The sequence below is a fragment of the Periweissella beninensis genome (assembly GCF_016908275.1).
Classification (GTDB): domain Bacteria; phylum Bacillota; class Bacilli; order Lactobacillales; family Lactobacillaceae; genus Periweissella; species Periweissella beninensis.
In genome coordinates, this window is the sequence record NZ_JAFBDN010000012.1 from 1 (window position 1) to 44,517 (window position 44,517).

A 44,517-nucleotide genomic window follows, 5' to 3' on the forward strand; every position below is an offset into this window, starting at 1 on the left:
TGATACTCAAGAATTGCATTAAGTTTTGTTTGTTGAGAAAAATACATAAGAAAACCCCTCGATTGGATTTACTCCAATTCGAGGGGTTCAGTTCAGTTAAGTAAAAATTAGCATGGTTTTTTTATTTAGTATTCATTGATTTTTGAACAAAGGTATATATCTTAAGTGTAGTGGATTAATATTAGCGGATGCTTTTTACGCTTTAATTTGCGAACTGTATTTATAATAATTGTCTTGTTCGGCAAGTGGAACCATCGCACCGCCCGTTGACCAAACAACATGAGTGGCATTTTGCGCAAGTAATGTAAATTCTGGATTATTCATGATATTGAGATAGCCCTTAAAACCAACCGTTGAGGAAGGCTCAATAGCAATATTTTCAGTATCCTTTAGTAATTTTAGAAATTTAAACATATTGTCATCATCGCAAGTTGCAATCCCTGATAAAAGACCACGCATAATATTACCAACAATGACAGAAGGGCGACCAACCGCTAGACCATCGGCCCTAGTTTTACCATCAATACCAATATCATAGACTGATATATCATGATTTAACTTAGTAGCCATCCCTAGTAAAACTGAAGGAATGTGGGTTGGTTCAACAAAAACTGGATAAACATGTTCACCAAAGCAAGTTTTTAAGCCAAAAGCAATACCAGCTGGTGAGCCGCCAACACCGGCTGGTAAGTAAACAAAGAGGGGATGCTGACTATCAATAGTAATATTTTGTTCTTTTAATTGTGCTAAGAGGCGTGGTCCAGCAACTGAGTATCCTAAAAATAAATCAGCAGATGCTTCATCATCAACAAAATAGCTAAAAGGATTATGCATAGAACTATGACGAGCAGCTGTAATTGCATTAGAAAAATTATCATTATAAATAATTACTTCTGCACCATTTGCTCTTAACTTTTCAACTTTCCATTTAACTGCATCTTGCGACATATGAATAATAGCTTTAAAACCCAAAGTGCTAGCCATTAAACCCACACTTAAGCCCAAATTACCAGTAGATGCAACTTCAATGGTATACTGGCTGAAGAATTTTTTAAATTTAGGTGAATTAAAAGCTAAATAATCGGCTGTACGATTGAAGTCAAGATGTTCAATGGCTAATTGCTCAGCAAATTTAAGTACCTCATAAATACCACCGCGTGATTTAACTGATCCAGAAATTGGCATTTTATTGTCTTCTTTGAGAAATAGTTGACTATTGGTTGTTTTATTAAGTAAGGCATTTTGCATCTTGGGAATTGGTGTTAGAGGAGATTCAATAATGCCATTATCTGTATCTTTGAAGACGTTGGCTAAATAAGGTGCAAAGCGCTTAAATCGATTTACAGCTGCTTGTACATCACAATAGTCAAAGGATAGTTTATAGGGTTTACCGTAATCTGGATTTTGCCAAAATAGTTCATTGTAACTTTGAAGTTGTTTGATAATAGCTTGATTTTCGATAGTATTTACAAAATCAGCTAGTGAACTTTTTGTCATAATCATAAATAATTAACCTCTTTTTTTAAATTTAGGATTATTATTTAACTTTTAAGAAAAAACAGCAAGATGATATGTCGTGAAAACTAACATCACTAATTAAATCCTAATTCTTGAGTAAATAACTTGCTATCTATTTTAAAGCAAAGTATACTTGTAAAGTTATATATGTTGTTAGTTGAAATTAGTTCAGTTTTTTTGCGTAATATGCGAAACGGATTTTTCGTAGCAGATTTACAATACTATTTTCAAACAAATGGAGGAAAAATTTTGAAATTTTCAGAACTCGGTCTTTCACAAGACTTGTTAACAGCCATTGAAAAACATGGCTATGTAGAAGCTACCCCTATTCAGGAAGAGACAATTCCACTTACTTTAAAGGGAATTGACGTTATCGGACAAGCCCAAACTGGTACTGGTAAGACAGCCGCTTTTGGTTTGCCTATTCTTGAAAACATTGATCCAACTGCAGGGTTACAAGCGTTAATCATTTCACCAACGCGTGAATTGGCTATTCAAACGCAAGAAGAACTATATCAACTGGGTCGCGACAAGCGTGTTAAGGTTCAAGTAGTATATGGTGGTGCCGATATTCGCAAGCAAATTAATGGCTTGAAAAATCGTCCACATATTCTAGTTGGAACACCAGGTCGTCTTTTAGATCATTTAAATCGGCAAACATTGAAACTAGATTCAATTAAAAATTTGGTACTTGATGAAGCTGATGAAATGTTAGACATGGGATTCTTAGATGATATTGAAGCAATCTTAAAGAAAATCCCTGATCATCGCCAAACAATGCTATTTTCTGCTACAATGCCACCAGCTATTAAGCGGATTGGTGTGCAGTTTATGCATGAACCTAAGCATGTTAAAATTGAAGCAAAGGAATTGACAACTGACTTAGTTGATCAATACTACGTGAAAGCAAAAGAATTTGAAAAATTTGATGTTATGACACGTTTCTTTGATGTTCAAAATCCTAAATTGACAATTATTTTTGGTCGGACAAAACGCCGAGTAGATGAATTAGCACGTGGTTTGGAATTACGTGGTTATCGAGCTGCTGGTATTCATGGTGACTTGTCTCAACAAATGCGAATGAAAGTGCTTCGCCAATTTAAAAATGGTGAACTTGATATTTTAGTGGCAACAGATGTGGCTGCACGTGGTTTAGACATTAAAGATGTAAGTCATGTTTACAACTATGATATTCCACAAGACCCAGAAAGCTATGTTCACCGAATTGGCCGAACTGGCCGCGCTGGTGCTCATGGAACATCACTTACGTTTGTAGCACCAATTGAGATTGACTACTTACGTGATATTGAAAAGTTAACTAAAAAACGGATGTTACCACTTAAGCCACCAACTAAGGAAGAAGCTTTAGCCGGTCGGATTGCTGTGGCAACAGATGCTGTGGAAGCAATTATTGCTAAAGCGGATACAACTTCGATTGAAGAACAGGTTAATAACTTGGTAAATCAATATGATGCGGAAACATTAGCTGCAGCATTGTTACGTTCAGCTGCACGCCCTGGTGCAGAGGATGTCCCAGTTAAGATAACTCCAGAACGACCATTACCACGTAAGAAGGGTGGTAATGGTGGTAGCCGAAGTGGTGGCTTTAACCGTAATCGTCGCAATGGTAATGGTGGCGGTCGTGGCCGTGGCGGTGATCGTCGTAACGGTAGTCGCGAAAGTCGCGATGGCGAACGGCGGTATGGCGAAAAGCGGCATGCTAATGGTTCACGATCAAATGATCGGCGTAGTTCACAAAGTCGCAATGGACGCCATGCATTTACAATTCATGAAAATAATGATTAATAGACTAGGTTTGTACTAGGATATTGGTCTATAATAAAGAGACTAGATCAAGTGTTATTTTGACCTAGTCTCTTTATCTATTTAATTGCTTATTTTAAGGAATAAAAATTAAATATGAATTTAACTGATTTGGCTAGATGATACTAGTCTTTTTTATAGATTAGTTAATAATTTAAGTGGTTTTTAAGTAAAAAAGCGAGTAAAGTAGGAGCAAGATGATTTTTGGAATTGGAATTGATATTACAGAAATACAAAGAATCAGTGATTTGTATCGGCGACATCCACAGTTTTTGTTGGATATTTTGACGGCCACGGAACAAGGACAATTCAACCGATTAAAGAATAACCATGCAATTGAATACTTAGCAGGCCGTTTTTCGGCTAAGGAGGCTTATAGTAAAGCATTTGGGACAGGTATTGGTAGTAAAATAACGTGGTTGGACATTGAAATTATTAACAATGAGCAGGGCAGGCCAATCATAACCAAACAACCATTTAGTGGTGATGGTCATATTTCGATTAGTCATACTAAAGACTTAGTAATGACAGAAGTTATATTGGAAAATCGTTCTTAAAATAGAATGTATTTAACGGAGCCAAATTCGAATAACTTAAAGATGAAGGTTTGATATTAGGTGAGAGGTTTTAAAAAATGGCAATTGGAAATCATCGTCCAACTACAATTACTTTAGATGGACAGGCATTAGTACATAATATAGAAGTAGCCCGCAAACAATTTGCAAAAGATACCTATTTATTTGCAGTTGTAAAAGCAAATGCATATGGGCATGGTGTTAAGGAAGTTGCGGCCTTAGCCAAAAAGGCAAAGGTTGATGGCTATGCAGTAGCAATTTTAGATGAGGGACTTGAATTAAGGGATTTAGGATATAAAACTGACACAATTTTAGTTTTGGGTATCACACCACCAACACAAGTTTTATTAGCAGCAAAATATGGTATTTCATTGACTGTTGGTGATATTAGCTGGTTAGAAACGGCAACAACGTTTTTATGCGAACAGAATTTGGCACCACTTAAAGTACATATTGCAGTTGATACCGGTATGGGACGTATTGGAGCGCGAAATACTGATGAATTATTAAATATGATTGAGTTTATTGAAAAACAACCCAATTTATTTGAATTTGAAGGGTTGTTTACGCATTTTGCAACAGCTGATGATGATAATCCAGAGTATTTTAAAAAACAATTAGCAAATTGGCAAACGGCATTAGCAGCTGTGAAAAACTTGCCAAAATTTGTGCATGCAGCGAATTCAGCAGCAACGCTTTGGCACAATCAAGACGTGTATACGAATGTAATCCGGTTAGGTGCTGGCATGTATGGGTTTAATCCATCAGGGAAAACGTTAGGGGCACCAAACCTACAGCCAGTTTTATCCTTACAAAGTGAAATTGTCTTCGTAAAAAAGGTACCGGCAAATACTAAAATTAGTTATGGGGCAACATATGTAACTAAGAAAACAGAGTGGATTGCAACCTTACCAATTGGTTATGCCGACGGCTATTTAAGGCGGATGCAAGGTTATAAAGTATTGATAGATGGGGAAACTGCTGAAATTGTAGGGCGTGTAACAATGGATCAAATGATGATCAGACTAGCCCGTTACTATCCAATTGGAACAAGTGTGACTTTAATTGGGGGAAGTCAAGGAGCTTACTTAGGGGCTGTTGATTTAGCAGAATATGCTAAGACAATTCCGTATGAAATTGTAACAAATTTATCATCGAGAATAAAACGCGAGGTTAAAATGGATGACAGTAAATGATATCAAACGGGGTGATATTTTTTATGCCGATTTATCGCCGGTAACTGGTTCTGAGCAAGGGGGTACTCGACCAGTTGTAATAATTCAAAATAACATGGGGAATCATTATTCGCCTACAGTAATTGTGGCCGCAATAACGGCACGAGCATCGAAAACTAAATTACCAACCCATGTATTATTGGCAACAGCAGAAGGAATTGCTAAAGACTCAGTGATTTTGCTAGAACAATTACGAACAATTGATAAAAAAAGATTAAAAGATCGGGTTGCACATCTTGATGATGAGGTAATGACTAAAGTTGATTTAGCATTAGTAGTTAGTTTAGGTTTATTAGCTGAACGTCCTAGCTATAGTGATGTTAATACAACAACAGAACACATTGTAGTTGTTGACCAAAATAATTACGACAATAAGAGTACAAAAGAAGGAGAATGATAATGAAAACAGGGACCACGATTATTACATTAGATAATGGCTATCATTTGTGGACGAATACACAAGGTACCGGTAAGATTCATCTATTAGCGTTACACGGCGGGCCAGGTGGCAATCATGAATATTGGGAAGATACCGCACAACAATTAATTGGTCGTGGGTTGGATATTCAGGTTCATATGTATGATCAACTTGGCTCATGGTATTCAGATCAACCTGATTACAGTAATCCAGCTAATGCAGCGTTATTAACTTATGATTACTATATTGATGAGGTTGAAGAAGTACGTCAAAAATTAGGATTAGATAATTTTTATTTAATTGGTCAAAGTTGGGGAGGCGCCTTGGTACAGTTGTATGCCCTTAAATATGGGCAACATTTACGAGGAGCAATTATTTCTTCGATGACTGATAATATTGAAGAATATGTAACTTCAATTAATGAACGGCGTGAAACCACATTAGCACCGACGGCAGTTGAATATATGAAACAAATTGAGAAGGCGGGAAACTGGCAAGATCAACAATATCAAAAGTATGTTGATATTTTAAATGCTGAATTTGTTGACCGGCGACAACCAGTGGTTACACAACATTTGATTTCAACGATGGCTACTGATGTTTATGGGCCGTTTCAAGGTGATAATGAATTTGTTGTCACTGGAAAATTACAAGAATTTGATTTACGTAATGAAATTCAAAATATTAAAGTACCAACATTAGTAACTTTTGGTGGGCATGAAACAATGCCAGTAGCAACCGCAAAAAGGATGGCCCAGCAAATACCAAACGCTCGGTTAAAAATCACACCAGATGCAGGCCATCATGCGATGATGGATAACCCAAAAGTTTACTATGATAATTTAGCTGAGTTTATAAATGATGTTGAAAATAATAATATTTAGTTAGAATAGCTTATTAAGTAAGACTTTAGTTGACTAAAAAACTAGGGGACAGGGCTGTTATATTAGCATGTATGTTGTTTCAAAGTAAGTGGGTGTTAAATTACGGAAAAAGGACTTAATTGAAGAGAACTCTCGATATCGAACCAAAATCCATTAGCGGGGGTGCACTTTAAATTTATAAAAATTAAGTCTTTTTTTGTTGTGTAAAATTTTATGTTACTGAAAAAAAGTTGCATAAAGATTATTTTTTGTTTATATTTTAAGTCAACCAATAGAAAAATAAAGGTGACAAAAATGCGAGCAAGAATTATTAAATACTTAATGAAGCATAGTAATGAATATATTTCGGGGGAACAGATAGCACATGATTTAAAAATAAGTCGCAACGCAGTTTGGAAAAACATTGGTTTGTTAAAAACATTGGGGTACCAAATTGAGAGTCAGCATCGGCTTGGCTATCGTTATATTGGCATGCCCAATTTAGCAGCAGTAGTAATAGAAAATAGCCTTTCACATAGTGTAGATGTTTTAACGTTTGACGTGTTAGCGTCGACAAATAAATATGCGAAGCAAATGGCCTTGGAACACTTGCACCAACCAACGGCAATTATTGCTAACCAACAGACCAGTGGATATGGCCGATATGGGCGACATTTCTACAGTCCAGCAGACACAGGTTTATATCTAAGCTTAGTTGTACCAATAAAAGCACTTAAGTTTAATGCTGGCTTATTAACGACTGGCATTGCAACAGTTGTAGCGCAAGTGCTTGAGGTAAATTATGGAATTACGGTGGGCATAAAATGGGTTAATGATTTAATCTATCACAGTAAAAAAATAGCCGGTATCATGACTGAAGGGCTAACTGATTTAGAGACTGGTAACTTAGACACTGTAATTATTGGGCTAGGATTGAATCTAGGACAAATAAATTTTCCGAATGATTTAGATGATAAGGCTGGATCATTAAATTTAGGTGATATTGACCGTAATTTATTAGCAGCGCAAATCATTGATGAAATACTAACATTAATGAATAATTACTTAAAGGCTGAATTCATGGTCAAATACCGAGAATTATCAATTATTATTGGCAAGCACGTTGAGCTAAATCGACAAGGAGAGTTATTAGCGGGAATTGTTGAAGATATAGATAATAATGGAGCCTTAATCTTGAAAACGCATAATGAATTAATCAAGGTAAATAGTGGTGAAATAAAGAAAACGACAATAGTTGATGGAGAATATAATGGTTGAGCAAAAACAAACAAAACTAAGAGGCTTGATTTTAGCAGCCCAATTTGCAATTATTTTAGCAATTTTTGCGCAAATTACGATTCCATTTGGAATTGTTTCGTTAACGGGACAAACCTTAGCGTTAGGGCTTTTTGCAACAATTGCTAGTCCATGGATTAGTACGAGTGCGGTAGGTGTCTATCTGCTATTAGGAATGATTGGGCTACCGGTTTATGCAGGTGGGACTAGTGGTATTACGGTTTTATTTGGCCCAAACTGGGGATATCTATTTGGCTTTTTAGCTTATACATTAATTGTTGGCATGCTGATGAAAATATCAACTAGTTGGTGGAATATTGCTTTAAGTAATGTTGTTGGAGCATTGACACAATTATTTATGGGCGCAATTGGCATTGCTACTTGGAATCAACTAGCTTTAGGCAGTGTTATCAAACCAGCAATGCTTGTATTTATACCAGCTGCAATTGTAAAAATAATCATTATCGTGTTTGTTACAAGAATAATCATAAAAAAATTTGGAATTTTTAATTAATATACTGGCAGGTTAAAATATAGGTGTGGAAAATAGTTATTAGATAGTAGTAATTTATGACCATAAAGTGAACCCCCACTATTGGATTTGGGACCAATAATGGGGGTTCACTTTAGTTCGGTCTTGTTAAGCTGTGATTATATAGCCAATTAGTTTTGATATCTATGCACTTGTGAAAATACTAGATAAGTAGGCCTCACTATCTTAACAACGGGATACTAATAATAATTTGAGTAATAATATTTAAAAACTAAATTTTTAATTCAAGATATGAGTCAGATTCAGCTAAAGTATATGTGATATCTTGATTACCACGGATTGTCATTCCAAAGTCAGTTGCATAAATAATCAGACCAAGTTGGTGACCAACTGGTATTTTAAAATAAGTTGGTTGTAAATAAAAATCTAGATCAACAAATTGATTAGCAGCTAATGAGTCAACATGCCATGCATTGCTACGATTTTGTAGATTAATATGTCCTTTAGTAATTAATTTAAAAGGTGTTAGGTGCGAATTTAATGTAAATTCATTAAGTGCATCTGAACGCCAATGCACACCACTTTCAATAGGCACTCCTAAAAAAGTAGGTTTTTCATTTAATCGATAGGCCATACCATAATCAACTAATTGAACACTGATTAGTCCTACATTATGAGAACTAGCTATCTTTAAATGTAGTTTTGTTCGACCATTAATTGTTATAGGATGGGTAAGGTTTTCTGTTAAAAAGTGTAATCGATTAGTTATTAATGGTGACGTTTTAAGTTTTAAATCATTCTCCCATTTTGAAATGTTTTTAGTGTATTGCGCAAAGATAGTTGGTTCAAGGTGATCATTAAAGCTAACTAGGTTTTTAGTTGCGGCCGATACTTTAGTAAGCTTATGTTGATTTAAAAATAATTTGGTGGTCTTAGTTTGGATATCCCAGTCGTTAAGAGAGTGCCATGTTTCCGGAGTAACATTATCTTGGATGATAACGTTAGGTAAAATTTTATCAGCATCATTAGCTAAATTATAGAGTTTGTAGGAAAACCATAAATTTAACATATCAGTAAAATCAATAGAACGCATTGCATTAATATAAATATGCTGACCTTGATGCAAAATTAGTTTGTTGTTGATATTATTTTTATTAAGCGCATGATATAAATTATTAACTTGTTCCGGTTTAACATTCCAGTCATTTAGTCCATGAACCATGAGGATATCAGCTTTGATGTTCTTAACGTTTTTAAGATAATTACGGGCATCCCAAAATTGATTATAATTGCCAGTATTACGATCTTGGTCATAGTTCATAGTTGTCAAATATGTTTCATAAAGCGATTTAATACGGTTAAAATCAGCAAGATTTTTTCTGCGTGAAAAAGTTTCTTCAGCTAAAACATCAGCATCTTCACCAGGGAAACCACCTGGCGCAACAACTAAGCCATTTGAACGATAATAATCATACCAGGATGATATCGCTGCTTCAGAAACAATCGTTTCAAGACCAGCGACACCAGTTGTAGCAACAGCAGTTGCCAATGTTCCTAAATATGAACGACCGGTCATTGCAATTTTACCATTTGACCAAAATGCCTCAATTCTAATATTAGTAGTGTGATCAACAAAAGCGGGACGATCACCATGTAACCATTCAACAACTGCCGTTGCCGCGGCAACCTCATATTCATCACCAGTTGTTTGAAGTCCTTCAGATTCACTTGAGCCAATACCGGCACTATATACAACTGCGAACCCACGAGCCAAAAAATAATCGTTTAGTGTATAGTTACGTTCACGCGTAAAGCTTTCAGTTGCATTAAATGTAGTTCCCACGGGGACACGTTTTTGAGCAACTTTTAAATTTGAGACATGATGAATATCACGATAATTATCAGTCGTGGCTGCTTTATGTGTTAATTCGACATCTACATTATGAGTTAATCTTTCACCTTCAAAGTCATTAGTACCCTGATTATAGGGTGAAGAAGTGTATAAAATAGGAACTTGTTGATCGTTACTTTCTAATGGACGAATAATTTCAGCCTTGATTAAGTCAGCTAAGCCATCTTTGTCGGTATCATAATCTGTCTCAATATAAACCACCTCACGAAGTAGGGTAGTGGTATTGAATACCGCTTGACTTTTACCATTAAAAAATAAAGGTTTTGGTAAATTAGCAATTTTTTGATAATAGCCTTGACTAGCTAAATCATCAATGAATGTTTGACCATGCTTATTATGGGTATTAAGTAAGCGGTACCAAGCATCAAGGAGGATGTTTTTATCGAAGGTCGAGCTAGTAATTGTCGTAAGATTTAATTTTTTAACACTCATAAGTGGATTGATAACATCAAAATCAACATTAGGTAAAAAGTGTAATAGTTGTAAAGCGATACGATAAAAAATCTCATTAGTGAGTGGTTCATCTTTTTGTAACCATTCGAGTACCGATAATTGAGTGTCAGCTAATATGTTATTTAGTTTATAATCAAGACTACTTTGAGTAGAAGTTGTCGGCCAACACTTATTTAGTAAATGTTGAAGCAATTGATTTACCGAATAAGTTTTTAGATCAGTATTTTCGATAAAGTTAATGCGGATGAGTTCATTGAGAACAGTAGTATGATTAGTTGGTTTAAAGGCAAATTGATTGATTTTCATGAATTTCCTCTTGTTTGTTAATTATTATAATAATCTCATTATACATAAAAAGATAAGCAAGCTATAGTTGTTTTTGAGAAGATAAACCAGTCAGCATTAAAAAAATAATTGTTTAACCTTAATTTAATTAAAAATAATAATTTTTTCTTGTTTTATTCTTAAAAAAAAGTTAAAATTAATTCATTAAAAAAGGACGTGACTTTCTATGAGCAAGCAAATACTTACAATTAAAAAAGAATTTCGTTTTTGGTTTTTCGTGAAATAATCCGGAAATCAAAAATTATTTGAGGTATTATCCGGATTTGCATTTGTAAGTAAACCGGATGTTCAAATTACGTTAAATCTTAATTATGACAAAACGCATTCCTTCGGTTACTTACAAAAAAGAGAAGGAAGCGTTTTTTATTTAAGAAAGAGATGGTGAAAAATAAAATGGAAATTTGGCAGCGCATATTTAAAAAAGAGCAACTGACGAATTATCTGAATTCAGATAAGCAGTTAGTACGAACGTTAAGTGCTAAAGATTTAATTGCCCTGGGAATTGGGGCAGTAATTGGCACAGGTATCTTTATTTTACCAGGGACAGTGGCAGCTACGAAAGCTGGTCCAGCAATTATTATTAGTTTTGCCCTGGCAGCTTTGGTATGTGGGTTAGCAGCAATGGCATATGCTGAATTATCATCAGCAATGCCAATTGCAGGATCAGCATATTCGTATGGAAATGTACTTTATGGTGAAGTTATAGGTTGGATTTTAGGTTGGGCCTTAATTTTAGAATATCTATTGGCAGTAGCAGCAGTATCCACTGGCTGGTCAGCGTATTTTGCAGATTTAGTAAGCCCACTATTTAAAACCCCAACAGTACTTAGCGGTGCGTATAATCCAACGCAAGGAACGTATGTTAATATAGTAGCGGTCTTGATTGTTTTAGTTATTTCTTGGTTATTATCATTTGGGTTAAGTACTTCTAAAAGAGTGCAAAATGTAATGGTTTTAGTTAAAATTGCAATTATTATTTTATTCATTGTTGTTGGTTTATTTTATATTAAATCAAATAATTTACACCCTTTTATACCCAAAAGAGTAAACGGAGCATTTGGTGTTAAAGGAATATTAGAAGGAACTTCGTTAGTATTTTTTGCCTTTTTAGGCTTTGATGCGGTTTCCGCTTCAGCAGCTGAAGTGAAAAATCCGAAAAAAGCGATGCCACGTGGAATTATTGGAACGTTATTAATTGCGACGATATTATACATGTTGGTCGGATTTGTATTAACTGGTATGGTTCATTACACTGATTTAAATGTGCCAGATCCAGTTGCCTTTGCATTAAGTCGAGTAGGACAGAATTGGGCTTCATTGATTGTAACAATTGGTGCATTAGCCGGGATGTTTACAATGATGGTCACCATGATTTATTCAGGATCAAGACTAGTTTATTCAATTGGACGAGATGGCCTATTGCCTAAATGGCTAGGTACAGTTGATAAGACAACTAAACAACCACGTAATGCCTTAATTGTTGTGACAATTGTAATTGCTACTTTGGGGGGGATGGTACCGTTAGATAAACTAACTGAATTAGTTAATATGGGAACGCTATTGGCGTTTACATTTGTATCCTTTGGGATTTTAATTGTTCGTAAACGAGATGATATTGAAAACACGGGATACCGAATGCCAGGATTCCCTATTTTACCAGTATTATCAGGAGCCTTTTCAATTTTTATGATTACGCAACTACAAAAAGCAACCTTGATTACAGCCTTAATTTGGTTTATTATAGGTTTAGTCGTCTATATGACTTATGGATTAAAACATTCACGATTAAATCAAGCTGATAAATAAGTTAAAGTAGAGAGTGTGGCCAATAAAATGGCGCATTCTCTTTTTGATTGTCTTTAATAAAAATTATGATTAAATAAAGGTGAGATAGATGCAACAAAAGCTAATTATTTTAACTGGGCCAACTGGAAGTGGTAAGACAACCATTGCCCAATATTTAAAAGATAAATACAATATTCCGCAAGTTGTGACCCATACCACACGTAAACCACGAGACCATGAAAAGAACAATATTGATTATTATTTTGAAACTAATGAATCATTTGATCATAATCATTATTTAGAAAAAGTTAAGTATGCGGGTAATCAATATGGCTCCTCTTTTGAAGGATTAAAAAGGGCATTTATAAAAAACAACATTGTTAGTATTGTTTTGGAAACGAAAGGAGCACAAGTATATTATGACAAATTACCTGACATAGTAGTGATTGTTTATCTGACAATTTCGAATGTCCAGGATTTAAATCTTCGTTTAATCAAGCGCGGCGATAATCAAGAAAGAATTAAGCGACGCCTTGAGAGTGCAGAATTTAAACGTGATTTGCAGCTACCACCTGCTTTAACCAATCATGTAATTAAAATTACGAATGACGACTTAAGTCAAACAAAGCAAGAAATTGACCAATTAATTATTAAATTAATGAAAAGTTTATCTTAATAAAGAATTAAGATGTTATGATTAGGTCGTAAATATTGCTATACTTAATAGGAAGAAATTTAAAATTGATTATACGATATATTAAAGAATGAATAGGAGTTAATCATATATGAGTTATCGTACGCCACCATTTATGACACCGGTTGCTGTGGTGTCAATTATTCTTGCATTGAGTGCAACTAATGTGGCTGTTAATGTGGCAAGTAATACTAATCAAGGCCATCCAGTTGTTAGTAAAAGTTCCACAGTTACATCAGTAACTAACACCAAATCAAATGTAAGTAGTCAAGATTCTAGTTCAAAAGAAAATAGTAAAGATGATAGTTCAAGTAGTAGCGCTGAAGATCGCAGTAGTTCATCAAATACTGGATCAGGTACTAGTGATGATGGATCATCAAGTACTACAAATGATACTGATGAAACTCAAAGTGGATCATCAAGTACTAGCACCGAACCTAGTAGCAGTTCAAGTAGTAGTGATGACGACAAGACTAATGCAAATGATAATACCCAAGATACCACTAGTGATAATACATCAACGACAACTGGAACCGCTAAAAAGGCAACTTCAACAAGCAGTAGTGCTAACACAGAAGATACCACAGATGCCAGTTCAACTAGTAGTTCAAGTACTAAGTAAGGAGCAACAGCATGTTAATTACGATTTTAGAAATGGTTAATCATTATTTTGGTTTTTTTAATGTTAATACTAAATTTAAAGGACGGTTATATACTATTCTTGGCTTTATTGGTAGTTGGTATATTTTATATATTGCAATTAGTTTTTTGACAGCAGCGCGATATTTGCGAGGGATTGCTTTATTACTAGCTTTTTTAGGGTTAATGTATGTTATTTATTTGAATTTTATGTATTACTTTACAAGAAAAAAACCAATTTTAGATATTTCACCAAGAATTGAGAAAATGATTGGTGGTGGGCAAACAAACACAACACAGTTGACTACGCAACCGACCTTCATCATACCAAATCAAGGTTTTTACGACCAAAAACAAGTGTTACCAACAGCAGTTAAAAGTAATAATGATGAGCAAAAAAATATTGAAGAACTAGTAACTCAACTAGAAGGACTAGGCGTTTATAATGAAAAGAACGCCTATCAAGGCTTCAATGATGAGCAAATAAAAAATAAACTCTTGGTTAATGACAATCATCCAGTATATGCCAATGTAACAGGGTTTAATGTACCATATGTAAAACTGCATCATGAAGGCACCCATGTCATAATCTATGGTGGTTTAAATGAAATGCAAGCAATCCGTTTAGGTGAAATAATTCGGATTGGTTTGGCTGATACAACTAGTGCTTTGGAAAAATTTGACATCTTTTTAGCCAATGTTAACATTGTCGGTGGGCAAGGCAAGACCTTAGCAAGAAGTGGCTTTGTTGAAAAAGAATATCCATATACGCTTAAAGCTGAAATTGCTTATACAGTAAAAAAATAAAATAAATTTTAAATCGGTATAAACGCTTACATAGTAGTCGTTTATACCGATTTTTTTAATCTATTTTATTCGTTTATATATAAATAAAAGTATACAAAGATAAAAAATTTAAATATAATATAGCAAAAATACCACTTATAAACATTTATAGCGAATATTAAGTGCTATTATTAAAATAATTATATGGTTTTTAATATAATTAAAAATTGGAGGTAATGATGTATGGCTATGATTGAATTTAAAAACGTTGAAAAGTATTATGGTGATTTTCATGCATTGACGAATATTAATTTAAAAATAGAAAGTGGTGAAACGGTTGTTTTAATTGGACCATCAGGTTCAGGTAAATCAACTTTAATTAGAACTGTTAATGGGTTAGAAACGGTTGAGGGTGGTGAGTTAATTGTTAATGACCAAGATCTAGCTAATAAAAAGACTGATATGAATCGAATTAGGAAAAACGTTGGTATGGTCTTTCAACATTTTAACTTGTATGAAAATAAAACAGTTTTAGAAAACATCATGCTAGCACCACGACTTGTTTTAAAACGTAACAAAAGTGAAAATGAAAAAATTGCACAAGCATTACTAGCGAAGGTCGGTTTAGCTGATAAGGGTAATAGCTATCCCAAACAATTATCAGGTGGTCAAAAACAACGGGTGGCGATTGCCCGGTCATTGGCAATGAAACCCAAAGCATTACTATTTGACGAACCAACGAGTGCGTTAGATCCAGAAATGATTGGGGATGTGCTAAATGTTATGAAAGATATTGCTAAAGACTCCGATATGACAATGTTGGTGGTAACACATGAAATGGGATTTGCAAAACAAGTCGCTGATCGAGTTATTTTTATGGACAGTGGTAAAATTTTAGAAGATGCACCGTCAGCACAATTTTTTGATAATCCTAAAGAACCACGGGCAAAGCAATTTTTAAGTCAGGTGTTAAACCACTAAGTTTTACCATGGTATTGAAATTTAGAAGGGATGATAACACATGAAAATAAATAAAATAAAGATACTCATGTTACCAATTTTAATGATTGTTAGTACGTTGGTATTGACCGCATGTGGGCAAACAAAATCGAGTAGTTCACAAAATCAACTAACCACCATTAAGAATACTCATCAAATGGTATGGGGTGTTAAAGCAGATACGAAATTATTTGGTTTGATGAATATTAAAACAAGTAAGATTGAAGGGTTTGATGTTGATATGGCTAAGGAAATCACTAAGCGCATTGATCCTAAAGCTAAACCAGTATTTGTGCAAGTTACTTCACAAACACGGATTCCATTATTGAAAAATGGCAATATTCAAGCAATTATCGCAACAATGACTATTACTAAAGAACGTGAAAAAATCGTTGATTTTTCTAAATCATATTTTAATGCCGGTCAATCACTATTAGTTATGAAGGGTAGTAAGATAAAAAACACTAAAGATTTAAATAAAAAAGGGACGGTTGTTTTAGGGACTGTTGGATCAAACTCAGTTTTAAATATTAAAAAGGTTGCCCCAAAGGCTAAGGTTTTGCAATTACAAGATTATGCCCAAGCATTGACTGCATTGAAGTCTGGCCAAGGTGATGCGCTAACAACTGATAATGGGATTTTATATGGAATGTCAGAACAAAATCCCCAAACTCGTGTCGTGGGTGGAACGTTTACTAAAGAACCTTATGGGGTTGCGATTGATAAGGGGCAAACTGATTTAAAAAATTCGATAAATAAAGCAATTGATGAAATTCAACAAGATGGTACATATCGCAAATTAATTAAAAAATGGTTTAGCAATGTGCCAGGCTTTGATTGGAGGGAATTATTAAATGATTAATATTTTACAAAATCACCTATCTGAATTTATCTCAGGTTTTGGTATAACATTACTTTCAAGTGTCATCGCCTTGGTATTGTCTTTAGTTTTAGGCACAATCTTTGCAATTATGGAAGTTGTACCAAATAAAGGGGCCCGAGTAATTGCGCGTATCTATATTGAAATTTTTAGAAATATCCCATTATTAGTAATTACAATGTTTTTTTATGTTGTGGTAACAAAAATTTTTGCAATGAGTGGCTTAACCGCGGGAACAATTGGGTTGGCACTTTACACGTCGGCTTTTATTGCGGAAACTGTTCGGGCAGGTATTTTAGCTGTAGATTCAGGTCAAATGGAAGGTGCCCGGGCTAATGGGTTAACGTTTTGGCAAGCAATGCAATATATTGTATTGCCACAAGCCTTTAAAATTGTGATTCCACCATTAGGAAATCAATTTATTAATTTAGTTAAAAATTCATCAACTTTAGCGTTTGTAGCTGGATTTGATTTAATGTATCAGGGGAATGAGATTGCATCCACAACTTTTGATACCATTAACACGTACATTGTTGTTGGGATTTTTTATTTGATTATAACGCTACCACTTAGTTACTACATGCGTTATCTCGAAAAGAAATTAGCGTAGGGGGGTAGGCACAATGAAAAATTTTGTAGATGCATATTCGTGGATAAATATTACCTATCTCTTCAAGGGATTACTAATTACGCTTGAAGTTTCAATAATTTCATTGCTTTTAAGTTTTATTATTGGTTCTTTTTTGGGTGTGATTAGATATTCTAGAATAAAATGGGTATCAGGCACGGTAGGATTTATAATCGATATTATTAGAAATTTACCATTATTATTAATTATCTTTTTTACTTATTTTGCTTTACCAAAATTACAAATTCATTTAAGTATTATGCAAGCAGCGATTAGTGCATTAACGGTTTTTGAATCGGCGATGATTGCGGAAATTGTTCGATCGGGAATTAACTCAGTGCCAATTGGTCAAACAGAAGGTGCCCGGGCTAATGGGTTAACAAGTATTCAAACTATGTGGCATATTATCTTACCGCAAGCGTATAAAAAAATGATTCCACCATTGGTTAGTCAATTCATTTCATTGATTAAAGATACTTCGTTGGCAACTATTATTGTGTTACCAGATTTAATGTATCATGCTCAAATTATTTACGGGCAAAATAATAATTATATTATTCCGATGTTTCTAGCCATTTCGATTATGTACTTTGTTGTGAATTACGCGTTATCCTTAATTGCGCGTTGGTTAGATCGGAGACTAGTTTAACTAGATATTACAGAAAATGGATTGCGATCAATAATCGTGATTATTTCTTATAATACTTTTTATTAGAAAATATTTAATTATAAAGAAGCTAGAGCAAATGATTTAAGCAAATTATTTTGTGCTAGCTTCTTTAAGTTAAATTTTTTTATTTATGTATATCGATACTAAAATGCTTTTAAATCAAAGATTTTAATAAAATAATGAGATTTAAAATACAAAAATTTAACTAAAAGCTTTTAAAATGAGAAAAATTTTAGTAAACTAGTGTTATTATATTTTAATACAATTTTAATTGAGAGCGAAGTGTAGAAATTTATGAGTGAAAAAATTTTATTATCAATAAAAGATGTTTCAACTGCTTTCAAGATTAATGGTGAGTATTATACAGCTATTGATAAAGTAAGCCTTGATTTACATCAAGATGAAGTCTTAGCAATTGTTGGTGAATCTGGTTCTGGAAAATCAACGTTAGCAACTTCAATTATTGGATTGCATAATATGAATGCTACCAAAATAAATGGTGAAATTGATTTTAATGGACGTGATATTTTGAAATTAAATGAGAGTGAATTTAATCAGTTGCGTGGAAATGATATGGGCATGATTTTTCAAGATCCATTAGCAGCATTGAATCCGTTAATGCGAATTGGTGATCAGATTAAAGAAACCCTTGATGTACATAGTGATATGACTGAAAATCAAAAAAATGCACGGGTTCATGAATTGATTGATCAAGTAGGAATCCCTAATCCCGAACGAGTTGCTCGGCAATTTCCACATGAATTATCAGGAGGAATGCGACAAAGAATTATTATTGCTATTGCAATCGCCAATAAACCAGAATTAATTATTGCTGATGAACCAACAACGGCTTTAGATGTAACAATTCAAGCGCAAATCTTAGACTTATTAAAAGATATTCAACAAGAAAATCATGCTGGTATTATTTTAATTACCCATGATTTGGGTGTTGTTGCAGAAGTTGCTGATACAGTGGCCGTAATGTATGCAGGTGAAATTGTAGAACAAGGGCCAGTTGATATCATTTTTAATGAACCTAAGCATCCTTACACACGGTCATTATTACGTGCAATGCCAACTTTAGATACTGAAAATGATGATCTTTATGTGATCGAAGGATCAGTACCATCAATCAAAAAAATGGATCGAAATAGTGATTTATTTGCGCCACGAATTCCATGGGTCCCAGTAACTCCTGGCCATCCAGAAATTAAAGAAGTTGCACCAGGTCATTTAGTGCGTGGTGAAAATTGGAAATATTTTAAATTTAAAGATGAAGTTTAGATAGTGATAAGGAGATATTTGTAATGAGTGTTTTAATAGAAATAAAAGATTTAAAAGTACACTATCCTATCCGTTCTGGCTTTTGGAATCGAGTTACTGATCATGTATATGCAGCTGATGGGGTATCTTTTGAAATAGAAGCGGGAAAAACATATGGCTTAGTTGGTGAATCAGGTTCAGGCAAGTCAACTATTGGTAAGGCAATTGTTGGTTTGGAAAAAGTGACAAGTGGCCAGATTTTATATAAGGGACAGGATGTATCAAAAGCGAGTGTCCGGCGTCATATGAAATATAACAAAGATGTTCAAATGATTTTCCAAGACTCATTATCATCGTTGAATCCGAAGAAAACAATTTATGAAATAATAGCAGAACCGATTCGAAATTTTGAAAATTTGGATAAATCAGCGGAGAAACAACGTATTATTGAATTACTAGAAATTGTAGGGCTATCGTCAAATGCGATGTATCAATATCCACACCAATTTTCAGGTGGACAAAGACAGCGGATTGGGATTGCGCGCGCAATTTCAACTAATCCGAAATTGATTATTGCTGATGAACCAGTATCAGCTTTGGATTTATCAATTCAAGCTCAAGTTTTAAATTTTATGAAAAAAATTCAAAGAGAATTAGGTATATCATTTTTATTCATTTCGCATGATTTAGGAGTTGTGCGACATATGACTGAAAATATTGCTATTATGCATTTAGGCCGTTTTGTAGAATTAGGCACACGTGAAGATATTTATAATAATCCACAACACATTTATACTAAACGATTGTTATCGGCGATACCGCAAATTGATATTGCTAACCGAGATGCTAATAAAGCTCAGCGCGCTGCAATTGAAGCACAATATCAAGCTGAACGTCAGAATTTTTATGATGCTGATGGTTTAGCATATCCGATGCACAAGATAACAGCTAGTCACTGGGTATCAACACCACCAACTGAGAAAGGAGCAACCAAGTAGCTATGTGGAAAACTATTTTACGACGGGTCTTAATTATGATTCCGCAAATTATTATTTTATCGATATTAGTATTTATGTTGGCTAAAGCGATGCCTGGGGATCCTTTTACTGGATCAATAGGACCTAATACAGATCCTAAGCAAATTGTTGCGTTAAAACGAGCAGCTGGGTTGTATGATCCGTGGTATCAACAATATTGGCATTGGATTGTTAATTTATTTCATGGTAATTTAGGTGAAAGTTATACCTTAAAACAACCTGTGACAGCGGTTTTAGGCAATAGAATTAGTAACACAATATGGTTATCATTATTAACTTTAATTATTTCATATGCTGTTGCAATTCCATTAGGGATGACCGCTGGTCGATACGAAGGATCACGCCGTGATCGTGGAATTGTGATTTTTAACTTTATTACTTTTGGAGTTCCTACCTTTGTTGTTTTCTTATTAGGATTATTCTTATTTGGATATCAATTAGGTTGGTTCCCAACGACTGGGACAATCAGTGCAGATGCTAGTGGCTTTATTGGTGAAGCTCTTTCACGCCTTAATCATATGATTCTACCAGCAATTTTAGCTGGAATTCTGGGAACAACTTCAACTATTCAGTATTTACGGTCCGAGATTATAGATTCAAAATCACAAGATTATGTGCGCACAGCACGTGCTAAAGGGGTACCAACAAATAAGGTTTATTCACGTCATATTTTTAGAAATTCTTTATTACCAATTGCTGCTTTTGCAGGATTCCAAATAACCGGTTTAATTGGTGGTTCAATTATTGTTGAAACAGTTTTTTCATATCCAGGAATGGGTCAATTATTTGTTTCTTCAATCACATCCCGTGATTATTCAGTCGTGACGGCAATTGTGCTATTTACTGGAATTTTAGCATTACTAGGATCATTACTTTCCGATATTATCATGAGTATTGTTGATCCACGAATTAGAATTGAGTAAGGAGGGCTGACAGTAATGGCTGAAAAACCAGAAGTAAATGAAGCAATGGCTGGTGTACCAAAAACACCACAAGAAATAAATGAACAAGATGTTGTTGTCAGTGCGCCTTCAACATTAAAGACAGTTATTCGTGAGTTTAAACAAGATAAAGTTGCGACAGTTGCCCTGATATTACTAATAGTTTTATTTGTGGTTGTAGCAGTCTGGTCTTTCTTTATTCCTAATAGTAAAGTGACTGATGTTAATATCATGGATCAATATTTGCAAATGGGAACTAGTGGACATATTTTAGGAACTGACGAACAAGGCCGTGATTTATTATTAATGTTGATTGCATCGGCTAAGAATTCGCTATTTATTGCCTTAATGATTACAATTATTGGTCAAGTTTTTGGCATAATTTTTGGGATGATTACCGGTTATTTTGGTGGAATTGTCGATACGATTATTATGCGAATCATTGATTTTTGGACAGTTTTACCATTTATGATGATTATTATTGTCTTAGTTTCAATTGTTTCTAAGTACAATATTTGGACGTTAATCGGAATTATTGGCCTTTTTTCATGGCAAGGAACCACCCGTTTAATTAGATCAAAAGTACTTTCTGAATCAGATCGTGACTATGTACGTGCTTCAAAAACATCAGGATCAAGCAATGTAATGATTATGTTTAGAGAGGTTTTACCAAATTTATCATCAATTATTATTGTTGATTCAACCTTAACATTTGCTGGGAACATTGGGATTGAAACAACGCTATCATTCTTAGGCTTTGGTCTACCAAATGGGACCCCTTCATTAGGGACAATGATTTCAGCGGCAACCGATCCAACGGTTTTAGTTTCAAAAGCTTATGTGTGGGTGCCAGCTGCGGTCTTCATTATCGTTATTACCGTAGGTATTTCGTTTGTTGGTCAAGTATTACGTCGGGCATTTGACGCTCGTCAACGGCTAGGATAAAACAATACGATTAAATTAAGATTAAAAAATAATTAAAAAACAATTGCAAAAGCTAATTGCTTCTGCTAAGATAACAAACATAGATGTTTTACTTTACTAATGTATCTTAGCATTTGATAAATATTATTTTAAAAGAAAGTAAGGAGATTACTGGGATGAAAAAATCTACAAAGTATGTTATGGGATTTGTTACAACTGCCGCTTTGTTTTCAGCCGTGCTTGCAGGTTGTGGTAACAAAAGTGCCACAAAGACAACTGATGCTACAGTTGGTAATTTGAAAGTATCATATACTAATAATGCGAAAACTGTTAAAAATGGTACATTAAATGTTGCGATGGTACAAGATACACCGTTTCAAGGTATCTTTGCATCTGAACTTTCAAATGATGCGGCTGATAGTTACTTAGCAGAACCTGGAACTGCCGTAGGGGGCTCTATTTTTAAAACAAATTCACAATTTAAAATTGTGAACGGCGGAGCTGCAGATATTAAACTTGATAAAAATGCTAAAACAGCGACAATCACTTTACATAAAAATCTTAAATGGTCTGATGGTAAAGCCGTTACAGCTAAAGATCTAGAATTTGCTTATGAAATTGTTGCCAACCCAGCCTATGGGTCACAACGTTACACAGATTCTTTAGCTAATATTGAAGGTTTAGCAGAATTCCATAATGGTAAAGCTAAGTCAATTTCTGGAATTAGTTATCCTAAGGGTCAAAATGGTAATCAACTTAAAATCCAATTCAAGAAAATGACACCAGGTATGTGGCAATCTGGTTCTGGTTACTATCTTGAATCAGTAGAACCATACCACTACTTGAAAGATGTTAAACCAAGTAAACTTGTATCATCTAAGCAAGTTCGACAACAACCATTGTCATATGGTCCATACAAAGTTTCTAAAGTGGTATCAGGACAGTCTGTAACATATGTACAAAATCCTTACTACTATGGCTCAAAACCTAAACTTAAACAAATTACAATGAGTGTAGTTTCGACTTCATCAATTGCAGCAGCACTTAAGGCTAAGAAATATGATATTGCCTACGAGGCACCTTCAACAGCTTATCCTTCAGTCAAGGCATTAAAGGATTATGTCCAAACTGGGCAAAAATCATTGACGTTTAGTTATATCGCCTTTAATTTGGGTCACTACGACACGAAGAAATCTATTAATGTGATGGATCGAAAGACACCACTACAAAATAAGAGTCTTCGCCAAGCAATGGGATATGCAATGAACGTTGATGCGGTTAATAAGAAATTTAATAATGGTTTAGCAACACGCGCTAATTCAACAATTGTACCAGTCTTTGATAAGTACAATGATAAGAGTGTGAAAGGCTACCCATTGAACATTAAAAAGGCTAATAGTCTATTGAATAAGGCAGGCTTTAAATGGGATTCTAAGCACCAATATCGCTTAAATACTAATGGTAAAGCATTTAAGTTAGTATACCTAGCTCGTTCAGGTTCAGCTAATTCCGAAGCAGTGGCACAAAACTACATCCAACAATGGAAAAAAATTGGGGTTCACGTGACACTTTATCATGATCGCTTAACTGACTTTAACACTTGGGGTCAAATTATGACTAATGGTAATAACCAAAACTGGGACTTCACTGGTGGGAACTGGTCAGTAGCTTCTGATCCATCACAAATGGATTTATATTCAAAGGGAGCTCCATATAACTTTGGGCACTTTACCACAGCTAAATTAACTAAGTTGTTGAACGATATTGATTCAACTAAGGCAATTGATTCTAAAGTTCGGCAACAGGCTTTCTATAAGTATCAACAATATATGCAAGATCAAGCAGCAGTTATTCCAACATCATTCTCACTTGACTGGTACCCAGTTAATAAGCGAGTAGTTGGGTGGACAAATGATCATGCGAATGATCAAAGCCGTTGGGCTAATTTAGCTGTCTCAGCTTCAAGTACTAAGTAAATTTTAACAAGTTAATAGGTTATTAAATAGTTAAAATAAAGCGGCCGTAACCAATTATAATTTGGGCATGGTCGCTTTATTTATATAGTAAAGTGAGGGAAAATAATGGTCCGATTACAAGATGATTTTTACACAGCAGTTAATGAAGAATGGTTAAAAAGTATTAAGATACCAACCGATCGGCCACGGATTGGTTCATTTGATGAAATAGCGATTAAGATAGAACAGCAAGAATTACATGATTTTAAGGGAATGCTTATTAGTCAACCGGAAGGAATGTTAGGCGAATTTATCAAATATTATCGAATGGCTTCTGATTGGGAAAACAGAGCTCAATTAGAGGCGCAACCGCTAGTACCAGTCTTAAAAAAGATTGAAGAATTAAACAGCTTAAAAGATTTACAAGCAAAGCTAGTCGAGTTTGAATATCTTGGCATTGATAATCTATTACCACTATATGTGGAACAAGACATGAAGAATACCAGTCAAAATATCTTGAATTTTGGCTCATTTTCGCTAATTTTACCGGATACAACGTATTATACAAAAGACAATAGTGACGCTCAAAAACTAATTACTGCGTTCAAAGATAGTACAGTTAAGTTATTGACAATGGTTGGCTATCGGCAACTAGAAGCTGAGCAAATCGTTGCTGCAGTAATCACTTTAGATAAGCAAGTTGCACAATTTGTTCTTTCAAATGAAGAAAAAAGCGATTATTGGAAACTATATAATCCAATGGAGTTTAGCAAATTTAGCGAACAAATTAAGTTCCTTGATATTAATGCCTATTTAAAAGAATTAGCAGTAGCACCAACAATTGTTAATGTTAGCGACTTAAAATTTTGGCAAAATTACAATGAAATTGTTAATGAAGATAATTTTGCAGCATTAAAGGCAACCTTGATTGTGGAAACTGTTCAAAATTTTGCAAAATATTTGAGTAATGAAATTAGAATTCAGGCCAGTGAATATAGTCGTATTTTAAGTGGGACTAAAGAAGCTCAAGTAACAGATAAAGCAGCGCTTAATTTGGCCAAAAGTCCTTTTTCACCGGTGGTTGGGGATTATTATGGGCGCAAATATTTTGGTCAAGCTGCTAAAGATGATGTATTGAAAATGGTAAAAAAAATGATTACCGTTTATGAAAACCGTTTAAGTAATAATACGTGGTTGAGTAATGATACTAAAGCGAAAGCTAAATTAAAGCTTAGCAAAATTGGTTTAAATGTCGGTTTTCCAGACAAAATTCCTGATCGATATCAGCAAAAAATTGTTAATGAAAAAAAATCAATTCTTGAGAATGCATTAAAGTTTATTAAAATTGAAGTTAAACATCATTGGAATCAACTTGGAAAGACACCAGATAAAACCGAATGGGAAATGCCCGCGGATTTAGTTAATGCTTACTACCATCCATTTCATAATATAATCGTGTTTCCAGCGGCTATACTACAAGCTCCTTTTTATAATTTAAAGCAGGCGACATCGGCTAACTATGGTGGGATTGGTGCAGTAATTGCTCATGAAATTTCTCATGCATTTGATACTAATGGAGCACGCTTTGATGAAAATGGTAATTTGAATTCGTGGTGGTCTTCAGCTGATTTTAAAGCATTTGAGCAACGGTCAGCAGCGATGGTGCAAGAGTTTGATGGCTTAACTAGCGGTGGGGCAAAGATTAATGGGCATCTAGTTGTTTCTGAAAATGTCGCTGATTTAGGCGGGCTAAGTGCGGCTCTGGAAGCTGCCAAAACAGAAGCTGATGTTGATTTAAAAGTGTTCTTTAATAATTGGGCCACGATTTGGCGAAATAAAGCATCAGTTGATTTTTTGAAATTAATGGCAAGTATTGACGTACACGCACCAGCACAATTAAGAGCCAATGTACAAGTGACTAATTTTGCTGAATTTTTTGAAGTTTTTGGAATTACGGAAAATGATAAAATGTGGCGAAAACCAACCGATCGAGTGCAAATTTGGTAAATAAAAATAAGTCATTTATGAGTTTTGATATAACTTATAAGTGGCTTTTTTGTAATTAAATTAATTAAAAATTAATACAAAGTAAGGTAAATGTTGTATACTAGTTAGATTGGAATAAATAATGTTTTTATTTTATTTGAAAATTAAATGGAAGTGGAGGCTGACATGGAAGACAAACAGGAAGTTCAATTGAAAAGGAATTTAGGTCTATCATCCGCACTGTCACTGGTTGTAGGAACAGTGATTGGAGCCGGAATATTTATCAGACAAGCAACAGTGCTAAAGGAAACCGGTTCAACTTCCATGGCCTTACTTGCATGGATTATAGGTGGTATTATTACTTTAACTGGTGGTTTGACAGTAGCTGAAATTGCAGCGAAGTTACCGAAAGCAGGTGGCTTATATACGTATATGGAAAATGTATATGGTCGTTTCTGGGGCTTTTTATCTGGTTGGATGCAAGTTATCGTTTACGGACCAGCTATGATAGCATCACTTTCGATTTATCTAGCAATTTTAATTAGTGACTTTTTTAATATTAGTAGTCAATGGCAAACTTTAACCAGTTTATTAGTGATGATTATTATCGGTGGTTTAAATTTATTATCAAACCGCTATAGCGCTTTTTTTGCGATAACATCAGTGATTGTTAAAGTAATTCCAATTGCGGCGATTATTTTATTTGGCCTTTTTTTTGGAAATGAACATGCGATAGGTGCAAGTATTCAAACAGTGCAAGCACATACCGGCAATTTTGGTGTTGCGATTTTAGGAACATTATTTGCATATGATGGTTGGATATTGGTTACTAATTTAGGTGAAGAACTAAAAAATCCGCGTAAAATGTTACCTAAAGCCATTATTATAGGCATTACATTAGTTATTGCAGTTTATACATTAGTTACTTTTGCCGTTTTTAAAACAATTAGTGTTGAGGCAATTTATCAACAAGGTGATAATACAGTATCTTATATGGTTACTAAAGCATTTGGTGTGTTAGGTGGTAAATTACTCTCAATTGGGATTATTATTTCAATTGCTGGAACAATCAACGGTAAAATTATGTCTTTTCCTAGGTTAATGTATGCGATGGGCCGTGATCGTGAGTTACCTTTCTATAAACAAATTGGGCGTTTAAATATGAAAACGCAATCACCGATGAATGCTACATTAGTAACATTAATGTTAGCTATGATTATGATGATATTTTCAAATGCTGATTGGTTATCTGCAAAAGCTGTTTTTATTGTTTATGTTTTTTATGTAATGACATTTTTTGGAATTTTTATTTTACGGAAACGGGATGGTTTAGATAAAACAAAGTTTACCGTACCGTTGTACCCGTTAACACCGATAATTGCAATCGCTGGAGCTGCTTTTGTAATTTATAATGAAATTGTAACGGATGTTGAGGGTGTTTTAATTTCTGGAGTATGTGTGTTGTTAGGAATTCCTGTTTATCTGTGGCAAAACAAAAAGACGACAGTCAATAAATAATTAATACGAAAAAAATAGATGAAAAGCACCCCCGCTATTGGGCCAAGATCCAATAGCGGGGGTGCTTTTCATCTATGGTAGCATAATTTTTTAATCTTAACACATCGGATGTACGTACTGGCTATTACCAAACTTTGTTATAGGATCACTTTACTAAATAGACACGTTCATCAATTAAATCAAATGTTTTATAATTTTGATTAAGGACAAATGGTTCTTTTAACTTAGCGATTTGCCAAAATTCACTTGAATTAGTCGCTCCATTTTTCTCACCAATCACGATTAATTGTAGGTGAGGATATGATTGTCGAATGAGGTTAAGTACCGCTACATCGATGGGGATACCATCTGGTGACCAAGCCATAATAATGTATTTAACATGGTGACCATATTTTTTAATAGCTGAAAGGGCATCTAAAGGTTCAATGGGTGTAAAAGGATGGCGACCAGTATTATTCTCACTTTTCCAGGTTGTATCATCAGTTGTATAAACTAGTTGATGTGGTTTCTTTTGCATAAGACTAGCACTTATTAAACCATTACCAGCCATAATCTCTAAAACCGGCTGATTATTAAGAAATTGCGCTAAATCATTAATGAACGCACTATTGATATAAGCCCAGACACCATAATGTGCGGCTAAATAATCCCGATAGTCACGTAATAATGCATCTAAAGCGGGCAAATTGTTAGTCATTTTATCCCAAAGTGCATCACCAGTCGGATCACCTAACGCATAATTATTATTGATATAATAAACGATAGTATCTTGAATATTATCTGGTAATAGTAATGGTGGTAATGGTTGAGGCGTGCGACCATTGCTTAGCATATTATCAGCTAAAAGTATTTGGTTAATTAAGTATTTAATAGGTCCGATGTCATTAAAAATAGTTAAATAAAATTTTAGCTTAGTGATATATGTTGAAGATTCTTGTAAAGTAGATGGAACTGTAAACTGTCTTTTTAATTTTTTAAGTTGTTTGTTGTTCATAAATGTTAATCTAAATTCCTTAAATGTTTAAATCTAATTCTTCTTGTAAGTTAGCTTTATTTAAACTATCTCTTGAATTTTTACCATGAAAATAACCATTAATTAATTGAAATATTTCATAACGATCTTTATTACTTAAATTTGTCTGATTGAAGGTTAATTGCGAGCCAGAAAGAAAAAGCATTGCTAAATCGACTTCTTCATGATCAAGTTTACCAACGAGATAATCTAATGAAACTTCAAAAAAATCAGCTAATTTACGAACTTCGATATAAGAAGGAGTGCGAGTGCCGCGCTCCCAATTACCAATTTGTGAAGCGGTATTAGGCTTTTCGGTTAAATCCAAGTGTTGGTTTAACGCCTGGGCTAGTTCTTCTAAGGTTATATGGCGTCCTCGCCGTAAAGCCCGTAAACGTTCAGAAAACATAGTTATCCTCCCTACTAATATCGTGCTTAATCATCCTAAATAAATTGTTCACTAAGCGTAAGAAACTCATTAATATCTTGGGCAATTATATCGATAGCAGCTTGCCAAAAATCGGGTTTGGTTAGGTCAACACCCAGGTGTTTTTTAGCTAATTCTTCGGTTGACATATTAGCTGTATCACGTAGTAATGCAATGTATTGTTCTTCAAAATCACCCGTCTTTTTAGCCAAAGCATAAATACCTAGACTGAATAAATAACCAAATGTATATGGAAAATTGTAAAAAGGAATATCATCAATATAAAAATGTAGTTTACTTGCCCAAAAATGAGGATGATATTTATCAAGACTATCAGCAAAGGCTGTTTTCTGAGCATTTAGCATTAAATTATTTAATTCATCTGGACTAACTAAGTGATCTTGACGAGCTTTATAAAAACTTATTTCAAATAGATAGCGGGCGTGAATATTCATTAGCATAGCAACGGGATTGTTTAGTTTAGCGTCTAATAATGTTAACTTTTCCGCGGCATTTTTTGCTTCTTGAACTTTAGCATCATTGACAACTAGTTCAGCAAAAGTTGAAGCAGTTTCGGCAACGTTCATTGCGTAATTACCACGCCAAAATGGTAAGTCAGTTAAAACTGATGAGTGAAATGCATGCCCAAGTTCATGGGCAATCGTTGAAGCATCATTTGGCGAGCCCGTAAAAGTTAAAAAAATACGGGATTCACCTAATTCAGGAACACTCTCCATATAGCCACCTGGTTGTTTGCCAGGGCGATTTTCAGCTTCAATCCAACGATTTTCAAAAGCTTTACGTGCTAAACTAGCCATTTTAGGTGAAAATTGTTCAAAATTAGTAATAATAAATTTGGCAGCATAATCATAGGTTATCGTAGGCGCTTGGTAGCCAGGAACCTTGATAGGTGCATAAATATCCTGAAAACCAAGCTTTTTTTTACCAATTAATTGTGCTTTACGCTCAAAGTAAGGAACAAGGATAGATTTGTTAGCGGAAACCGTCTGCCACATAGCATCAAGGGTGGCCTTACTCATACGATTTAAGGCAAGTGGTTTTTGCAAAAAGTCTTTAATATTGTGACTAGCATATTCAGTTAAGCGAAATCCAGCCAAATGATTTAATGTATCTGCGACTAGTCCTTCAGCTTGCGCCCACATATTTTCGTAATTAGTAAGGAGTTTTTCACGAACAGCGGCATCTGGATAGCCTTCTAAATGATTGAGAGCTTGACCAGCTGAGATAGTTGTAGTTTGGTTGTTTGCATCAGTAAATGGCATAGTTAGGCTAGCAGCAATTGTATCATAATGGCTACTCCATGCCGAAAGGCCATCTAACTCGAGTTGTTTTAAAAGATTTTCAGTATTATCATCAAGTAATTCAACGGCTTGCTGCCGCATTTCTGTTAATGCAAAGGCAATCGGTTTGATTGTAGGTAACTTCAAAATTATTGCCCAAGAATTAGGTTCAATTTTGGCTAAAAGCTGTTTGAATTTACCTAGCGGTTGCGCATAGGTTGCTTTTAAGACGTTAATTTCAGCAGCTTTTGCACTTAAAGTGGTATTGGAAAAATCATCAGAAATAAGGGCATTTACAAAAACACTAGCTTGCAATAAGCCAGCTTCAATTTTTTGTGCTAAAGTCGTTAAATCAATGAAATTTTGATAATTTGGCTGATCGTTGCTTAAGTTATAGTTAGTAATTTTTTGCGAAAAATCAGCAGTTTGATCGGTAATTAAAAGGAGCTTTTTTTTAAGCGTTGGCGATGAGATACCACCAGCAAAGATGTTTTCAAGATTCCAATTTTGTGAGTATGCCATAAATCTAATCCTCCAAGAGTATGCTAGAAATTATTATAACATTTTAATATAATTAAAGGTTAGTAAAAAAGATAGTATCTGCATAAAGAAAGTTGTATAATTTTTTATTGTTTGTTAATAGGGTTAACTAATAAAATATAGAATATAAGGAAAGCGATAAGATGACGAAGAAAAGAAAAATAATTACTATGATAATAGGCATTATTAGTGTGATAATTATCAGTTTATTTGGAGCGGGCATATATTTTTTTCATGTTGCTGAAGTACGGGCACCAAAAACATTCATTAATAATCAAGCTATGAAGCCGACTAATTCACTTTATAGATATGAACAGGAGTTTAATAAGTTAAAAAAAACCACTTGGCATCAAATGACACCAGGTGGCTTGAAATTAGATGCATGGTACGTGGCTAATCCACAAAAAACGCATAAAACAATAGTTATTGCCCATGGTTTTGCAGGGAATAAGCAAAAAATGGCAGCATATGGGGAGATGTTTATCAAATTAGGTTACAATGTCTTGATTCCAGATGATCGTGCTGCAGGTAGTTCAGCGGGAAAGTTAATTGGTTTTGGTTGGAATGATCGTAAAGATTACGTTCGATGGATTCACCAAATCGTCAAAAAAGATTCACATAGCCAAATTGCCATATTTGGGGTATCGATGGGTGGTGCCACAACAATGATGACGGCCGGTGAAAAATTACCAACTAATGTAAAAGCATTTATTGAAGATTGTGGCTATGATACTGTCAAAAATGAGATTGCATATCAAGCTGGGGCAATGTACCATATTCCAGCTTATCCGCTAGTCGATATTGTGTCATTAATTTCTAAAGTGAGAGCTGGCTATACATATGGTGAAGCTAGCTCAATTAAGCAATTACACAAAAATACTCGGCCAATGTTCTTTATTCATGGAGGAGCAGACAATTTTGTGCCAACCAAAATGGTCTATAGAAATTATGCGGCCACACAAGGCCCTAAAAAAATATGGGTTGTTCCAGGTGCGAAGCATGCCAAATCATTTGAAACAGCGCCAAAAGAGTACCAAAAGAAAGTTGGTAATTTTTTAGCTCGATACATGTAATACTAGAAATATAATATAGCTTAAAATAGTGATAAATACTGACATGAAGGCTAAAGTTTGAATGACTTTGCTCTTTTTATCAGAATTTATCACTATTTTGATTATTGTTTAACTAAACTTAGCTACTAAGGGTACGTAGTTGGGTTCGTTCAGGGAATGTTTTATTGATTAAGGTGTTTAAACTATACATCTTACGGTGCCCATTTAAGGATAGACGTACATATAAATAACCACGACCATGAATACTTGCTTTAATAAACTTAGTGTTCCGTAGATGACCTCGAGCATCAGTGGATTGCTCACGATAAATAGCACCATCAGCATTCATACTATAAATGCCATTAAAACCTGGAATAGGTCGTAAATTATGCATATAAAAACCTCGGTTAGTTTAAATTTAAAATTAAAGTTATCTTTAAATAAAAGTATAACGGTAAAACACGAATTATACAAGCGATTAATTTCTTTTATATGGCTAAAATACGAAACATTCTAAACGTTAGCGACGATTTCTAAGATGTTTTCTTCAGAATCATGAACTTTAAAGCTCACCTTATTTTTAGATGTAATTGGTGTTTCAAGTAAAGGAACAAAATAGCTAGTTAGATGATTTTGAACGCTATCTGCATGATCTTTAACATGAATTTTTAGTGTAGTTGGCTTAGCATCAATGAATTTAAGCGGTGCTTGTTCAAGAACTAGCTGTTTTAGTAAAGAAGGTGTTGAGACGATTTGAATGTCAAAAACCTCGTGATAAAAACGAAAAGCACGGGCTTGGTTTTTAACGGGAATAATATGAGAACTAATTTTTTTAGGTTTCATTTTAAGAACTCCTTATAGATAATTTATTGGTTTAAGTATAGCATGGTAATATTAAGTAATTATATGAAATCTGTGGTAATTGAATAAGAAAGAGAGAAGCAAGAGAAGTTTATGGCATTATTAGAAGTAAAAGATCTATCAATGAGTTATGCAGAGAAGCAGTTATATAGTGAAGCAAGTTTCCAGCTGAATAAAGGTGAACATATGGGGATTGTTGGCCAAAATGGTGCTGGAAAGTCGACATTAATTAAAATATTAACTGGTAAAGTGTTACCATTGAATGGCCAAATTTTATGGCAAAAGAATCTTAAGGTAGGGTATCTAGATCAATATGCGGATATTCCTACCGGAATGAATTTAATTACGTTTTTACATACCGCTTTTAATCATTTATATGACTTAGAGCGCCAAATGACCGAGTATTACAGTGAATATGCGCAAAACTTAGATGAAAGACTGTTACAACGTGCTGGTAAAATACAAGAACAGCTAGATAGTGCTAATTTTTATGAACTTGATACTGAAATTGAACGGATTATTAGTGGGCTAGGATTGGAGGCAATTGGTCGTGATCATATGATTAGTGAAATGTCTGGTGGACAACGCTCAAAAATAATTTTAGCTAAATTACTGTTAGAAAATGATGATGTCATCATTTTAGATGAACCCACTAATTACTTGGATACAAACCATATTGAGTGGTTAATTGAATTTTTACAAAGTTTTGCAGGGGCGGCAATTATTATTTCGCATGACTATGATTTTTTAGAGCAAGTTACTAACACGATTGCTGACATAGCCTTTGGTAAAATTACAAAATACCGTGGTAGTTTTCAACAAGCAATGCGTCAGAAGACAGAAAAACGTGATGCACAAATGCGGGCATTTGAAAAGCAACAAGTGGAGATTACTAAAGCACAAAAATTTATTGCTAAAAATAAAGCAGGCTCAAAGTCTAATCAGGCAAAGTCAAGGGAAAAAATGTTAGCAAAAATGGATATAGTAACGCCACCAGATGAAAAATTACGGGCAAGTTTTAATTTTCCATATTTAAATAGTGGTTCGCAAAATGCATTAACAGTTAAAAATCTATCAGTTGGTTATGTTACACCGTTGTTAATGCCCGTTACGTTTAGCATGTCACATGGACAAAAAATTGTTTTTAAAGGCTTTAATGGTGTCGGTAAATCAACATTAATTAAATCTATTTTGGGAATCATTAAACCACTGACAGGTGAAAGTACCTTTTCACCATCAGTAAAAGTTAACTATTTTAGTCAAGACTTAGTGTGGGAAAACGAGCAAGCAACCCCATTAGCGATTATGCAAAATGCTTATCCGTTATTGGAACCTAAAACAATTCGGACACGTTTAGGGGCAGTAGGTATAAATGCAAGCAATGCAGTCAAGCCTATTGGTCTATTATCTGGAGGAGAACAGACCAAAGTTAAATTAGCATTAATGGAGTTAACACAAGCTAATTTTTTAATTTTAGATGAACCGACTAACCATTTAGATGATGATACTAAAAAGGGTTTAAAAGAGGCTTTGCAAAAATTTTCAGGTAATTTAATTCTAGTATCTCATGAAGCAAGTTTTTATCAAGGATGGATTGATAAAGAGCTGAATGTTGAAGGTTTATCACTAAAAAACACGAGAAATAAGAGGTGAAAAATGCGTTATCAGTCAATTGAAATTACCAATATGATTATGATTGAAAATCCAATTACAAGAGAAGTATTGGTTGAAAATAGAATTAATCCAAAGTGGCCAGGAATAACGTTTCCAGGAGGACACGTTGAAGTTGGGGAAACGGTGGTAGAGTCGGTTATCCGTGAAGCATCTGAAGAAACTGGGCTAACCATTAGTAAACCTAAATTTTGTGGAATTAAGGAATGGCCATTAGCAGACGATGCAAGGTATATGGTATTTTTGTTTAAAACAGAAAATTATGTTGGTGAATTGAAAGCATCTCGGGAGGGCCAATTGCAGTGAATGACTCGTAAGGAATTACTACTACAAAATTTGGCTACTACATTTAAAGAAATGTTACCGGTTTTTGATGATGAGAATATCGCAGAATTAGCGTTAAAAAGAACTCATGAACATGATAAATGGGAAATAAATTGGCAATAATAAAATAACTTTATTAGGCCTGGTGGCTTAATTGAGGTAAGATAATTCTATTAGATCAACTAATGAAAAATTTGTGAAATTGAGGAAGATGGCGTGAATTTATTAGTTAAACATGGAAAAAAGTACCGTTGGGATATCTTAGGGGCATTTATATCAATTACACTAATGGCGGGCGCTACTTTGTGGCAACCTAAATTATTACAAAAAGTGATAGAAGCAATTTTGAAGAATGATAGCAGTCAAGTTGATAAACTAGGACTTCAACTAGTAGGAATTGCGCTGTTAGGTTTAATTGGTGGAGTAGTGAATACAATTTTTGCAGCTAAGGTTGCGCAAGGGTTAGCAGCGGATATCAGAACAACTGTATATAAAAAAATTCAAAGTTTTTCATTTGCAAATATTGAAAAATTTTCTACAAGTAATTTAGTAGTCCGCTTAACGAATGATGTTAATCAAATTCAAAACTTGGTAATGATGTTTTTACAATCTTTATTGAGAATTCCAATTCTCTTCATTGGTTCTTTAATTTTAGCAATATATACCTTGCCTAAACTGTGGTGGGTGATAATCATTATGATTATTTGTATCATTTTAGTTGCACGCATGTCGTTCAGTCGGATGGGTAAAAATTTTGGTAAAATGCAAAAAATTATCGATCGTGTAAATACATTGGCGAAAGAAAATTTGGTTGGGGTACGAGTCGTAAAATCATTTGTCCAAGAAAATAATGAGATAGAAAGATTTACGCAAACGTCAGATACCATGCGTGATTTAAATATTACAATTGGTAATTTGTTTGCAATTGTGATGCCAGCATTTATGTTGGTCGCTAATTTAACAATTGCGGCATCAATTTTTTTGGTTGGGAATATTGTTGATACAGATCCGAGTGCCTTGGCCGCAGTGACATCATTTATTAATTATTTGATGCAAATTATGATGGCTATTATCATTGGTGGTATGATGATGACATTTGCTTCGCGGGGGATGGTATCTTTAGGGCGACTTAAGGAAATTATGGTAACCGTAAATGATTTAGAGTATAAGGATGTACCAGATATTGCTATTAAGGGGAGCATTAGTTTCGAAAACGTGGTGTTTACGTATCCAGGTGATGAGCAACCAACTTTAAAGAATATTACTTTTAGCGTAAAGGCGGGTGAAATGGTTGGAATTGTCGGAGCAACAGGATCAGGTAAATCAACTTTAGCGCAGTTAATTCCGCGCTTATTTGATCCTACGAGTGGTACGGTAAAAATTGATGATATCGATCTAAAAGAGATAAACGAGCACAGTTTAAGGAAAGCTGTTTCTTTTGTCTTACAAAAAGCAATTCTTTTTTCAGGGTCAATTGCAGATAATTTGCGACAAGGACAAGCAAATGCTGATGATAAAACATTGCGAAAAGCAGCTGAGATAGCTCAAGCAACTGAATTCATTGAAAAATTAGATAATGAGTTTGAGGCACCGATTGAAGAAAGATCCGCTAATTTTTCAGGTGGACAAAAGCAACGGTTATCAATTGCCCGGGGAGTAATTAGCAACCCTAGAATCTTAATTTTAGATGATTCAACCTCAGCGCTCGATGCCCGCTCAGAAAAATTAGTAAAAGAGGCGATTGACAAAGAACTAGCTCAGACAACCACAATAATTATTGCTGAAAAAATTTCTTCAGTTATCAATGCAGATAAAATCATTGTTTTAGAACAAGGAAGAATTGTTGGAATTGGTTCTCATCAAGAACTAGTAGCGACTAATCCAATTTATCAAGAAATTTATGCAACCCAAAAAGCACGGGAGGTTCAGTGATGCAAGATTTAAAAGGTGGAATTACTTTTTTTGTAACTTATTTAAAAAAGTACAAACTAAGCTTACTGTTCGTTGTTATGCTAACAATAGCGACAACATTTTTTCAAGTTAAGGCACCGATTTATATGGGACGTGCGATTACGGAATTGGCAAAATATGTTGCTATGTTAAGTAATCCTGCGACCCATGGACTAGCATCAAAAACAAATTTTCATCATGCACTATTTCTAATGTTAATGTTTTTTATTTTTAATGCAGTAGCAATGCTGTTATCTAGCTTTATTATTAGTAGAATTACCGGTTATTCAACCAATGCAATGAGAATTGGTTTATTTGCTAAATTACAAAAATTAACAGTTAAATATTTTGATTCTCATCAAGATGGAGAAATACTATCACGCTTCACATCGGATTTGGATAATATTTTTAATGCAATGAATCAAGGGTTATTTCAACTATTTTCAAATATTACATTAATGATTGGAATTTTGATTATGATGTTTAATGAAAATGCGCAACTAGCTTGGGTGACAATTGCGTCAACACCGATTGCCATATTAATAGCAATACTTATGATTAATCGGGCTCGTTTTTATGTAAACTTACAACAGGATGAGGTTGGTAAGCTCAATGGCTATATTAATGAACAAATTTCAGGTGAGAAAATTATTATAACCAATGGCTTGCAAAAAAAATCGGTTGCCAAGTTTGTAGAATATAATGAGCGAGTACGGCAAGCAACATTTAAAGGACAGGTCTACTCAGGGATGTTATTCCCGTTGATGCAAGGAATGTCATTAATTAATACAGCAATTGTGATTTTCTTTGGATCATGGTTAGCGTTAAATGGAAATCTGTCACAGGCAACTGCATTAGGATTAGTAGTTATATTTGTACAGTATTCACAACAGTACTATCAACCAATCACCCAATTAACTTCGATGTACAATACTTTGCAATTGGCTTTAACTGGGGCACGTAGAATTAATGAAGTGCATCAGCAACCAAATGAACCGCGAAATGGTGTTGATAAAAACTTTACGGATATTCAAAAGGCAGTTACATTAAAAGATGTAAAATTTGGTTATAATGCTGAAAAAGAAATTTTACATGGTATTTCTTTAAATGTTGATAAGGGGCAGATGGTCGCATTAGTAGGACCTACAGGATCAGGTAAAACAACGGTGATGAACCTGTTGAATCGTTTTTATGATGTGACAGAGGGGCAAGTGCTATTTGATGGAGTTGATGTACGTGATATATCCTTAACAAATTTGCGAGAACAAGTCGGGATTGTTTTACAAGAATCTGTTCTTTTTTCAGGAACAATTCGTCAAAATATTAAATTTGGGAAGCCGGATGCAACAGATTTAGACATGATTGCTGCTGCAAAACAAGCAAATATTCATGAATTTATTATGAGCCTCGAAAATGGTTATGATACGCATGTATCAGATGAAAATTCCGTTTTTTCAACTGGGCAAAAGCAATTGATGTCAATTGCAAGAACAATTTTAACCAATCCTAGGTTACTAATATTAGATGAAGCAACTTCAAACGTCGATACTGTCACCGAAGCTAAAATTCAAAAAGCAATGGATAACGTTATTCAGGGGAGAACGAGTTTTGTGATTGCCCATCGATTAAAGACGATTTTAAATGCGGACAAAATTGTTGTCTTGAAAGATGGTAATATTTTAGAAGAGGGCACACATACGCAGTTGCTCGCCGAAAATGGATTTTATGCCGAATTGTACAATAATCAAATGGTTTTTGAATAGTTCAGAAAAAAGGATGTGTAATGTGCATATATTACACATCTTTTTTCATATCACGGTATAATATAAATTGTAAGGAAATTATTTCTTAAAAGAAAGTTGAGGATAAATTATGGATTATCAAAAAATTTTGGTAGGTGTCGATGGATCTCAACAAGCAAAAGCTGCCTTTGAAAAGGCAGTCGCAATTGCACGCCGTAATAATAGTGCACTAGTAATTGCTAGTGTTTTAAATGTTGATAAGTATGTTGGAACAAGTATTGGTTTGGGCAAGGCTTATATTAATGAAGCCGTTGAAAATGACTTAATTGCAGATTTACAAAAATTAGTCGATGGATATGTACAAACCGCACGTACTATGGGAGTAGCAAATGTTGAAGGTGATGTTGTAAGAGGTAATTCAAAAATTGCGTTGGCGGAATCACTAGTGGATAAGCACAATATTGACTTGGTAGTAATTGGTGCAACTGGGACTAATTTTGTTTCAAGAATCTTAATTGGTTCAAACACACAGTATGTTGTGCAAAATGGTACGGTAGATACGTTGGTTGTACGCGCCCCCAATACGGTTAAGTAAAAGATAAATAGCTAACTAAATAATGATGACTGTATTAGATAGGCATATTAAAAAGGACTGAATTTTTAAAATTCAGTCCTTTTCATTTTAGCTATTTGCAGTTTATGTTTTTGGCTAAAGTAAAAATACATTTATCGATATTTAGCTAGTTCTTGATCGATGATAGCTAAAACGGCTTGTTGGTTTTCAACTTGCTCTAAATCATATTTTTGTAAATCAATTTTTAACTTGGGTGAAACGTCATAGTTATCAAACCAAGCTTTATAGGCACTCCACATTTTAAAGTAATAAGCACGAAGCTCTTGATTATTGTCAAATTGTTCGTAATCACGGCCTCGTTTACGAATACGATACAAAATTGTATCAAAGTCAGTTTCTGCGTAGACCATTAAGTCGGGGGCTTTTTTAGGCAACTTTTGTAACTCGTTCATCATGTTATCTAATAATGTCATATAAACGTCTAATTCTGTATCTGAGATATTACCCTCTTTATTATTTTCCTTTGTAAAAAGTGCATCCTCATAGATTGAACGATCAAGGACATTATTATCATCAGCAAGAGCAGCTTTAATCATGCCAAATCGTTTATTTAGAAAATAAATTTGTAATAAAAATGCATATTGCTTAGGATCCTTGTAAAAAAGTGGTAAAACGGGATTTTCACCTACGGGTTCATAAAATGCTTGTGTTCCAAAGTGTTCGGCAATTAGTCCCGTCAATGTTGTTTTACCAACGCCAATCATTCCTGCTGTTATTATCACCATAATACCCTACCTTTATCTGAAAAATACTTTAATAATTGTAGCTGAATTTGACCCTAACTACAAATAAGAATATTCTAAAACATAAATTTTTAAATCTTTTAGTTGATATAACTTGCTTTAAAAGGGAAAAAGCGTAAAATAGCTTTGTTATTGAAATAATAACGATTAAACATGATTTTTATGGATTAAAAAAGACATAGGAATTTAAGGAGATTAAGAATTATGTGGCGTTACTTAAAACGGCTAATAATTGGTAAGCCATTGAAAACCTTAGATGAGGGTGGACAATCATTATCAAGATTTAAAGCATTAGCACTGTTATCATCAGATGCTTTATCATCAGTAGCGTATGGAACTGAACAAATAACAACTGTTTTGTTAGCAGTTTCAGCAGCAGCGCTTTGGTTTCAAATTCCAGTTGCTATTTTAGTATTAATTTTATTAGCAGCAATTACGTTATCTTACCGAATGATTATTCATGCCTATCCTGGTGGTGGTGGCGCCTATATGGTATCTTCGACCAATTGGGGACGTGAGTTAGGATTAGTCGCAGGGGGCTCATTGCTAGTTGATTATATGCTAACAGTTGCAGTATCAGTAACAGCAGGAACACAAGCGATTACATCAGCAATTCCAAGTTTAAGGGATGATGTTGTACCATTAGCAATTATTATTGTACTTTTAATTATGTGTTTAAATTTACGTGGTGTTCGAGAATCTGCATCATTTTTGACCGTGCCAGTTTATTCATTTGTTGTAATGATATCTTTAATGATTGTTATTGGTTTATTTAATATTGCAACTGGACGTGTTCCCTTTCAAGAACCGATGGCAATTGGTCACGCATTTGGTGGCATGAGCTTAATTCTTTTCTTGCGCGCTTTTTCTAGTGGCTCATCTTCACTTACTGGGGTAGAAGCAATTAGTAATGCTGTTCCTAATTTTAAAGAACCAAAGCCACATAATGCCGCTGCAACTTTATCAATTATGGCAATTATTTTGGGCTTTTTCTTTGGTGGTATTACATTTCTTTCATACTGGTATGGAATTAGACCAAATACTGATGTGACTGTATTAGCCCAAATTGGTATTAAAATTTACGGACACGGGCTCCTATTTTATATTTTACAATTTGTTACCGCTATGATTTTAGCGGTGGCAGCTAATACAGGATTTTCAGCTTTTCCTATGTTAGCTTACAACTTAGCAAAAGATAAATTTATGCCACATATGTATATGGATAAAGGTGATCGTTTAGGTTATTCGAATGGGATCGTTTCTTTAGCTGTAGGAGCAATTATTTTAATTCTTATTTTTAATGGCCAAACTGATCGCTTGATTCCTTTATATGCAGTGGGTGTTTTTGTCCCATTTACTTTAAGTCAATCAGGGATGGTAAAGCACTGGTATCGGCAACGTGGAAAGTTTTGGTTAGGTAAAGCGTTCATTAATATGATTGGAGCGTCAATATCTGGGGTTTTAGTGGTAATTTTATTTATGCTACATTTTGGTAATGTGTGGCCTTACCTTATTATTATGCCACTACTAATTGGGATGTTTTTGAAAATTAATAAACATTATCAAAACGTTGCTAAGCAATTAAGGTTAGTTTCTCAACAACCAATCGTAAGAAAAGAATACGCTGGTTCAACAGTTGTTGTGCTGGTTTCGAATGTAACAAGAGTGACGGCAGGGGCCATCGATTATGCACGCTCAATTGGTGATTATGTGGTAGCAATGCATGTTTCTTTTGATACAAATCCGCATAAGGAACATCGAACTGCCGAAGAATTTAAACTTGAGTTTCCTGATGTGCGGTATGTCGATATTCACTCTTCATATCGTTCGATTGCTGCACCAACACTCAGATTTGTAGATGTTATTGCTAAAAATTCCAAAGAACGTAATTATTCCACAACGATTATTATTCCACAATTTACACCTAAAAAAGGTTGGCAAAATATTTTACACAACCAAACTAGCTTACGACTGAGAACGGTCTTAAACAGTCGTGATGACATCACCATTTCCACATATTACTATCACTTAAAAGAGTAAAATTATATAATAAGAAAATCAATTTTTGCAAATAGTCAAAGAGCATGATGAAAATCAGTTCTTGGCTATTTTTTTAATGAAAAAAGTATTTGATAGGACAAATTAAATTTAATTTTCTTTTGATCATCATTAGATTTTGTTTTATAAAAAAGAATGCTAACTTAAATATTAGTCAGGATCAATTGTTTAATGTATAAAAATATATAAAAATAAACGTTAAATAATTTGTGATTTATAGAATTAATGCTAAAATAGCATTTAAAAGTTGGTTATTTAGCAATTTAAATGCTAAGTATTCGCTTTGTTGTTATTTTAATAATTAACTTTTCTGGGGGGAAAATCTTATGTATATTAAAAACATCAATCAAAACATGTTGCAGGAATTACGTAAAAAAACGTATTTTAAGGATTTAACTGATGCACAATTTGCAATAATTAGTCGAGATATGACATATCATGAGGTAAAAAAAGGGCAAGTTATTTTTGAACAAGGGGCACCAATTTCACGATTATATGTTATTTTAAACGGTTTAGTAGAATTAAATGAATTGGATTTTGATGGTAATGAATTTTTTCACTATGTTGGACCAGAAAACTTATATCCACTATCTGCAATTCCAAATGATAATGATGAATTTCAGGCTACAGGGGAAGCACTTTCTAATTTAGAATTTGTAACAATTAACTTGAAAAACTATCAAAAATTTGTCGCTGCTAATAGTAAATTAGCGCATACTGTGATGTTAAATATCTCACGAACGATGAATGAGTACAAAGATCGATTAGCGGAGTCGATGATTTTTGGTACTGGGGAACGAATTATTAAAATTTTAAGTAATTTAGCAATTCAAATGGGACAATATGACCAAAATGGTAATTTAAGATTACCGTTCAAAACATCGTTTATTGATCTAGCAAAAATATGTGGAACAACGAGAGAAACCATGAGTCGGACTATTACTGAGTTAACACAACAAGGAATCTTAATGTTTAATCACAAACAATTAACAATGATTCAATGTGATGCTCAGCTACAGGAAGTTTTTTAGTGCTAGGAATGGCCGATTAACATTTACATACAAAAAAGATTACGACAAGTATTTCAATAGAAAATTGTGCTAATCTTTTTTATTTCTAAAGATTTGATGTAAATAGGGCCATTTGTGATGGTGTGCTTGAATAATAAAAAAGATGTATTGTAATTATATATGTTAATAAAATCACAAACTAGGAGAATTATTATGACGAAAGTAGCGATGATTACCGGAGCAGGGCAGGGAATTGGAGAAGCAATTGCGAAAAGATTGGCTAAAGATGGATTTGCAGTTGCGTTGGTTGGACGAACAATCGCCAAGACTGATCGAGTAGCTCAAGAAATTAGAACTAATGGTGGCACTGCAATTTCAATTAGTGCTGATGTTGCTAAGCGTGAACAAGTATTTGAAGCAGTTGAGGAAACGGTTCGCCAATTAGGCGATATAAACGTTGTTATCAATAATGCCGGTGTAGCACCAACAACACCTATTCTTGACATTACACAAAATGATTTAGACTATACTTGGAACATAAATGTTGGCGGCATTGTTTGGGGAACACAAGCCGCAGCCAAGAAGATGATTGAACTTGGTCATGGTGGTAAAATTATCAATGCAACATCACAAGCTGGCGTTGTAGGGAATGCAAACCTAACTGCCTATGGATCAACAAAATTTGCAATTCGTGGTATTACACAAACAACTGCTAAAGAATTAGCTGAGTATGGAATAACAGTTAATGCATTTGCACCAGGCATTGTGAGAACACCAATGATGAATGATATTGCCCAACAAGTTGCGGACAATGCTGGACAAGATTTTGAATGGGGGATGCAAACTTTTGCCAAAGATATTACATTAAAAAGATTATCGGAACCAGAGGATGTTGCCAATGGTGTGGCATTTTTAGCCGGTAAAGACTCGGATTATATTACTGGACAAACATTAGTTGTTGATGGTGGTATGGTTTTCCATTAATGTGTAAGTAAAAATTATAGATAAGTATAAGTTTTATAATATTATGCCCGTGTTAACGACGTTATGCTAAAAGTTAGCAAGTCTTCATATAGAGAGAAAGTTACGTAATTTTTTTATGGTAACGTTCCTTTATATGAAGGCTTTTATTTTGAAGCTGTCTGTGAGAAGGCCAATGGATAAACACGATTGGTTGTTAATAATTAAGGAAATCATTACTTTAAGGCCAATTGTTAATGGAAATTACGTTAAATTAAATGATGGAAAAATTTTTACTTCTATAAATTATGGTATTATTTTGTTAGCTGATGAAAAATAAATTAAAAAAAGGCTTGCTAAGTTTATCAAATAAAGGTATTATATAAAAGTTGTCAAAAGCAAAATAGCTATTTGTTAAAATGTTTAATATAGCAAAAAAAGTTATTGACATATAAATGTTAAAGTGATATTATATTAAATGTTGACGTGTGAAACGTCATCAAGTAGATCTTTGAAAACTGAATAAAGTTTTGACAATCAAATGTGTAAGGGTCTTAGGATTTGTACCTAAGATATACAAATTTGCGAATGTCAA

General features: G+C 34.2%; 41 protein-coding genes. 33 read left to right on the forward strand and 8 right to left on the reverse strand.

Annotated features, from left to right (window positions below; all coding sequences use genetic code 11):
• Window positions 1-195: 195 nt before the first annotated feature.
• Window positions 196-1,497 carry a D-serine ammonia-lyase gene (locus JOC59_RS05645; RefSeq protein WP_205143864.1) on the reverse strand — a complete coding sequence of 434 codons (1,302 nt, stop codon included), beginning with the start codon at window positions 1,495-1,497 and terminating at the stop codon, window positions 196-198.
• A 270-nt stretch (window positions 1,498-1,767) separates the two neighbouring features.
• Here JOC59_RS05645 and cshA point away from each other — a divergent pair, with 270 nt between their 5' ends.
• From cshA to JOC59_RS05680, 7 genes are all read left to right on the forward strand, one after another.
• Window positions 1,768-3,324 (forward strand): degradosome RNA helicase CshA, encoded by a 1,557-nt coding sequence (gene cshA / locus JOC59_RS05650; protein WP_275588312.1) that lies wholly within the window; start codon window positions 1,768-1,770, stop codon window positions 3,322-3,324.
• Between the two features lie 215 nt (window positions 3,325-3,539).
• The gene (gene acpS / locus JOC59_RS05655; protein ID WP_205143829.1) at window positions 3,540-3,899 is read left to right on the forward strand and encodes a holo-ACP synthase; all 360 of its coding nucleotides are present in this window, start codon (window positions 3,540-3,542) and stop codon (window positions 3,897-3,899) included.
• A 77-nt stretch (window positions 3,900-3,976) separates the two neighbouring features.
• Window positions 3,977-5,113 carry an alanine racemase gene (alr, locus tag JOC59_RS05660; protein WP_205143830.1) on the forward strand — a complete coding sequence of 379 codons (1,137 nt, stop codon included), beginning with the start codon at window positions 3,977-3,979 and terminating at the stop codon, window positions 5,111-5,113.
• Window positions 5,100-5,549 (forward strand): type II toxin-antitoxin system PemK/MazF family toxin, encoded by a 450-nt coding sequence (locus tag JOC59_RS05665; protein ID WP_205143831.1) that lies wholly within the window; start codon window positions 5,100-5,102, stop codon window positions 5,547-5,549. Before alr ends, JOC59_RS05665 begins: the two co-directional genes overlap by 14 nt.
• A 2-nt stretch (window positions 5,550-5,551) precedes the next feature.
• A complete protein-coding gene (locus JOC59_RS05670) occupies window positions 5,552-6,454 on the forward strand; it encodes a proline iminopeptidase-family hydrolase (RefSeq protein WP_205143832.1) in 903 nt (300 codons plus the stop codon).
• 294 nt (window positions 6,455-6,748) lie between these two features.
• Window positions 6,749-7,711, forward strand: a complete 963-nt coding sequence (locus tag JOC59_RS05675; RefSeq protein ID WP_205143833.1) for a biotin--[acetyl-CoA-carboxylase] ligase — start codon at window positions 6,749-6,751, stop codon at window positions 7,709-7,711.
• Window positions 7,704-8,243: a biotin transporter BioY gene (locus JOC59_RS05680; RefSeq protein ID WP_205143834.1), complete on the forward strand. Its 540-nt coding sequence runs from the start codon at window positions 7,704-7,706 to the stop codon at window positions 8,241-8,243. Before JOC59_RS05675 ends, JOC59_RS05680 begins: the two co-directional genes overlap by 8 nt.
• 250 nt (window positions 8,244-8,493) lie before the next feature.
• Here JOC59_RS05680 and JOC59_RS05685 read toward each other — a convergent pair whose 3' ends face one another.
• Complete coding sequence (locus JOC59_RS05685) at window positions 8,494-10,893, reverse strand: Xaa-Pro dipeptidyl-peptidase (RefSeq protein WP_205143835.1); 2,400 nt, start codon at window positions 10,891-10,893, stop codon at window positions 8,494-8,496.
• Between the two features lie 432 nt (window positions 10,894-11,325).
• On the opposite strand from JOC59_RS05685, the gene JOC59_RS05690 reads away from it, so the two are divergent.
• The 15 genes from JOC59_RS05690 to JOC59_RS05760 all read left to right on the forward strand — a co-directional run bounded on the left by JOC59_RS05690 (window position 11,326) and on the right by JOC59_RS05760 (window position 27,637).
• Window positions 11,326-12,738, forward strand: coding sequence for an APC family permease (locus JOC59_RS05690; protein ID WP_205143836.1), 1,413 nt, complete (start codon window positions 11,326-11,328; stop codon window positions 12,736-12,738).
• Between the two features lie 88 nt (window positions 12,739-12,826).
• Window positions 12,827-13,393: a guanylate kinase gene (locus JOC59_RS05695; RefSeq protein WP_205143837.1), complete on the forward strand. Its 567-nt coding sequence runs from the start codon at window positions 12,827-12,829 to the stop codon at window positions 13,391-13,393.
• Window positions 13,394-13,502: 109 nt separating this feature from the next.
• Window positions 13,503-14,033 carry a hypothetical protein gene (locus JOC59_RS05700; protein ID WP_205143838.1) on the forward strand — a complete coding sequence of 177 codons (531 nt, stop codon included), beginning with the start codon at window positions 13,503-13,505 and terminating at the stop codon, window positions 14,031-14,033.
• Window positions 14,034-14,044: 11 nt separating this feature from the next.
• Window positions 14,045-14,857 carry a DUF6681 family protein gene (locus tag JOC59_RS05705; protein WP_205143839.1) on the forward strand — a complete coding sequence of 271 codons (813 nt, stop codon included), beginning with the start codon at window positions 14,045-14,047 and terminating at the stop codon, window positions 14,855-14,857.
• A 222-nt stretch (window positions 14,858-15,079) separates the two neighbouring features.
• Window positions 15,080-15,817 carry an amino acid ABC transporter ATP-binding protein gene (locus JOC59_RS05710; protein ID WP_275588313.1) on the forward strand — a complete coding sequence of 246 codons (738 nt, stop codon included), beginning with the start codon at window positions 15,080-15,082 and terminating at the stop codon, window positions 15,815-15,817.
• 40 nt (window positions 15,818-15,857) lie between these two features.
• The gene (locus JOC59_RS05715; protein WP_205143840.1) at window positions 15,858-16,697 is read left to right on the forward strand and encodes a glutamate ABC transporter substrate-binding protein; all 840 of its coding nucleotides are present in this window, start codon (window positions 15,858-15,860) and stop codon (window positions 16,695-16,697) included.
• Window positions 16,690-17,325: an amino acid ABC transporter permease gene (locus JOC59_RS05720; protein ID WP_205143841.1), complete on the forward strand. Its 636-nt coding sequence runs from the start codon at window positions 16,690-16,692 to the stop codon at window positions 17,323-17,325. Before JOC59_RS05715 ends, JOC59_RS05720 begins: the two co-directional genes overlap by 8 nt.
• A gap of 13 nt (window positions 17,326-17,338) precedes the next feature.
• Window positions 17,339-17,992 carry an amino acid ABC transporter permease gene (locus JOC59_RS05725; protein ID WP_205143842.1) on the forward strand — a complete coding sequence of 218 codons (654 nt, stop codon included), beginning with the start codon at window positions 17,339-17,341 and terminating at the stop codon, window positions 17,990-17,992.
• A 315-nt stretch (window positions 17,993-18,307) separates the two neighbouring features.
• Window positions 18,308-19,297 carry an ABC transporter ATP-binding protein gene (locus JOC59_RS05730; RefSeq protein WP_205143843.1) on the forward strand — a complete coding sequence of 330 codons (990 nt, stop codon included), beginning with the start codon at window positions 18,308-18,310 and terminating at the stop codon, window positions 19,295-19,297.
• 23 nt (window positions 19,298-19,320) lie between these two features.
• On the forward strand, window positions 19,321-20,274 hold the full coding sequence (locus JOC59_RS05735) for an ABC transporter ATP-binding protein (protein WP_205143844.1): 954 nt from the start codon (window positions 19,321-19,323) through the stop codon (window positions 20,272-20,274).
• A gap of 2 nt (window positions 20,275-20,276) precedes the next feature.
• Complete coding sequence (gene opp4B, locus JOC59_RS05740) at window positions 20,277-21,236, forward strand: oligopeptide ABC transporter permease (protein WP_205143845.1); 960 nt, start codon at window positions 20,277-20,279, stop codon at window positions 21,234-21,236.
• Between the two features lie 15 nt (window positions 21,237-21,251).
• Window positions 21,252-22,199, forward strand: a complete 948-nt coding sequence (locus JOC59_RS05745; protein ID WP_375792769.1) for an ABC transporter permease — start codon at window positions 21,252-21,254, stop codon at window positions 22,197-22,199.
• 155 nt (window positions 22,200-22,354) lie between these two features.
• On the forward strand, window positions 22,355-24,154 hold the full coding sequence (locus JOC59_RS05750; RefSeq protein WP_205143846.1) for an oligopeptide ABC transporter substrate-binding protein: 1,800 nt from the start codon (window positions 22,355-22,357) through the stop codon (window positions 24,152-24,154).
• Between the two features lie 105 nt (window positions 24,155-24,259).
• Window positions 24,260-26,140, forward strand: a complete 1,881-nt coding sequence (locus tag JOC59_RS05755) for a M13-type metalloendopeptidase (RefSeq protein WP_205143847.1) — start codon at window positions 24,260-24,262, stop codon at window positions 26,138-26,140.
• 165 nt (window positions 26,141-26,305) lie between these two features.
• Complete coding sequence (locus JOC59_RS05760; RefSeq protein ID WP_205143848.1) at window positions 26,306-27,637, forward strand: APC family permease; 1,332 nt, start codon at window positions 26,306-26,308, stop codon at window positions 27,635-27,637.
• A gap of 145 nt (window positions 27,638-27,782) precedes the next feature.
• On the opposite strand, the gene JOC59_RS05765 is transcribed toward JOC59_RS05760, so the two are convergent.
• Genes JOC59_RS05765 through JOC59_RS05775 form a run of 3 tightly spaced genes read right to left on the reverse strand, consistent with a single transcriptional unit; the run spans window position 27,783 to window position 30,899 of the window.
• Window positions 27,783-28,631: an SAM-dependent methyltransferase gene (locus JOC59_RS05765; protein WP_205143849.1), complete on the reverse strand. Its 849-nt coding sequence runs from the start codon at window positions 28,629-28,631 to the stop codon at window positions 27,783-27,785.
• Window positions 28,632-28,650: 19 nt separating this feature from the next.
• Window positions 28,651-29,058 (reverse strand): helix-turn-helix domain-containing protein, encoded by a 408-nt coding sequence (locus tag JOC59_RS05770; protein ID WP_205143850.1) that lies wholly within the window; start codon window positions 29,056-29,058, stop codon window positions 28,651-28,653.
• 35 nt (window positions 29,059-29,093) lie between these two features.
• A complete protein-coding gene (locus JOC59_RS05775) occupies window positions 29,094-30,899 on the reverse strand; it encodes a M3 family oligoendopeptidase (RefSeq protein WP_205143851.1) in 1,806 nt (601 codons plus the stop codon).
• A gap of 161 nt (window positions 30,900-31,060) precedes the next feature.
• On the opposite strand from JOC59_RS05775, the gene JOC59_RS05780 reads away from it, so the two are divergent.
• Window positions 31,061-31,990 carry an alpha/beta hydrolase gene (locus JOC59_RS05780; protein WP_205143852.1) on the forward strand — a complete coding sequence of 310 codons (930 nt, stop codon included), beginning with the start codon at window positions 31,061-31,063 and terminating at the stop codon, window positions 31,988-31,990.
• A 118-nt stretch (window positions 31,991-32,108) separates the two neighbouring features.
• Here JOC59_RS05780 and JOC59_RS05785 read toward each other — a convergent pair whose 3' ends face one another.
• Window positions 32,109-32,363, reverse strand: coding sequence for a hypothetical protein (locus JOC59_RS05785; RefSeq protein WP_205143853.1), 255 nt, complete (start codon window positions 32,361-32,363; stop codon window positions 32,109-32,111).
• 119 nt (window positions 32,364-32,482) lie between these two features.
• A complete protein-coding gene (locus JOC59_RS05790) occupies window positions 32,483-32,812 on the reverse strand; it encodes a VOC family protein (RefSeq protein ID WP_205143854.1) in 330 nt (109 codons plus the stop codon).
• 111 nt (window positions 32,813-32,923) lie between these two features.
• On the opposite strand from JOC59_RS05790, the gene JOC59_RS05795 reads away from it, so the two are divergent.
• From JOC59_RS05795 to JOC59_RS05815, 6 genes are all read left to right on the forward strand, one after another.
• Complete coding sequence (locus tag JOC59_RS05795) at window positions 32,924-34,483, forward strand: ABC-F family ATP-binding cassette domain-containing protein (RefSeq protein ID WP_205143855.1); 1,560 nt, start codon at window positions 32,924-32,926, stop codon at window positions 34,481-34,483.
• Between the two features lie 3 nt (window positions 34,484-34,486).
• The gene (locus JOC59_RS05800; protein ID WP_420875268.1) at window positions 34,487-34,807 is read left to right on the forward strand and encodes an 8-oxo-dGTP diphosphatase; all 321 of its coding nucleotides are present in this window, start codon (window positions 34,487-34,489) and stop codon (window positions 34,805-34,807) included.
• Window positions 34,808-34,948 carry an NUDIX hydrolase gene (locus tag JOC59_RS09550; RefSeq protein ID WP_420875269.1) on the forward strand — a complete coding sequence of 47 codons (141 nt, stop codon included), beginning with the start codon at window positions 34,808-34,810 and terminating at the stop codon, window positions 34,946-34,948.
• 93 nt (window positions 34,949-35,041) lie between these two features.
• On the forward strand, window positions 35,042-36,757 hold the full coding sequence (locus JOC59_RS05805; protein ID WP_205143856.1) for an ABC transporter ATP-binding protein: 1,716 nt from the start codon (window positions 35,042-35,044) through the stop codon (window positions 36,755-36,757).
• Window positions 36,757-38,538 (forward strand): ABC transporter ATP-binding protein, encoded by a 1,782-nt coding sequence (locus JOC59_RS05810; RefSeq protein WP_205143857.1) that lies wholly within the window; start codon window positions 36,757-36,759, stop codon window positions 38,536-38,538. Before JOC59_RS05805 ends, JOC59_RS05810 begins: the two co-directional genes overlap by 1 nt.
• A gap of 109 nt (window positions 38,539-38,647) precedes the next feature.
• A complete protein-coding gene (locus JOC59_RS05815) occupies window positions 38,648-39,112 on the forward strand; it encodes a universal stress protein (protein WP_205143858.1) in 465 nt (154 codons plus the stop codon).
• Window positions 39,113-39,243: 131 nt separating this feature from the next.
• On the opposite strand, the gene JOC59_RS05820 is transcribed toward JOC59_RS05815, so the two are convergent.
• Window positions 39,244-39,876 carry a deoxynucleoside kinase gene (locus JOC59_RS05820; RefSeq protein WP_205143859.1) on the reverse strand — a complete coding sequence of 211 codons (633 nt, stop codon included), beginning with the start codon at window positions 39,874-39,876 and terminating at the stop codon, window positions 39,244-39,246.
• A gap of 222 nt (window positions 39,877-40,098) precedes the next feature.
• On the opposite strand from JOC59_RS05820, the gene JOC59_RS05825 reads away from it, so the two are divergent.
• The 4 genes from JOC59_RS05825 (at window position 40,099) to JOC59_RS05840 (ending at window position 44,262) form a co-directional block, all read left to right on the forward strand.
• A complete protein-coding gene (locus tag JOC59_RS05825) occupies window positions 40,099-41,934 on the forward strand; it encodes an APC family permease (protein ID WP_205143860.1) in 1,836 nt (611 codons plus the stop codon).
• A gap of 344 nt (window positions 41,935-42,278) precedes the next feature.
• Window positions 42,279-42,983: a Crp/Fnr family transcriptional regulator gene (locus JOC59_RS05830; RefSeq protein ID WP_205143861.1), complete on the forward strand. Its 705-nt coding sequence runs from the start codon at window positions 42,279-42,281 to the stop codon at window positions 42,981-42,983.
• A gap of 192 nt (window positions 42,984-43,175) precedes the next feature.
• Window positions 43,176-43,946 carry a (S)-acetoin forming diacetyl reductase gene (locus JOC59_RS05835; protein ID WP_205143862.1) on the forward strand — a complete coding sequence of 257 codons (771 nt, stop codon included), beginning with the start codon at window positions 43,176-43,178 and terminating at the stop codon, window positions 43,944-43,946.
• Between the two features lie 172 nt (window positions 43,947-44,118).
• A complete protein-coding gene (locus JOC59_RS05840; RefSeq protein ID WP_205143863.1) occupies window positions 44,119-44,262 on the forward strand; it encodes a hypothetical protein in 144 nt (47 codons plus the stop codon).
• Window positions 44,263-44,517 lie beyond the last annotated feature (255 nt).

Bases quoted from the DNA above. Each gene is read 5' to 3' on its own strand.
- JOC59_RS05745 (WP_375792769.1), top strand. From the start codon at position 21,252: ATGGCTGAAAAACCAGAAGTAAATGAAGCAATGGCTGGTGTACCAAAA.
- JOC59_RS05800 (WP_420875268.1), top strand. From the start codon at position 34,487: ATGCGTTATCAGTCAATTGAAATTACCAATATGATTATGATTGAAAAT.
- JOC59_RS05825 (WP_205143860.1), top strand. From the start codon at position 40,099: ATGTGGCGTTACTTAAAACGGCTAATAATTGGTAAGCCATTGAAAACC.
- JOC59_RS05670 (WP_205143832.1), top strand. From the start codon at position 5,552: ATGAAAACAGGGACCACGATTATTACATTAGATAATGGCTATCATTTG.
- JOC59_RS05665 (WP_205143831.1), top strand. From the start codon at position 5,100: ATGACAGTAAATGATATCAAACGGGGTGATATTTTTTATGCCGATTTA.
- JOC59_RS05750 (WP_205143846.1), top strand. From the start codon at position 22,355: ATGAAAAAATCTACAAAGTATGTTATGGGATTTGTTACAACTGCCGCT.
- JOC59_RS05715 (WP_205143840.1), top strand. From the start codon at position 15,858: ATGAAAATAAATAAAATAAAGATACTCATGTTACCAATTTTAATGATT.
- JOC59_RS05755 (WP_205143847.1), top strand. From the start codon at position 24,260: ATGGTCCGATTACAAGATGATTTTTACACAGCAGTTAATGAAGAATGG.
- alr (WP_205143830.1), top strand. From the start codon at position 3,977: ATGGCAATTGGAAATCATCGTCCAACTACAATTACTTTAGATGGACAG.
- JOC59_RS05760 (WP_205143848.1), top strand. From the start codon at position 26,306: ATGGAAGACAAACAGGAAGTTCAATTGAAAAGGAATTTAGGTCTATCA.
- JOC59_RS05830 (WP_205143861.1), top strand. From the start codon at position 42,279: ATGTATATTAAAAACATCAATCAAAACATGTTGCAGGAATTACGTAAA.
- JOC59_RS05790 (WP_205143854.1), bottom strand. From the start codon at position 32,812: ATGAAACCTAAAAAAATTAGTTCTCATATTATTCCCGTTAAAAACCAA.
- JOC59_RS05730 (WP_205143843.1), top strand. From the start codon at position 18,308: ATGAGTGAAAAAATTTTATTATCAATAAAAGATGTTTCAACTGCTTTC.
- JOC59_RS05720 (WP_205143841.1), top strand. From the start codon at position 16,690: ATGATTAATATTTTACAAAATCACCTATCTGAATTTATCTCAGGTTTT.
- JOC59_RS05705 (WP_205143839.1), top strand. From the start codon at position 14,045: ATGTTAATTACGATTTTAGAAATGGTTAATCATTATTTTGGTTTTTTT.
- JOC59_RS05725 (WP_205143842.1), top strand. From the start codon at position 17,339: ATGAAAAATTTTGTAGATGCATATTCGTGGATAAATATTACCTATCTC.
- JOC59_RS05690 (WP_205143836.1), top strand. From the start codon at position 11,326: ATGGAAATTTGGCAGCGCATATTTAAAAAAGAGCAACTGACGAATTAT.
- JOC59_RS05835 (WP_205143862.1), top strand. From the start codon at position 43,176: ATGACGAAAGTAGCGATGATTACCGGAGCAGGGCAGGGAATTGGAGAA.
- acpS (WP_205143829.1), top strand. From the start codon at position 3,540: ATGATTTTTGGAATTGGAATTGATATTACAGAAATACAAAGAATCAGT.
- JOC59_RS05680 (WP_205143834.1), top strand. From the start codon at position 7,704: ATGGTTGAGCAAAAACAAACAAAACTAAGAGGCTTGATTTTAGCAGCC.
- JOC59_RS05770 (WP_205143850.1), bottom strand. From the start codon at position 29,058: ATGTTTTCTGAACGTTTACGGGCTTTACGGCGAGGACGCCATATAACC.
- JOC59_RS05785 (WP_205143853.1), bottom strand. From the start codon at position 32,363: ATGCATAATTTACGACCTATTCCAGGTTTTAATGGCATTTATAGTATG.
- JOC59_RS05735 (WP_205143844.1), top strand. From the start codon at position 19,321: ATGAGTGTTTTAATAGAAATAAAAGATTTAAAAGTACACTATCCTATC.
- JOC59_RS05675 (WP_205143833.1), top strand. From the start codon at position 6,749: ATGCGAGCAAGAATTATTAAATACTTAATGAAGCATAGTAATGAATAT.
- JOC59_RS05685 (WP_205143835.1), bottom strand. From the start codon at position 10,893: ATGAAAATCAATCAATTTGCCTTTAAACCAACTAATCATACTACTGTT.
- JOC59_RS05780 (WP_205143852.1), top strand. From the start codon at position 31,061: ATGACGAAGAAAAGAAAAATAATTACTATGATAATAGGCATTATTAGT.
- JOC59_RS05700 (WP_205143838.1), top strand. From the start codon at position 13,503: ATGAGTTATCGTACGCCACCATTTATGACACCGGTTGCTGTGGTGTCA.
- JOC59_RS05765 (WP_205143849.1), bottom strand. From the start codon at position 28,631: ATGAACAACAAACAACTTAAAAAATTAAAAAGACAGTTTACAGTTCCA.
- JOC59_RS09550 (WP_420875269.1), top strand. From the start codon at position 34,808: ATGACTCGTAAGGAATTACTACTACAAAATTTGGCTACTACATTTAAA.
- JOC59_RS05815 (WP_205143858.1), top strand. From the start codon at position 38,648: ATGGATTATCAAAAAATTTTGGTAGGTGTCGATGGATCTCAACAAGCA.
- JOC59_RS05840 (WP_205143863.1), top strand. From the start codon at position 44,119: ATGGATAAACACGATTGGTTGTTAATAATTAAGGAAATCATTACTTTA.
- JOC59_RS05645 (WP_205143864.1), bottom strand. From the start codon at position 1,497: ATGACAAAAAGTTCACTAGCTGATTTTGTAAATACTATCGAAAATCAA.
- JOC59_RS05820 (WP_205143859.1), bottom strand. From the start codon at position 39,876: ATGGTGATAATAACAGCAGGAATGATTGGCGTTGGTAAAACAACATTG.
- opp4B (WP_205143845.1), top strand. From the start codon at position 20,277: ATGTGGAAAACTATTTTACGACGGGTCTTAATTATGATTCCGCAAATT.
- JOC59_RS05775 (WP_205143851.1), bottom strand. From the start codon at position 30,899: ATGGCATACTCACAAAATTGGAATCTTGAAAACATCTTTGCTGGTGGT.
- JOC59_RS05695 (WP_205143837.1), top strand. From the start codon at position 12,827: ATGCAACAAAAGCTAATTATTTTAACTGGGCCAACTGGAAGTGGTAAG.
- JOC59_RS05810 (WP_205143857.1), top strand. From the start codon at position 36,757: ATGCAAGATTTAAAAGGTGGAATTACTTTTTTTGTAACTTATTTAAAA.
- JOC59_RS05795 (WP_205143855.1), top strand. From the start codon at position 32,924: ATGGCATTATTAGAAGTAAAAGATCTATCAATGAGTTATGCAGAGAAG.
- JOC59_RS05710 (WP_275588313.1), top strand. From the start codon at position 15,080: ATGGCTATGATTGAATTTAAAAACGTTGAAAAGTATTATGGTGATTTT.